This window comes from Amycolatopsis sp. NPDC003676, from assembly GCF_053587275.1.
Genome location: NZ_JBSFNS010000070.1, coordinates 1 through 43056, shown reverse-complemented (window position 1 = coordinate 43056; position 43056 = coordinate 1). Strand labels below are relative to the sequence as shown.

Here is a 43056-nt window from a genome sequence, read left to right as displayed (position 1 = left end):
AGCGAGGGCCGGTGCCAGGTGCGCATCCGTGCGGTGTTCAGCGTCGCGGGCGGGTCGACAGTGGTGGTCATGAGGCTCCTCCCAGAATGGATAGTCGGCGTGACAGGCCGAAGGCCCCTCACGCCGGGCAGCCCCCAAACGCCGGCTTAAAAGCGATCCCGCACGCGGCGGCGGAGCCGACGCCAAAAAACACAGCTGGTGAGCTGACCTACCAAATCAACCCCGTCGGCGAGCTGGTCGAAATCACCCCCGCCGACGACCCAACCTGCGATAACCAAGCGACCGAGCCACCCCCGTAGCCGTCGTAACCACCGCAGGCACCAGATGCGCCACCGATGTCGTCTCCCTTCGCCCCACAACCGCGACCGCAGCAGTAACCCGGCCGGAAGCCTCACGGATCGGAGCAGCAACGGCGACCGCATCATCAGCAAGCTGACGATCAGCGACGCAATACCCAGTGCGCGCGATCTCGGCAAGTTCAGCTCGCAGAGTCTCCGGGTCAGTCGTAGTGTGCTGAGTTTCCGCCGCAATCGGGCTAGTCAGCGCCGATTCGCGAGTATCAGCGGCGGCGTGCGCGAGCAGCACCCGGCCGGTCGCGGTCGTAGTCGCAGGCAGGCGGCTGCCGGTCGTCGTGAGGATGCCAACCGAACGGTGCCCGGCCAGCCGGGCGAGGAACACGACGTCCGTCCCGTCCAGCACCGAGAGGTGCACGTTCTCGCCGGTCGCGTCGAACAGATCGCCCAAATACGGCAAGGCAATGTCCCGGAGGGAGGCCCGGGCCAGCGAGAGCGAGCCGAGTTCCCACAGTTTAAGGCCGAGGTGGTACCCGCCGTGGTCGTCACGGGTCAGCGCTCCCCATTCGGCCAGCTCGCCGACCAGGCGGTGCGCGGTGCTCAACGGCAGGCCCGCGGCCTGGGCGATCTCGGTCAGCGAGAGCACCGGAGTCTGGGCGCTGAAGCAGTCCAGCACCGACAGCAGCCGCGCCGCCGCGGTGGGTCTGGCTTCCATGTGGCGGAAGTCTGATTGAGGCGGGGCCGCGACGCAAGCGACACTGCGCACGTGGGTCGGCCAAGCAAGGAAAACACAGAACACGGCGAGTCCGTTTTGATCACGGGGGCGGGATCGGGTCTCGGGCTGGGAGCGGGATTGACGCTCGCGGCGCGCGGGCACCGGGTGTTCGCCACGGTCGAACGGGACGACCAGATCGAACCGACGCGGGCGGCGTTCGCCGAGCGCGGGCTCGTCGCGGAAGTCTCCCGGCTTGATCTGCTCGACCCGGCTGATCGTGAAACGGCAGCGGCGCTCGACGCGTCCGTTCTGCTCAGCAACGCCGGATTCGGTGCCGAAGGCCCGCTCCTGCGCACGGATTCCGCAGTGGTTCGGAAGACGTTCGAGGTCAACGTCTTCGGCACGCTCGAGCTGACGCGACTGGTCGCCGACCGGCTCGTCGCGGCCGGGCGCGGCGGGCGGATCGTGTTCGTCACGTCGGTGGCGGGGCTGTTCGTCGCTCCCGGCGCGGGTGCGTACGGGGCCAGCAAGTTCGCCCTCGAAGCCATGGCGCAGGCGGTCCGCCAGGAGCTGCGGCCGCACGGAATCGAAGTACGGGTCGTTGAACCTGGGCCGTTTTCCACTGGGTTCAACGAAAAACTCGTGGAGAACGCGCCTGTTTCCGAACACGACTTTTCGGATTTCCTCGCCATGCAGCGCGATCCGGCCCCGGCGATCGAGACGATCGCGCGGGTCGCGGTCGAATCCGGGCCGTACCGGACGATCGTCCCGGGCGAGTTCGGCGGGATCGTGCGCGAGCAGCAAGATCAGTTGTGGGGCGAGACCGACCTCGTCGACCCGTGAGAAAGTGCGACAGCACATCAGCACTAGACAGGAGCACATGACAGTGAAGATCGCGGTTCTCGGGGGCGGGCACGGTTCCTGGGCCACGGTGGCGGAACTCGCCGAGCACGGCCACGAAGTGCGCTGGTGGCGGCGGAACGCCGAGGCGTTGGAAGCGTTGCGCGCGACCGGGGCGGTGGGCGTCCGGGATTACCGGGGCGCCCGTTCGGTGCCGGTGGGCGACGGCGCCGGGGAGATCAACCCGGTGGCAGACCTCGCGGAGGCGGTGCGCGGCGCGGCGCTGATCGTGATCCCGCTGCCGTCGACCACGCACGACGACCTGGCTCCCCGGCTCGCCCCGCTGCTGACCGAGGGCCAAGTAGTCTTCCTGCCGCCGGGCACGTTCGGTTCGATGGTGTTCGCCAAGGCCGTCGCCGCGGCGGGCGGGAGTTCGGAGATCGCGTTCGCCGAAGCCGGGACGCTGCCGTACCTCGCGCGTCGGCATGGCGACGCCGAAGTAGTGATCAGCGGGTACGCGACCCGGCTGCCGACCGGGGTTTTCCCGTTGCGGCTGGCGGAAAGCGCGTTCAAGACGCTGCGCGAGGCGTACCCGAGCATCGAGGACGCGGGCGACGGGCTCAGCGGAGCGCTGATGAACGCGGGCCCGATCATCCACCCGCCGCTGATCACGATGAACGCCGGTCCGCTCGAGCATTTCGCCGCCTGGGACATCCACAACGAGGGCACGCAGCCGTCGATCCGCAGCGTCACCGACGCGCTTGACGCCGAACGGGTCGCGCTGCGCGAAGCGTTCGGCTATGGCGCGCCGCACTTCCCGCTGGCCGACCATTACGCCACCGACGGCGAGGAGTGGATGTACGGCCGCGCGGCGCACGAGCGGCTGACCGACAGCGGCGACTGGCGCGAGAAGATCGACCTCCACACGCACCGCTACATGGTCGAAGACACCCGGCTCGGGTTGTCGCTCCTGGTGTCCGCTGGTCGTTGGGCTGGCGTGCCGACGCCGGTCGCGGAAGGCCTGCTGGCGTTGGGTTCTGCCATCACCGGCCGCGATTTCTACGCCGAGGGACGGACCTTCGAGAACCTCGGCCTGGCCGATCTCGACCGGGCCGGGCTGACCAAGCTGCTGCAGGACGGAGTCCAGTCGTGATCGCCATCGTCGGCGCCGGGCGGATGGGCGAGGGCATCGCGCTGGCCTTCCTCGCGGCCGGACATCCGGTGTTGCTCGCGGACGTCAAGGACCGCACCGAGGAAGAACGCCAGCTCCGCCGCGACGAGGTCCGCAAGCGCCTCGCGGACCGGCTGCGCGCGATGTTCGGCCACGCGGACGCGCTGGAAAGCCTGACGCTGGGCGACCGTTCGGCGAAGGAGCTCGCCCACGCGACCGTGGTGTTCGAGGCCGTGCCGGAGGTCATGGACGTCAAACGCGAGGTGTTCGGCTGGCTCGGCTCGCAGGTGCCCGAGTCGGCGGTGCTGGCCTCGACGACGTCGACCTTCCTGGTCACGCAGATCGCGGAACTCGCTGACCGGCCGGAACGGGTCGTCAACGCGCATTGGCTCAACCCGGCCGAACTGATGCCGCTGGTCGAGGTCAGCCGGAGCGACGACACCGATCCGGCCGCGGTCGAGCGGCTCGTGGAGCTGCTGCGCGAAATCGGCAAGGTGCCGGTGGTGTGCGGGCCCGCCGCCGGGTACATCGTGCCGCGGCTGCAGGCGCTGCTGATGAACGAGGCCGCGCGGATGGTCGAGGAAGGCGTGGCCGGTGCCGCCGAGATCGACCTCGCGGTGCGTGCCGGGCTCGGGCCGCGGTTTTCGGTGCTGGGCCCGCTGGAATTCATCGACTGGGGCGGCGGCGATATCCTGTACTACGCCTCGCGCTACCTGACCGGCGAACTCGGCGAGCGGTTCCAGGCGCCCGCGATCGTCGAGGAGAACATGACCGGCCAGCGGCGAGGTCTTCAGGACGGGGCCGGGTTCTACCGCTTCGACGCGGCCGGGGTGCCGGACTACCGGGCGGCGCGGATCCGGGAGTTCGAGGAGATTTTCCGGCTGCGCGAACCGCATTTGCGGGACGGGACGCCGGTTCCGGTGCGTCCGGAGGACGATTCGGCGGAGTGATTTTCGGTTGGCGGCCGCGGGTTCAGGCCCGCGGCCGTCAGCACTCCGCAAGCCATCCGGCCGCCTGGGCGACGCGCGGATGGGCTTCGCCGAGGATTGCTTTGAGCCCGGCTGTCACGGATTCCAGCTCAGCCGCCGCACCCGCTCGGTCGCCTCGTCGGGCGGCGACTCGGGCCAGAGTCGCGCGGAGGCCGAGCACCATCGGATGTCCCGCTGGCCAGGCACCAGCGGCCAGCACCGCCCGCGCCGCTTGCTCGGCTCCGTCCAGATCGCCGCTTTCCACGCAGGCTCGCGCGAGCGCGGTGCGGAGGGTCAGCGCATCTCGGCCTCGCGCTTCGCCCAGTGCCTGGCGGAGCAGGTCGGCTGCCTCGGGCGCTTGCCCGGCCAGCAGGAGAACGGTTGCCAGGGACTCCCGCAGCTCTGGCTGCTTCTCGAAAAGCTCGCGCATCGGAGCGATCGCCGCCTCCGGATCTCCGGTTTCGGCTCGCACCACCAAGAGGAGCGCGTCTCGTTGCTCGTCGGTCTCGCAGAGCGCTTCCTCGTCCGACAGCAGTTGTTCGGCCGTCTCGTAGCGGGCCAGCGCGCGCAGCATGACGACCTTCCGGCGCCGTCCGGCTCTCGTCCGGGCGTGCGCCGGGCCGAGTTCGGCGGTGCAGTAGTCGACGTGCGCGTCCAGCACTGCGAGCGCATCTTCGTACTGCGCTGCCACGCCATAGGCTTCCGCGAGGAGCAGCTGGGTCTTGAACGTCCCTGGCTGGCGCGCGCCCCAGGTTTCCTCGAACGCCTCCGCGGTGCGTTCCAGCAGCGGGATCGCCTCCGCCGGACGGCCTTGCGACGTCTGGCAATACGCCAGATTCGCCCACGCGGCAAGGGTGTTCGGCTCGCGGGGGCCGAATTCGTCCGTCAACGCGGGCACGAGATCCGTGTAGTGCCGCTCCCCCGCCGCCCAGTCCTCGTTCTTGAGCAGCAACTGGCCCAGCAGGAGCCGCCGGCGCAGGTTCGGCACGCTCTTCGGGTTGCGCGCCTTCGCGAGGGTGGCCTGCAGCGCGGCGATCTCGTCAACCGGCTCTGGCTTCGTGCGGAAGAGTCCCACCTGGACAGTCTGCCCGCCCGGCGATTCAGTCCTTCTTAAGCCACCCGGAAACCTCTACGACATCGGGATGCTTCGGACCAAACGCCTCCGTCAACCCCGCCGCGACCGCCGCCAGTTCACGATCCGCCTCGGCATCCCGGCCGCGTTCCCGGGCCACCCGCGCCAAGGTCGCCCGGGCACCGAGTTTCAGCGGGTGTCCGTCCGGCAGACCGTCGGCCGTCGCGATTTCTCCGGCCAGCGTCTCCGCCGCGTCGAGCTGGCCGCTTTCCAGGTACGCGCGGGCCAATTCCCCGGCCGGGCCCCACTGCTGCGCCGCCGGTTGCGCGGACAGCACGGCGCGGTACAACTCCGCCGCTTCCGCGGGTTCCCCGGCGCGCAGCAGCACGGCGGCGAGCATCTCCACGAATTCCGGCGTGCGGTACTGCTCGGCGAGTTCCCTCGCCTTGTACTGGACCGTCTTCGCCTCGCCGTCCTCCGCCCGGATCAGCAAGCCGACCGCGCGGGCACTGTCGCGTTCGTAGTCGTCTCGCGGCTTACGCGACAGGCCGGAGTTCAAAGAGCGAGCCTCGTCGTATCGGCCGAGTGTCCGCAGCACACTGACCTTCCGGCGCGCGCCCGCGATCGTCAGCTCGTGGTACTCGCCGAACTTGTCCACGCACGCGTTCAAGTGCCTGCTGAGCACGTCCAGCGCCTCGTCGTACTCCCCGGAAACCGAGTACATCTCCGACAGCACCAGCTGTGCCTGCATGGTGGCCGGGTCGTCGGGCCCCATGACGGCCTCGTAGATGTCCACTGTGGACTCCATCAGGTGCACCGCGTCCTCGATCCGGCCCAGCGCGGCCTTCGCCATGGCCAGGTTCAGCCAAGCGCCGAGCGTGCCCGGATGCTGTTCGCCCTCGACGCGCACCTGGGCGTCGGCGAGTTCGGTGTAGTGCTCCTCCGCCGCGGGCCAGTCGCCGGTTTCCACCAGGAGGATGCCGAGCCGGTGGCGCATCGCGAGGCTCTCCGGGGAATCCGGATCCGCGGCTTTCGCCAGTTTCTTGCGCAGTTTCGCGATTTCGGCTGCCGGGTTCGCCCGGAAAAGCGCCATTGCCGTCCCCCGTCCGGTTGGTGCGTTCCCGCCAGTGTGCCGCATGCCACAAGACCCCGGGAGTGTGCCGTCCCCCACTCGACCGGGCCACTGCACTGGTTACCCACGGGTAACAAGGGCTAGGGTGCGGGCAGGAACACTCTCTACTTCAGGAGCATTCGTGGCCGCACCAGCAACGCCGCCGCTCGCGCCCACCGCGCGAGGGGTGCGCAATGTCGTCTTCGTCGAAGGGGTACGCACGCCCTTCGGCAAGGCGGGCGACAAGGGCATGTACGCCGGGACCCGGGCGGACGACCTCGTCGTCAACGCCATCCGCGAGCTGCTGCGGCGGCATCCGGAGCTGCCGCCCGAGCGCGTGGACGAGGTCGCGATCGCCGCGACGACGCAGATCGGCGACCAGGGCCTGACCATCGGCCGCACCGCCGCGCTGCTCGCCGGGCTGCCGAAGTCCGTGCCGGGCTTCGCGATCGACCGGATGTGCGCGGGCGCGATGACCGCGGTGACCACTACCGCGAGCGGCATCGGCTTCGGCGCGTACGACATCGCCATCGCCGGCGGCGTCGAGCACATGGGCCGCCACCCGATGGGCGAGGGCGTCGACCCGAACCCGCGGATCGTCGCGGACAAGCTGGTCGACCCGACCGCGCTCGTGATGGGCCAGACCGCGGAGAACCTGCACGACCGCTTCCCGGAGATCACCAAGGAGCGCACGGACGCGTTCGCCGCGCGCAGCCAGGAGCGCTACGCCGAGGCCGTGAAGACCGGCAAGATCGGGCCGGAGCTGGTTCCGGTGGCGACCAAGTCGAAGGAACTCGGCTGGGGCCTCGCGACCGAGGACGAGCCGCCGCGCCCGGGTACGACCGTCGAGCAGTTGGCGAAGCTGAAGACGCCGTTCCGCCCGCACGGCCGGATCACCGCGGGCAACGCGGCCGGTCTCAACGACGGAGCCACCGCGGCGATCCTCGCCGACGAGGACACCGCGCGCGAGCTGGGCCTTCCGGTCGGGATGCGGCTGGTCGGCTACTCGTTCGCGGGCGTCGAGCCGGAGGTCATGGGCATCGGACCGGTGCCGGCCACCGAGAAGCTGTTCAAGCGCACCGGTCTGTCCATTGAGGACATCGGCCTGTTCGAGATCAACGAGGCGTTCGCGGTGCAGGTGCTCGCGTTCCTCGACCACTTCGGCATCGCCGACGACGACCCGCGGGTCAACCAGTGGGGCGGCGCGATCGCGTGCGGCCACCCGCTGGCGTCGTCCGGCGTGCGGCTGATGACGCAGCTGTCGCGCCAGTTCGCCGAGCGCCCCGACGTGCGCTACGGCCTCACCACGATGTGCATCGGCATCGGCATGGGCGGCACCGTGATCTGGGAAAACCCGGCCTACAACGGCTCTGAGGGGGCGAAGTAATGACTTTCACCGCTGAAGAGGCGAAGGCCGCGTTCCCGGACGAGGTCGTGACCAACGCCGTCACCAACCTGGTCAAGGTGCCGGGGCTGGACAAGCCGGTCGCGCTCATCACCTTGGACAACGGCCACGACCACACCCGGCCGAACACCTTCGGCCCGCAGGGTCTCGTCGCGCTGAACGCCGCGCTGGACAAGGCGTTCGCCGCCGAGCCCGCCGCGATCGCGGTCACCGGCAAGCCGTTCATTTTCGCCGTGGGCGCGGACCTTTCCGGCGTCGAGGCGGTGTCGGACCCGAAGCTGGCGCGGGAGATCGCGCAGACCGGGCACGACGTGTTCCGCCGGCTCACCGAGTCGAAGATCCCGACGTTCGGGTTCGTCAACGGCGCGGTGATGGGCGGCGGGCTCGAGCTCGCGCTGTCGTGCCACTACCGGACGCTGTCGGAGAACACCGCGGCGATCGCGTTCCCCGAGGTGTTCCTCGGCCTGTTCCCGGGCTGGGGCGGCACGCAGCTGCTGCCGAACCTGATCGGCCCGGACGCCGCCGTCACCGTGATCATCGAGAACGCGTTGGCGCAGAACAAGATGCTGAACGTGCGCAAGGCCGCCGAGCTCGGCATCGTCGACGAGGTCTTCGGTTCCGCGGACTACCTGGAGCAGTCGCTGCTGTGGCTGGCCAAGGTCATCAACGGCGAAATCACCCCGGCCCGTCGCGAAATCGACCGCGGCGCGGAGTGGGACGCGGCCATCGCGCGTGCCAAGTCCATCGTGGACGGTCGCACCCACGGCGCTTCGCCGGGCGCGACCAAGGCGGTCGAACTGCTTGAGCTGGCGCGCGAGAACGATCTCGACCGCGGTTACGCGGCGGAGACCGACGGGCTCGCCGAGCTGCTGATGTCGGACGTGCTGCGAGCCGGGCTGTACTCGTTCAACCTGGTCAACAAGCGGGCCAAGCGGCCGGCCGGCGCGCCGGACAAGTCGTTGGCGCGCAAGGTGAACAAGGTCGGCATCGTCGGCGCGGGCCTGATGGCCAGCCAGCTGGCGCTGCTGTTCGTGCGCCGCCTCAAGGTGCCGGTGGTGCTCACCGACGTCGACCAGGCGCGCGTCGACAAGGGCGTGGGCTACGTCCACGAGGAGATCGACAAGCTGCTGGCCAAGAAGAGGGTGTCGCCGGACGGCGCGAACCGGCTGAAGGCTTTGGTGACCGGCTCGCTCGACAAGGCCGCGTTCTCCGACGCGGACTTCGTGATCGAGGCCGTTTTCGAAGAGCTGGGCGTGAAGCAGCAGGTGTTCGCCGAGCTGGAGCAGCACGTCTCCCCCGAGACGATCCTGGCCACGAACACCTCGTCGCTGTCGATCACCGCGATGGCCTCGAAGCTGCAGCACCCGGAGCGCGTGGTCGGCTTCCACTTCTTCAACCCGGTGGCCGTGCTGCCGCTGCTGGAGATCGTGCGCGGCGAGAAGACCGACGACGCGGCGCTGGCGACCGCGTTCTCGGTCGGCAAGCAGCTGAAGAAGTCGAGCGTGCTGGTGAAGGACGCGACGGCGTTCGTCGTGAACCGGCTGCTGCTGCGCTTCCTCGGCGAGGTGCTGGTGGCGGTGGACGAGGGCACGCCGTTCGACGTGGCCGACTCCGCGCTGGAGCCGCTCGGCCTGCCGATGTCGCCGCTGAACCTGATGCAGCTCGTCGGCCCGGCCATCGCGCTGCACGTCGGCGAGACGCTGCACGGCTCGTTCCCGGACCGCTTCACCGTGAGCGAGAACCTGGACAAGTTCGTGAAGGCGGGCAAGAAGGGCGTGTGGACCTGGGACGCGACCGGCACGCCGTCGGTCGACCCGGAGGTCGCCGCGCTGTGGACGCAGGGCGACAAGCCGTCTACCGCCGAGCAGGTCCGCGACCGCGCGCTGAACGCGATCGCCGAAGAGGTCCGGATCATGCTCGACGAGGGCGTCGTCGCGGAGGCCCAGGACATCGACCTGTGCCTGATCCTCGGCGCGGGCTGGCCGTTCTGGCTGGGCGGCATCACGCCGTACCTCGACCGGGCAGGCGTCTCGGAGCGGGTCAACGGCAAGCCGTTCCTCTCCCAGGGCGTCGCTTCGGTTCCGGCGTAAGACCTTGGCGGAGCCGCCCTGTTTTCCGCAGGGCGGCTCCGCCGTGAACCCGGACACACCGAGCGCTTCGTGACCTTCCAGGCACCAGCCGTTCACCGCTGCCCCATAGCGTCCTGCCGAATCGTTCGAGCAGGTCAGGAGCAGGATGAACACCACGGACCCGGGCGGCGTTGGCCGTCGCGGATTCTTCAAGCGGGCGGGGCTCGTCGGCGCCGTCGCGGCCGGGGCCCCGGTGCTGGCCTCGGGCCAGGCCGACGCCATGGACCTCGATCTGGGGCTTGACCTCGGGATCGATCTCGACTGGCTGTTCGGCCGCCGCTACCAGTGGGTCGTCGGCGATCACCACACGCACAGCCAGTACTCGTACGACGCGATGTACACCATCGACCGGATCGCGGCCGGCGCGCGCGAACACGGCGCGAAGTGGATCGTCTTCACTGATCACGGACACGCGACGCACGAGAAGTCGTCCGTGGAACCGACCAGCCGCGACGTGCTTGCCGCGCAGCGAAGGCATCCGGATCTGCTGCTGTGGCAAGGCATGGAGTGGAACGTGCCGGGCGCGGAGCACGCCACGCTGTTCTTCCAGGCCGGGCGCGACCAGGCGAACGTGCTGCGCGAGTTCGAGCGCGGTTTCGACTGGCGGCTGACCGGTTCCGAATCCTCCAGCCCGGAGCACGAAGCGTTGGCGCTCAAGGGTTTGCGGTGGCTCGCCGAGCAGGAACGCAACCGCCGCATCCACGCGCCGGTCGTGCTGATCAACCATCCGCTGCGCAACGGCCGCGTGTCGCCGCACGAACTGCGCAACTACCGCGACACCGCGCCGGGAATCGTGATCGGCATGGAAGGCGCACCGGGCGCACAGGCCGACGGATTTCCTAAGCCGCAAGGCAATGGCGGCGCCCGGGGCGGCTACGGCAACAACCCCGGCGGCGACTCGTGGCCCGGCTTCCCGGCCGAGGCGTACCGCACGTACGGCGGCTGGGACTGGACCACCGCGAAGGTCGGCGGACTGTGGGATTCCCTGCTGGCCGAAGGAAAACCGTGGTGGATCACCACGAACTCCGACTCGCATTACAATCGCGGCGACCAGCTGGTGCGCCCGGCGGTGCCGGACGGCTGGTACGAACAGAACGGCAAATACCCGGACCCGGTCGACAGCGGGGTGCCGCAGTTGTCCGCTCCGTACGCGGATTTCTACCCCGGCGAGTTCAGCCGCACGGTGGTCGGCGTGCGACGCCCGGGCTTCGAGGGTGTGCTGGAGGGTCTGCGCGCGGGCCGGATTTGGCTGTCTCATGGCGGTTTGGTGCAGCAGCTTGAAGTCGGCGTGCTCGGCGGCGGCGACTGCGCGACGTTCGGCGGACGGCTGCGCGTGCGCCGCGGATCGACCGTGACGGTCGTTGTTTCGGCGGTGACCGCGTACCGGCCGAACGGGTCGGGTTCGGTGCCGCGGCTTGGCCGCCTGGACCTGATCTCGGGCCCGGTCACTGGCCCGGCGGCGGATCGCGACGCGATGACTGCGCCGGGTACGCGGGTGGTGGAGTCGTTCACGCCTTCGCGCGGATATGCGGGACGGCGGGTGATGTTCAAGCACACGTTCCGCAACGTGCGGGAGCCGTTCTACGTCCGGGTGCGCGGAACGGACGGGAAGCGGCACGCCGCCGGCGGGATCGAGCCGGCGATGGACGTGATCGGGCAGGCGAATCCGTACGAAGACCTTTGGCTGTACGGGAATCCTACGTTCGTGGACGTCCACTGAGGACAGTTCGACGGCAGGCGCGGTTTCGGCCGCGCCTGCTCAGATCTCGACGACGGAAACCAGCCGATCCAGCCCCACGAAGTCCTTCAGATTCCTGGTGAGCAGCGGAATCTGCTGCGCCGCCGCGGTCGCCGCGATCTGCAGGTCCATCCGGCGAGGGCGCGGATCCCGCCCGAACCGCCGGACCAGCGCCGCGCCCGTGCCGTACATCTTGGCCTCGTCGACTCCGAACGGCAGCACGGTGAAATGGTCGAGAGCGCGGCGGTAGCGCTCGACCCGTTCCGCGAGCCGGATGGGATCGTCGGTGGCGAGACCGTAAGCCAGTTCCGCAATGGTCACCGCACTGACCGCGGGCACCGCGGCCGCGTACGAGCCGAGGTCGAGCCGTTCGAGATCGATGACCACCGAGGTGTCGAGCAGCACCCGGGACGGAGCGGTCACTGGTCTTCGCCGGGCTCGCCAAGGCGGTCCGGCCCGAAGACCGCGTCGTCGGCTTCCCGCTCGCGACGCCATTCGGCGCTGTCCATCGGCGGCAGCCCGCGGAAAGCTTCCTGGATCTCGCCGAGCGTCCGGCCCCGCTGCGGTTCCTCCGGCGCGCGATGCGGCACCAGGTCGGCTACCGGCTTCCCGTTGCGGGTCACCACGAACGACTCTCCGGCCACCACGCGCCGCATGATCTCCGCGTTGTCGTTGCGCAGCTCTCGCTGGCCGATTGCGTGCCCCATAGCCAGGATTGTAGCACCTTTTCGATAAGGTGCTACGGTTGTGCTACACCGTGGGCAGCCGCACCGTCACCGCCAGTCCGCCTCCCACCACCGGCTCCGCGGACACCGTCCCGCCGTGTGCCTGCACCGCCGCGCGCACGATCGACAGCCCCAGGCCCGCTCCCGAACGCGCCGTCCGGGCCACTCCGGCACGGCGGAACGGCTGGAACAGCTCCGGCACCGCCGCCGGGTCCAGCAGGCCGCCCGACGAGCGCACCCGCAGGACCGACCACTGCGCGCCCGGTTCCGTCGTCACCTCGATCCAGCCGCCGTCGACGTTGTGCCGCACCGCGTTCTCGACCAGGTTTCCCGCGATCCGTTCCAGCAGAGCCGAATCCCCGATCGCCGGGGACGGCTGCATCACGAAATCCGCGCGCAGGCCCCGTTGTTCGGCTTCGCCGCGGACCGCCGACCAGGCGCGCTCCACGAGCACCGTCAGGTCCACCAGTTCCCGCGTCACGAGACCGGCTCCGTCGGTGCGGGCCAGCAGCAGCAACGAATTCACCAGCTGGCCGGCCCGGTTCGTCGCGTCCAGAACCACCCCGGCCATCCGGCGGAACTCGGCCTCGTCGGCGTGTTCGTCGGACAGCGTGACGTCCAATTCCGTCCGGATCACCGACAGCGGGGTGCGCAATTCGTGGCTCGCGTTGGCCACGAAATGGCGCTGCGAATCGAACGCGTCCTGCAAGCGGTCGAGCATGGCGTCGAAAGTCCGGGCCAGTTCGGCGAGTTCGTCGCGCGAGCGGATCTCGCCGATGCGCTCCCCCATCGACTCGATCGACAGCCGTTGCGCGGTCCCGGTGATCTCGCGCAGCGGACGCAGCACGCGGGAAGTGAACGTCCAGGCCAGGATCGCCGCCGCGGCCACCACGAAGCAGAACGCCAGCGAGCCGAAAACCAGCACCCGGCTGACGGCGTGCGTGCGCAGATGCTGCGCGAGCGTGGACGCGTCCACGTCGATGCCGTCGACCCGGACGATCGTGCCCGGCGGCATGTGCGGCACGGCGTCGACCGCGTCGCCGACGAGCGTCCACGCCAGCCACAGCAGCAACAGCCCCGCCGCGGCGACCAGGACGGTCGCCAGGACGGTGACGCGCACCCGCAGGCTGCGGGCGCCGGGAAGCTTCACTCGGAACCGGCGACCGACACCCGGTAGCCCGAGCCGACCACGGTCTCGATGATGCCCGGTTCGCCGAGCTTCTTGCGCAAGGTCATCACGGTGACCCGGACGGTCGTGGTGAACGGGTCGGCGTTCTCGTCCCACACCCGTTCGAGCAGTTCCTCGCTGCTGACCACGGACCCGCCGGCGGACAGCAGCACCTCGAGCACGCCGAACTCCTTGCGGGTCAGCTCGACCGGCCCGCTCGCCCGCCGGACGGTGCGCTTGGCCGGGTCCAGCTCGACGTCGCCCGCGGTGAGCAGCGGCGGCGCGGCGGGCGTCGCGCGGCGGCCGAGCGCCCGTACGCGCGCGACCAGCTCGGGGAAGGCGAACGGCTTGGCGAGATAGTCGTCCGCGCCCAGCGACAGCCCGTCGACCCGGTCGGACACCGAACTGCTCGCGGTCAGCATCAGCACCCGCGTCAGCTCGCCGGACGTGACGATCTCGCGGCACAGGTCGTCGCCGGACATCCCGGGCAGGTCGCGGTCGAGCAGCACCACGTCGTACCGCGTGACGGACGACTTCTCGTGCCCGTCGTCGCCCGTGAGCGCGATGTCGACGGCCATGCCCTCCCGCCGCAGCCCGCGGGCGATCGCGTCGGCCAACGGCTCTTCGTCTTCGACTACCAGAACTCGCACCAGACCACAATCCCATAGTTTCCTGAGAGCACCTGAGAGAGTCATGCAACGCGGGGATGAGCGTGTGCTTTCGCCGCTAGGGCAGCCGACGTGGGTGCGACTCGTGGCACCGTTGTGTTGCGTCGCTGAACCACGTCGGCAAAGCTCAGTCCCCAGCGGGCCTGGAAGTCGTTGTCGAGTGTGGTCAGGACGTGTCCACGAGGCCGATCGAGCCAGTGCCGTTTGCGCTGGGAACGTCCCAGGATCGTACGGGCACCGCCGATGTCGGCGTGGACGATTTTGCCGCAGAACCGGCACCGGAAGGTGTCCTGGGTTCGGCGGTTGCCGGGGTGGGTGTATCCGCAGCCGCCGCATTCGCGGCTGGTGTGAGCAGGGTTGACTTCGACAGCGGACAGTCCGGCGTCTTCGCGCAGGGAGCCTGGTTCAGCTCGCACAGCTCCGCGTCCCGCGATGGTCGTCAGGCGGCGCATCCGGCGGGAAAGCTGGCCCTGCCGCACCATGCCCTGGAAGTCCAGCCGTTCGACCGCCAGAGTCATGATGGCGGGGTCGGCGGCAACGCGGTTGAGACAGCGGTTGGTTTCGTTGGCGACGAATCCGCGGATGTCGTTGACCAGCGCCCGGTAACGCCGCGAGTTGCCAAGTTCGATTCCGTTGCGCTGCAACGACGCCACGAGCGGCTGCAACCGGTCATCATAGGCTCGGAGCCGGTCGAGGAAGCCGCGTCCGTGCAGGTGGCCGTCGCTGGTGGCCAGCAAGGTTGACATACCCCAGTCCACGCCGACAGTACGTCCGCCCTCACGCGGCTCGGCGACGGGGGTACGGACCGCCAGCCGATAGGTGACAACGCCGTCCTTGGCGACGCAGATCTGGCAGTGGTTGGCCAACCGCGCTTCCGGCTTGGCGAGGCGCTCGAGGAAAGCGCGGTGGGTGTGCAACGGGATCCGTACCGGCTTGCCCGCCTGCAGCGTGGAGACCCGCACCCAGTAGTCGGCGTGCGCTCCCTTGGAGATTTCGACGGCGGCGATTTTGCCGTCCATCACCATAGTGCGAACCCGCCGCATATCCGGTTGCCTGACCCGAGTTCTGATCTGCTTGAAGATGCGACGGGCCAGTTTCAGCACCTCAGCCCGGACGCTGCGCTTGCCGGAGACCGCCGCCTGCTCGCCTGTCACAGGAGTGTGCCAGGCGTGGGCTTTGCTGAGGTAGAACAGGTCCCGTTTGCACGCCTCCGAGAGGGCGCAGCGAGCGACGATACGCCGGAACTCGTTCTCGCAATTGCCCAGCCATGACCGGTGTGCCGCGATCGCCTGCGCGACTACCGAATCCCACTGGCGCCGCGAGAGGCCGCCGCCCCACGTTTTGGTGTCGATCCACCGCGGCAGGACTCCGGTGGTGAAAAAAGCGGTGACCGCTTCGGTTGCGCTCGCCCTAAACCGGTTCGCCACCGTGGCAGCAGGGCTGCCACTCGAGCGTGCTTGCCCTCATTGGCACTGGACCGCAGCCGGAAGGAACGGGCAACAGCCACGCTCCTCCCTTCCTCCCTGAGCCTCGTCCACGCCTGGCGGTTCACGCGCCAACCGGGATTCAGAATTCGCCGCGAGTTCCGACGAGGACTTTCCGACAACTTCATCTGAAACTACTGTACTTCACCATTAATCGGCGAACGAGTGCGCAAGACCTGATTGGACACTCGCGTTCAGCCCCACCGCAACGCGAACCACAGGCGCATCCGCGTTTCCGGATCGGCCAGCTCCGCTCCCAGCGCCCGTTCCACCTGTCCGATCCGGTGCCGCACGCTGTTGCGGTGCACGCCGAGTTCGGTCGCGGTTCGGTCCCAGCTCCCGTGGTGCGCCAGCCAGGTCCGCAGGGTCGGCACCAGCTCGCGACCGTGCGCGCGGTCCAGTTCGCGCAGCGGAGCCAGCAGGCGTTCAGCGAACGCACCGGCAGCGGCGGGCGGGATCAGGTTGTCGAAGCCGAGCGGGTCGGCGTTGGCCGCCAGCGGGCGGGACAGCGCGCGAGCACGGGCCAACAGCAGTTCGGTTTCCGCGACGGCAGCCGGGAGATCCACGGCGGGGTGCGGCGGGCTCGCTACCGCCAGCCAGCCGTGTTCGAGGAGGCCGTCCAGGGTGCCGAGTTCGCCGGTGATGGCGTAGAACCGCGGCCCGGGCAAAACCTGGACCAACGGGGTGTCGAGGCGGGCGCGAAGCCAGTCCGGGCGTCGGGCCAGCGCGTCCGGGCCGCGTCGGTGGGCGACTCCGGCGACGAGCCGGGCCTGGTCGCCGCCGACGACTCCGGCCAGCGCGTCCGAGCCGGGGCCGCCGAGCAGCAACGCCGTGGCGGCGGCGCCGAGTTCCGCGCTGTCCGATCCGGCGCGGCCGACGAGTCCCAGCAGCGCCGCGCCGACGGCCAGGATCGCCCGGTCCCCGCTGTCGAACCGCTGCGCGCGGCCGACGACGACCAGGTGCGCGGCGGTCGCCTGCGGGTACACCGGTTGCGCGACGACGTGCGTGCCGTCCGGCAATTCGGTGGAGGCGATGCGGATTCCGGAGCGGGAACGCAGGGTCGCGAGCAGTTCCGTTACCGCCGACGGCAATGGCTGCGGTGCGTCGTAGCCCGCGGCCAGTACGTCTCCGGCGCCGACCATCGCGACCCACCCGCGGAGGCGTCCGGCGAGCGCGGTGACCAACTCCCCCAGGCCGCCGCCTGCGGCTCGCGTCAGCGCTTCGCGGCCTTCTGCCAGCCGTCGTTCTTCGTGCCGTCCAGCTTCGGCGAGCGCGACTGCGACGGCGCGGTTGATGGCCAGAAACGGCGTCGCGGGCGGAACGACCAGCAGCGGCAGACCGTGTTCCGCGCAGGCGTCACGAAGGGAAGACGGCAGGGTTTCCGAGACCGTCGGAGTGAGGCCGAAGCCGAGCGCGGTGACGCCCGCGTCGCGCAGGCCCCGGACGTAGCGGTCGGCGTCCTCAGGCAGGTTCACGCCCGCGGTCAGCACGAGTTCGGCGCCCACCAAGTACGGCGCGGGGTCGGCCAGTTCGCTCACGTGCGCCCACCGCACCGGCCGGTCCAGCGCGCCCGGGCGCAGCGTTTCGGGCACGACGTCGAGCGCCAGCTCCGGGTTGCCCGCGACGGTGCGTAGTGGAACTGTCACCTCTGCGGGCAACAGCACGTCGTGGTGGGTCATTTCGGCCAATCTTCCGCGAAGTCCTGGATACATCGTCCCATGCCGCCGCGGGGTCGCCCGACCCTACGGTGTCCCGCAAGAACCCCACCCTGTTTCAAGGAGGACCCGTGGGCGGCGACTATGCGGTGATCGCGCTGTACATCGCGGGCATGATCGGGGTCGGCTGGATCGGCCTCCGGCTGGCCAAGACCAAATCCGATTACCTGGTCGCCGGACGGCGGCTCGGCTGGTTCATGTACTCCGGCACGATGTCGGCCGTCGTGCTCGGCGGCGCGTCGACCGTCGGCGGCGTGAAGCTCGGCTACACCTACGGCATCTCCGGCGCGTGGCTGGTGATCACGATCGGCGTCGGAATCCTCGTGCTGCACGCGGTTTTCGCGCGGCGGCTGGTGAAACTGCGCGTCTACACCGTCGGCGAGATGCTCGACCTGCGCTACGGCGGCCGCGCGAGCGCGGTGTCCGGCGTGGTGATGTGGGGCTACACGCTGATGCTCACGGTCACCTCGACGCTGGCGTTCGCGTCGATCTTCAAGGTGCTGTTCTCGATCCCCAGCTGGGCCGGGATCGCCATCGGCGGGTCGATCGTGGTGCTGTACTCGGTGCTCGGCGGCATGTGGTCGATCACGCTGACCGACATCGCGCAGTTCGTGATCAAGACGATCGGCATCCTGTTCGTGCTGCTGCCGGTCGCGCTCGTCTCGGCGGGCGGCTTCAGCGGGATGGCCGAGAAGCTGGACGCGTCGTACTTCGAGTTCACCTCCATCGGCGGCGAGACGATCCTGACCTACTTCCTGATCTACACCTTCGGGTTGCTGATCGGACAGGACATCTGGCAGCGCGTGTTCACCGCGCGCACCCCGCGCGTCGCGACCGGCGGCGGCGTCATCTCCGGCGTCTACTGCCTCGTCTACGGCATCGCGGGCGCGCTGATCGGTACGGCGGCGAAGGTGCTGTACCCGGACCTCGGCAGCGCGCAGGACGCCTTCGCCACCATCGCCGAACGGCTGCTTCCCACCGGCGTACGCGGTCTCGTGCTCGCCGCGGCGCTCTCGGCGCTGATGTCGACTTCGAGCGGCGCGCTGATCGCGTGCGCCACCACGACGACTTCGGACCTGTTCCGCAAGATCGGCCTTAAGAGTGGCGAGGTCTTGCGTAACCGAGTGACGACACTTGTGCTGGGCATCGTGGCCATCGGTATCGCAATGCTCGTGGACGACGTCGTCAACGCGCTCACCATCGCTTACGACATCCTCGTCGGCGGCCTGCTCGTCACGATCATCGGCGCGCTGTTCTGGAAGCGCGGTACTCGCGAAGGCGCGTACGCGTCGATGGTGGCCGGGACGGTGTCTGTCATCGCCTTCATGATCATCGACGGGGTCGCGGCCAACAGCCCGATCTATTGGGGCCTCGGCGTCAGCCTTGTCGTGTACATCGGCGTCAGCCTCGCGACACCGCGTACGCCGGACAGCATTCTTTCCGTGTGGACACAACGTCTCCACGGCTCCGAAGCCGCTGAAGATCTCAGCGCATCCGAAACCCGACAGGAGTTGACCCAGTGAGTGAACAGCGTCCGGTCGGCCCGCTCGACTCGTCGCAGATCCCGCGTTTCGCCGGCTTCGCGACCTTCGCGCGGCTGCCGCGGATCGACGAAGTGCCGAGCGCTGACGTAGCCGTGGTCGGCGTGCCGTTCGACTCTGGCGTGTCCTACCGCCCCGGCGCGCGGTTCGGTCCTTCGGCGCTCCGCGAGGCGAGCCGGCTGCTGCGGCCGTATCACCCGGCTCTGGACGTTTCGCCGTTCGCCGAGAAGCAGGTCGTCGACGCCGGCGACATCGCGGTCAACCCGTTCCACATCGGCGAAGCGATCGAGAAGCTGCAGCAGGAAGCCGAAGCGCTTACTGCGGGCGAGACGAAGCTGGTGACTGTCGGCGGTGACCACACCATCGCGCTCCCGCTGCTGCGCGCCGCCGCGAAGAAGCACGGTCCCGTTGCGCTGCTTCACTTCGACGCTCACCTTGACACCTGGGACACCTACTTCGGCGAGCCGTACACGCACGGCACGCCGTTCCGTCGCGCGGTCGAAGAAGGCATCCTCGACACGAGCGCCGTGTCGCACGTGGGCACGCGCGGCCCGCTGTACGGCAAGCGCGACCTCGAAGAGGACCGTCGCCTCGGCTTCGGCATCGTCACCTCCGGCGACGTACTACGCCGCGGCATCGACGAGACCGTGGACGCGCTTCGCCAGCGCATCGGCGACCGTCCGCTGTACGTGTCCGTCGACATCGACGTGCTCGACCCCGCGCACGCGCCCGGCACCGGCACCCCCGAGGCGGGCGGCATGACCAGCCGCGAACTGCTGGAGATCCTGCGCGGCCTGCGCGGGCTCAACCTGGTCGGCGCGGACGTCGTGGAATTGGCCCCGGCCTACGACCACGCCGAAATCACCGCTGTCGCCGCTTCGCACGTCGCCTACGACCTGGTCAGCCTGCTGGCGCTGGGACGCGACGCATGACCCGGATCGGCGGCGACGTTGTCGTAGAGACGCTGCGGGCGCTCGGTGCGGACACCGTGTTCGGCCTGCCCGGACAGCACGCGCTCGGCCTGTTCGAAGCGCTGCGCCGGGCGGATGACCTGCGCGTGGTCAGCTCGCGGGTGGAGAACAATCTCGCCTTCGCCGCGGACGGTCACGCGCGCGCCCGGCTCGCCGCCGATCCGCACGGCCCGGTGCCGGTCACGCCGATGATCGTGTCGACCGGCCCCGGCGCGCTGCTCACGCTGGCGTCGCTGCAGGAATCGCGCGCGGCTTCGGTCCCGGTGCTCGGCATCTCCAGCCAGATCCCGGTCGCCGGGCTCGGCGGCGGACGGCACGGCTACCTGCACGAATTGCCGGATCAGCAGGCCAGCTTCCGCGATGTCGTGAAGTCGGTGCACGTGGTCCGGTCGATCAGCCAGATCCCGACTGCGCTGCGCGAGGCGTGGGAATCCGCCGCGACCGCGCCGTACGGGCCGGTGTGGGTGGAAATCCCGCAGGACGTGCTGCTCGCCCCGGCGAACCTGCCGGAACTGACCAGCGTGACCGCCGCTCCGACACCGCTCGAACCGTTGCCGGAACTGGTGGCCGAGGCGGCGAAACTCCTTGACGCAGCGAAGAATCCGGTGATTCTGGCCGGTGGCGGCGCGCTGCGTTCGGGGGCGCACGACGAACTGCGTCAGCTCGCCGAAACCCTGCGCGCGCCGGTGGTGTCGACGTTCGGCGGCAAGGGCGTTTTCGCCTGGGACCACGAGCTGTCCGCGCAATCGTGGATGGAAGACTGGCACACCACGGAATTCCTCTCCGCCGCCGACGTCCTGCTGGTGCTCGGCTCCGGGCTCGGCGAGCTGTCCAGCAACTACCGCGAGTTCGCGCCGCGCGGCCAGGTCGTGCAGGTGGAAGCGGATCTCGGGAAACTGGAGTCGAACTATCCCGCGCTCGCGCTGCACGCCGACGTCCGGCACACCCTCCGCGCGCTGCTGGAGCAGCTCACTCCGCGTACTCCGGACGGCCGCGCCGAAGCGGCGGCGAAGGACCTGATCGCCCGGGTTCAGTCCAGGTTGGACAGTCAGCCGCTCGATGCGGAGCGGAAGCTGCTCGACGACGTCCGCGCCGCGCTCCCCGAAGGCACGCAAACGTTCTGGGACATGACAATCGCGGCCTACTGGGCGTGGTCGGTGTGGAATCCGGACGGCGCGCCGATTCACACCGCGCAAGGTGCGGGCGGTCTCGGCTACGGCCTGCCGGGCGCGCTCGGTGCTGCCGCGGCAGGCGTGCGGTCGCTGGCGGTGTCCGGCGACGGCGGCGCGATGTACGGCCTCGCCGAGCTGGCCACCGCGGTGCAGCACCAGCTCGACGTGACCTGGCTGATCGTCGACGACGGCGGCTACGGCATCCTGCGCGAATACCTCACCGGCGCGTTCGGCCAGACCACCGCGACCGAACTGCCGCGCCCGAATTTCGTCGCGCTGGCCGAGTCGTTCGGCATCTCCGCCCGAAAGACCACTGTGGACACTGTCCGCGCCGACCTCGCCGACGCGCTGCGCTCCCCCGGACCGTCCGTCGTCGTGCTTCCCGCGCTGCTGAAGATGTTCGCCCCAACCCACTTGGAGCACTCGTGACCCACATCCGCAACTTCGTCGGCGGCGCTTTGGTCGACATGCCCGACACCGAGGCGACTCTCGAACTGACCAACCCGGCCACCGGCAAGGTCTTCGGCACCAGCGTCCTTTCCGGACGGAACGAGATCGACCTCGCGATGGAGTCGGCGGCGCGCGCGTTCCAGTCGTGGCGGCGGAGCACGCCCGCGCAGCGCCAGGAAGCCCTGCTCAAGATCGCCGACGCGCTGGAAGCCCGCGCGGAGGAATTCGCCGACGCCGAGGTCCGCGAGACCGGCAAGGTCCGCTCGGTCATGCTGGACGAGGAAATCCCGGAGTGCGTCAGCACCCTGCGGTTCTTCGCCGGCGCGGCGCGGCAGCTCGAAGGCACCGGCGCGGGCGAGTACCTGGCCGGGCACACGTCGGTGATCCGCCGCGAGCCGATCGGCGTGTGCGCGCAGATCGCGCCGTGGAACTACCCGCTGATGATGGCCGTGTGGAAGATCGGCCCGGCGCTCGCCGCGGGCAACACCGTGGTGCTCAAGCCCGCGGAAACCACGCCGTCCACCGCCGTGCTGCTGGCCGAAACCGCGGCCGAATTCCTGCCGCCGGGCGTGTTCAACGTCCTGTGCGGCGACCGCGAAACCGGCCGCGCGCTGGTCCGGCATCCGAACACCGACCTGGTGTCCATCACCGGCTCGACGCGCGCCGGCATCGACGTGGCCACCGTCGCCGCGGCCGACCTCAAGCGCACCCACCTGGAGCTGGGCGGCAACGCTCCCCTGCTGGTCTTCCCGGACACCGACGTCGCCGACACCGCCGAGCGGATCGCCGACGCCGCGTTCTACAACGCCGGGCAGGACTGCACCGCGGGCAGCCGCGTGTTGGTGCACCAAAGCATCCACGACGAATTCGTTGCCGCGCTGACGAAAACGGCCGCCACCCGCCGTCCGGACGTCGACTACGGCCCGCTCAACAGCCGCGCCCAGCTCGACCGCGTGCTCGGCCTGCTGGAGCGGCTGCCGTCGCACGCCCGCGTCGAAACCGGCGGCACCGCGCCCGGACCGGGCTTCCAGCTCGCGCCGACCGTCGTGTCCGGCCTCCGTCAGGACGACGAGCTGGTTCAGGAAGAAGTCTTCGCGCCGGTGATCACCGTCCAGTCGTTCGCCGACGAGACGGAGGCGCTGGAGCTGGCCAACGGCGTCCCGTACGGCCTGGCTTCCTCGGTCTGGACGAACGACGTCGCCCGCGTCGCCCGGGTGTCGCGCGATCTCGATTTCGGCTGCGTGTGGGTGAATACGCACGGCCCGCTGACCGCCGAGATGCCGCACGGCGGGTTCGGCCACTCCGGGCACGGCAAGGACCTCTCGGCGTATTCGTTCGCCGAGTACACCCGCGTCAAGCACGTGATGACGAGGTTCGAGTAATGAGCGACAAGGTCACCGAGGTCGAACAGCACGGCATCGCGCCGATCCCGGTCGCCGAGCAGACGTCCCGGCCGCGCGACCTGTTCCGGCTCGCGTTCGGCGGAGCCAACACGTTCGCCACGATCATCCTCGGCACGCTGCCGATCGCGTACGGGCTGAGCTTCTGGGCGGCCCTCGCGGCAACCGTCGTGGGCGTGGTGCTCGGCGCGCTCGTGCTGTCCCCGATGGCTCTGTTCGGCCCGATCACCCGCACCAACAACGCGGTTTCGTCCGGCGCGCACTTCGGCGTGGTCGGCCGGTGCGTCGGCTCGTTCCTGTCGCTGCTCACCGCGATCACCTTCTTCGCGATCTCAGTGTGGGTGAGCGGCGACGCGGTAGCCGGTGCGGCACAACGGCTTTTCGGCATCGACGGCGGCCCCGTCCTGCGCGCGGTCGCGTACGGCGTGATCGCGATCGCCGTCCTCGTCGTGTGCATTTACGGCTACCGCTTCATGCTGCTGGTCAACCGCGTCGCGGTAACCCTGGGCACGCTCATCATGCTGGTCGGGATTTTCGCCTACGGCAGCTCGTTCGACCCGTCGTTCACCGGCAGCGGCAACTTCGCGCTCGGCACGTTCTGGCCGACGTGGATCCTCGCCGTGCTGACCGTGATGGCGAACCCGATCTCGTTCGGCGCGTTCCTCGGCGACTGGTCGCGCTACATCCCCGCGACCCACTCTCGCCGCTCGCTGCTGGCCGCGCCGTTCCTCGCCCAACTCGCGACCCTGCTGCCGTTCGGCTTCGGCATCGCGACCGCGACGCTGGTCGCCGACCCGGCCGACTACGTGACCGGCCTGACCGCGATTTCCCCGCTCTGGTACGCGATCCCGCTGATCGTGGTCGCCCTGATCGGCGGATTGTCCACCGGCACCACCGCGTTGTACGGCACCGGTCTGGACTTCAGCTCGATCTTCCCGCGCCTGTCCCGGGTTCGGGCGACGCTGCTGATCGGGACGCTGAGCGTGTTGTTCATCTTCGTCGGCAATTTCGTGCTCGACATGGTGTCCAGCATCAACGCGTTCGCGACGCTGATCGTGCTGTGCACGTCGCCGTGGATGGTCATCATGATGATCGGCTACGTGCAACGCCGCGGCTACTACGACCCGGCCGACCTGCAGGTGTTCAACGAGGGCCGCACCGGCGGCCGGTACTGGTTCCACCGCGGCGTCAACTGGCGCGCGATGGCGGCCTGGATTCCGGCTACCGCACTGGGTCTGCTGTGTGCGAATACGCCGATGATCACCGGCCCGCTGGCCGGGATCGCGGGCGGAGTGGACATCAGCCTGGTGGTGACGCTGTGCACGGCGGCGGTGGCGTATCCGGTGCTGGTGAAGGTGTTTCCGGAGCCTCGGGAGGTCTTCGGGCCTTCTGCGGCTACCCCAGCGGAAGCGGTGGCTGCCGAAGCGTGAGCGGCGGGCGGCTCCACTGGGCGGACAGGATCGTGTCCGCCAGCGCCGCTGCCGACCCTCGCGCCGTTCCCCGGTGGCTCAGCACGAACGTCACCGATCCCGGATCGGGCAGCCCCGCGATCGGGACCAGCCCGTCCGGGACCACGGACGCCGCGAACAACCCGACGCCAAGCCCGGCTTCGAGCGCGACCCGCAGGCCGTTGAGCCGTTCGCTCACGCAGCCGATCCGCCACTGGACACCGTTGCGGCGCAACGCGTTCAGCGCACGAGCCCGGGTGACGCTCGGCTCCGGGTAAAGGACCAGCGGCAAGGGTTCGCCCGGGAGCAACTCCAGCCCGGGCGAACCCACCCACACGAGCGGATCCCGCCGCACGCCCTGCCCGGAGTCGCGCTTGGCGAGCACCAGGTCGAGGTCCCCGTCGGCGAGCCGGGAATGCAGCACCTCGCTCAATTCGACCGACAGTTCGAGGTCGATCCCCGGATGCGCGCCGCGGAACCGGCCGAGGACGTCCGCGGCGTGGCCGAGCAGGAAGTCTTCGCACACCCCGAACCGGACCCGCCCGCGCGGGCCCGGCCGGGAGAAGTAGCGCAGTGCGCGGTCCTGCTGATCGAGAATGCCGCGAGCGAACCCGGTCATCGTCTCGCCGTCGCCGGTGAGCCGCACGCTGTGCGTGTCGCGCTCGAACAGCACACTGCCGAGCGCCGTCTCGAGGCGGCGGACGTGCTGGCTCACCGTCGACTGCCCGAGATCCAGCCTGCGGGCGGCTTCGGAGAACCCGCCCGCCTCGGCCACGGCGAGAAAAGTGCGCAGCAGCACCGGATCGATCACTACTCCGGAGTACCACTCTCGGTGCGCGACCGTGTACCAGGTGTGGGCACTGCCACTACCGGCGCCGGGTGATCACCACCGGCTTGAGGTCCTTGGGGATCGCGGCGAACGCGGACACCGGAACCCCGAACGAGGCGGCGAGAATCTCGCGCGGCAGCGAGTTGAGCGTCCCGACGATGCCGATGTCGTCGTTCGGCTCCCCGGTGCTGGTGTTGAACATGACGAGCACGTCCAGGCCTTCGGTGGTGCTGGAATTCGCGAAATAGTGGAAGAATCCCTGCGGCGCGAAGACGAGTTCCCCGGCTTTCGCGCTGAACACTTCATTGTGGTAACTGCCGTCCTCGTGCGTGCCGAGAATGCTCCAGTCCGCCTTGCCGGAAATGATGTAGTTCAACTCCCACGCGGACGGGTGCCAGTGCGGTTCGCGCACCCCGCCCGGGTCGAGGTGCACGAGATACACCGAACCCTGCTGACCAGCCAACACCGGAAAGTTCTTCTCGTGGGCTCCGCGCAACGTCCCGCCGTCGTGGACGGCCGGCGCGGATTTGGCGAGCGGGAAAACGTACGGCTGCTTCGCTGAAGTCGCCGTGCTCGCTTGCGCGGCCCCAGTCACTCCCAGCGCGGTCGCCGCAGCGATTCCCGCACCCGCTCCGAGCGCACCCCGCCTGCTGATTTCCGACATTCTTTCCGCCTTTCCCAGAAACCGAGGAAGATCTGCCGCCGTTGATTCTTCCGAGAACGGGAAAAACGGAAAGCGCCTGGCGCGGATCACTGCTATCGCGCACCGCGATGAGCAAACGCGGTACAAGCGCGGGGCGGCTGTGGGACGATCTCGTTCCCCGAAACCCCCTGTCCTGGAGGCGATTTCGTGACGTTCGCAGTCGGCATCTTCGACCTGTTCAGCTTCGCCGTCCCCGGAGCGGTCCAACTGTCGCTGCTGGTCTACGTGCTCGACCGCCTCGGCGTGCTGCACGTCGCCGCACTGGCTACCGCCCCGAGCGTGCTGCTGGTCGCCGGCGCCGTGGTGGCCAGCTACCTGCTCGGACACCTCTTCCACCCGCTGGCCGCGCAACTGGACCGGCTTCGCCCACGGCCGGACGCGGAGGAGGCCCGGCAAGCGTTCGTCGCCCGGGTTCCGCAGGCGCGCGACCGCGCTTACGTCCGGGCCGACCCCGCGTTGCTCGTCGCGGCAGTCGAACTGCACGAAAAGGACACCGGCGGAGAGATCGTCCGGATGCGCGCGCAGTCGGTCATGCTGCGCAACATCGCCTTCGCCTTCACGCTGGCCGCGGTCGTCGCGCTCGTTCAGACCGCGACCGGTCCGCATCGGGTGGTCGCCGCCGGGGCCGCTGCGCTCTCGCTGGTGGGCGCAGTCGGGGCGTTGGGCAGCGCGCGGAAGGTCTGGCACATGTCCCGGCTGAAGACGCTGGAGATCTGCTATTGGATCCCGGACATCGACGAGACGTTCGCCGCCGAAACCCCGGCGGAGGGCTAGCGGTTCCGGCAAGCGCCGGGGTGGGGAGACGCGCGGAAGCTGGAAAAGGCGGGTCCCCGTTCCGGAAACCCGCCAGTCAAGCGCTCAGGCGCGAGGGATTCTTCCGCCCGGCCGAGTCCGCTCTGCTCGGGCTCGGGCTCGGGCTCGGGCTCGGGCTCGGGCTCGGGCTCGGGCTCGGGACATCGTCTGCTCGGCCGACCCCGCTCAAGCGCGAGACATGCTTCGCCCGCCCACACCGCTCAAGCATGAGACTTCAGCGGCCGCGCGCACCGCCAGGCCGCGCGGCATCCTTCGCCCAGCCCGCCCGCCGACTAGGCGCGCGGCTTCTCCCCCGCGGTCTCCTCCACATCGGAGCCCAGCCGCCCCGAGGCCCACTCCGTGATCCGGCGGGCCACGTCCTGGGCGGTCAGGCCGATCCGGTCCAGCACCTCGGCCCGGGTTCCGTGGTCGTGGAACGCCTGCGGCACCGCGAGATCGCGCAGCGGGACGTCGCATTCGGCATCCCGCAGCACCGCCGCCAGGGCTGAGCCGAAACCGCCGTGGCGGCCGCTGTCCTCGACTGTCACTACGAGTTTGTGCTGTTCCGCCAAGGCGACCAGTTCCGCTGGCACCGGGACCACCCAGCGCGGGTCTGCGACTGTCACGCCGATTCCCTGGTCCGCCAGGCGATCTGCGGCCGACAGTGCCAGCTGCGCGAACGGACCCACCGCGACGAGCAGTACATCTGTCGAGCCTGAGGGGCGACGCAGCAGATCGACTGTGCCGATCCGCTCCACCGCGGGCACATCCGGGCCAACGCTGCCCTTCGAGAACCGCAGGGCGGTCGGGCCGTCTTGGACCGCGACTGCTTCGCGCAGTTCCTCGCGCAGGGTTCCCGGGTCGCGCGGCGCGGCCACGCGCATGCCCGGCACCATGCCCAGCAGCGACAGGTCCCACATGCCGTGGTGGCTCGGTCCGTCCGGACCGGTGATGCCGGCGCGGTCCAGGACGAACGTCACCGGCTGGCGGTGCAATGCGACGTCCATCAGCACCTGGTCGAACGCCCGGTTCAGGAACGTCGAGTACAGCGCGACGACCGGATGACAACCGCCCATCGCGAGGCCCGCCGCGGACGTCACCGCGTGCTGTTCGGCGATGCCGACGTCGAACCAGCGGTCCGGGAAGCGCTCGGAGAACTTCTCCAGCCCGGTCGAGCGCAGCATCGCGGCGGTGATCGCCACGACGTCCTCGCGCTCCTCGCCGATTTTCGCCAGCTCGTCGCCGAACACGCCGGTCCAGCTCGGGCCCTTCACCGGCGGCAGGCCGGTCTCCGGGTCGATCGGGTCGGTCTGGTGCATCTGGTCGGCCTGGTGGTTCACCGCGGGCGCGTAGCCGTGGCCCTTCTCGGTGACGACGTGCACGATCACCGAACCGCCGAAGGCCCGTGCGCTCTGGAACGCCTTCTCCAGCGCGACCAGGTCGTGGCCGTCGACCGGGCCGAGGTACTTCAGGCCGAGGTCGGAGAACATCACCTGCGGGCTCAGCGCGTCCTTGATGCCCGCCTTGGCCGCGTGCAGCGCCGCGTAGATCGGCTTGCCCACCACCGGGGTGCTGCGCAGCAGCTCGCGCCCGCCGTCCAGCAGCCGCTCGTAGCCGGGCTGCAGCCGCAGCGACGCCAGGTGATCGGCCATCCCGCCGATGGTCGGCGAGTACGACCGGCCGTTGTCGTTGACCACGATCACGACCGGGCGGTCCTTGCGCCCGGCGATGTTGTTGAGCGCTTCCCAGCACATGCCGCCGGTGAGCGCGCCGTCGCCGACCACCGCGATCGCGTGCCTGCGCGGGCCGCCGGACAGCTCGAACGCCTTCGCCATTCCGTCCACATAGGACAGTGCGGTGGACGCGTGGCTGTTCTCCACCAGGTCGTGCTCGCTCTCGCCGCGGCACGGGTACCCGGTGGGCCCGCCCTGCTGGCGGAGCAGGTCGAAGTCGACGTGCCGCCCGGTGACGATCTTGTGCACGTACGCCTGGTGCCCGACGTCCCACACGATCGCGTCGCGCGGCGAGTCGAACACCCGGTGCAGCGCCAGGGTCAGCTCGACGACGCCCAGGTTGGGGCCGAGGTGCCCGCCGCTGCGGCGGACCTTGTCCACGAGGAAGTCCCTGATCTCGGCCGCCAGCTCCCCGAGGTCCTCGACGCTCATGCGCTTCAGGTCCGCCGGTCCGTGCACCGAGTCCAGCATGGTCACCGCTCCACCCCGTCCGTTTCTTCCTCCGCCGGTTCCGGCCAGTCTACGGACGGCCGCCACCTCGGTCCGGCCGCCCGCGTCCCGGATCACAGCTCCGGCTCGAACGCAACTCCACGAGCGGGGAAGATCACCAGCCCGGTCAGTCAAGTCGCGGTCACCGCGAGTGGCCGTGATAATCCCGGACGGACCCCCGAGCTCGAGAGGACCCCATGGCGGACTTGTACATCGGCGGCGAATGGGTGGACGCGCGCGCAGGCGGGCGACGCGAGATCCGGTGTCCCGCGGACGGCAGCCTGGTCGCCGAAGTCGCCGAGGCGACCGCGGAAGACACCGAAGCCGCCATCGCCGCGGCGCGCCGCGCGTTCGACACCGGCCCGTGGCCCGGCACCCCGGCCGGCGAGCGCGGCAACTTGCTGCTGCGCGCGGCCGACCTGCTCGACCGCGACGCGGAGGAATTCGCCCGCGCCGAATCGCTCGACACCGGCAAACGCCTGGTCGAGAGCCGTTACGACATGAGCGACATCGCGGCTTGCCTGCGTTACTTCGGCAAACTCGCGGGCAACGACGCGGGCCGCGTCGTGGACACCGGCAGCGCGGATTCGTTCAGCCGGATCGTGCACGAACCGGTCGGCGTATGCGGGCTCATCACCCCGTGGAACTACCCGCTGCTGCAGACAGTGTGGAAGATCGCCCCGGCGCTGGCGGCGGGCAACACGTTCGTGCTCAAGCCGAGCGAGCTGACGCCGCACACCTCGATCCTGTTCATGCGGCTGCTCGCCGAGGCCGGGCTGCCCGGCGGCGTCGCGAACCTGGTGCTGGGCGCGGGCCCGGCGGCCGGAGCCCCGCTGTCGGAGCACCCCGACGTCGACCTCGTGTCGTTCACCGGCGGACTGGCCACCGGACGGGTGATCGCGGCGAACGCGGCGGCGACGGTGAAGAAGGTCGCACTCGAACTCGGCGGCAAGAACCCGAACGTCGTGTTCGCCGACGCGGACTTCGAGACCGCCGTCGACTACGCGCTCACCGCAGTGTTCCTGCACTCCGGGCAGGTTTGCTCGGCCGGTGCGCGGCTGATCGTCCAACGGGAATGGCACGACGAGTTCGTCGACCAACTGGTGCGCCGCGCGGAGCGGATCCGCCTCGGCGGGCCGTTTGACGAGAACGCCGAGACCGGTCCGCTCATCTCCGCCGCGCATCGCGAAAAGGTGGAGCGTTACGTCGCGACCGCCATCGAGGAGGGCGCGGTGCTGCGCACCGGCGGCAAGCGTCCGGACGACCCGGCGCTGCAGGACGGCTTCTACTACCTGCCGACGATCCTCGACAACGTCAAGCAGGGCAGCACCGCGGTCGTCGAGGAATCCTTCGGCCCGGTGCTGACCGTGGAGACGTTCACCGACGAGGACGACGCCGTCCGCATCGCCAACGACACCCACTACGGCCTCGCCGGCGGCGTGTTCACCCAGGACGCCGCCCGCGCCCAGCGCGTGGCGAACCGGCTCCGGCACGGCACGGTGTGGATCAACGACTACCACCCGTACCTGCCGCAGGCCGAATGGGGCGGCTACAAGCAGTCCGGCTTCGGCCGCGAACTCGGCCCGACCGGGCTGGCGGAATACACCGAGGTCAAGCACATCCACCAGAACCTGAAGCCCGGTCCCCAGCACTGGTTCTCCGGCTGATCCCCCTCCCCCACCGAAAGGAACAGTGCCCTTGAGCGACACCGGCGATCGCGAACTCGGCGAATTCGGCTACACCAACCAGCTCAAGAGAACGCTCGGCAGTTTCCACACCTTCGCTGCCGGCATCAGCTACATCTCGGTGCTGACCGGGGTGTTCCAGCTGTCCTACCTCGGTCTCTCCGAGGGCGGCCCGGCCTACTGGTGGTCCTGGCCCGCGGTGTTCGTCGGACAGCTGATGGTGGCTCTCTGCTTCGCCGAACTGGCCGCGCAGTACCCGGTCGCCGGGTCGGTCTACAACTGGGCGAAGAAGCTCAGCAACCCGCACATCGCGTGGATGGCCGGCTGGATGATGCTGCTGGCCTCGATCGTCTCGATCTCCGCGACCGCGCTCGCCTACCAGCGGACGCTGCCGCAGATCACGTCGTTCTTCCAGTTCATCGGCGACGGAACGGGCACCAGCGACGCGGCCAACGGCGTGCTGCTGGCCACCGTGCTGATCGTGTTCACGACGCTGGTCAACGCGTTCGGCGTGAAGCTGATGGCCCGGATCAACAGCGCGGGCGTGTTCGTGGAACTGCTGTTCGCGGTGCTGCTGGTGGTGTTCCTGGCGTTCCACTTCGTCCGCGGCCCGTCGGTGGTGACCGAGACGAACGGCACCGAGGCCGGGCATTCGTCGGGCTACCTGGGCGCGTTCCTGATCGCCGGCATCGCCTCCTCGTATGTGATGTACGGCTTCGACACGGCCGCCTCGCTCGGCGAGGAATCGCTGAACCCGCACCGCAACGCGCCGAAGGCGATCCTGCGCGCGCTGGTGGCCTCCTTCGTGCTGGGCGGGCTGATCATCCTGTTCGCGCTCATGGCCGTGGGCAACATCCACGCGCCGGAACTCGGCACCGTCGGCCTGCAGTACGTGCTCACCGACGCGCTCGGCCCGGCCATCGGACGCGTGTTCCTGTTCGTCGTGTTCATCGCGATCACCGTGTGCGTGCTGGCGGTGCACACCGCGGCGATCCGGATCGCGTTCGCGATGGCACGGGACAACGCGCTGCCCGGCGGCCGGAAACTGGCGCGGGTCAACAAAACGACCGGCACCCCGGTGCTGCCCGCGATCGTGATCGGCGTGCTCGCGGTCGCGCTGCTGGTGCTGAACATCAACTCCACGCAGATCTTCTCGGCCGTCACCAGCCTCGCGATCATCCTGATCTACCTGTCCTACCTCCTCGTGACCGTGCCCATGCTGGTCCGCAGGCTGCGCGGACGCTGGCCGCGCGAGGGCGCCCCGGAAGGCCGGTTCTCCCTCGGCCGCTGGGGCCTTCCGGTGAACGTGCTCGCGGTGCTGTGGGGCGGCGCGATGACGATCAACCTGGCCTGGCCCCGCAACGAGATCTACAACGCGTCCCCGCCCTACCACTGGTATCTGCAGTGGATTTCGGTGCTGTTCGTCGGCGTCTTCGCGGCCGGCGGCTTCGCCTATTACTGGTTCGTGCAACGGCACAAGGTCGGGGTGCTGGCGGACCACGCCGCCGCCCCCGCGCCCGACGAGGAGGTTTCCCGGTGAGCACAAGCGAGTTCGACTACGTGGTGGTCGGCGGCGGCACGGCAGGATCGGTAGTGGCGGCCCGGCTGTCCGAGGATCCGGACGTGACGGTCTGCCTCCTCGAAGCCGGACCGTCCGACACGGACGTGCCGGAGGTGCTGGAACTGACCCAGTGGATGGGCCTGCTCGAATCCGGCTACGACTGGGACTACCTGGTGGAGCCGCAGGAAGCGGGCAACTCCTACCTGCGCCAGGCCCGCGCCAAGGTGCTCGGCGGCTGCTCGTCGCACAACTCGTGCATCGCGTTCTGGGCCCCGGCCGAGGACCTCGACGAATGGGCCTCGATGGGTCTGCCCGGCTGGTCCGCCGCCGACGTTTTCCCGCTGTACAAGCGGTTGGAGACCAACGACGGACCCGGCGAGCACCACGGCCGCTCCGGTCCGGTGACCATCCGGTCGGTCCCGCCCCGCGACCCGGCGGGCGCGGCGCTGCTGTCCGCGTGCGACCAGGCGGGCATCCCGACGACGGAGTTCAACTCCGGCAAGACGGTCACCCACGGCGCGAACTGGTTCCAGATCAACGCCCGCGAGGACGGCACCCGGTCCTCGGCATCGGTGTCCTATCTGCACCCGGTCATGGGCAAGCGGCCGAACCTGGAGATCCGCACCGGCGCGCGGGCGAAGCGGCTGCTGTTCGACGGCCGCCGCTGCACCGGCGTCGAGGTGCTGGACCCGGACCTGATCCACCACAGCACGATCACCGCGCGCCGCGAGGTCGTGGTCAGCTCCGGCGCGATCGACACGCCGAAACTGCTGATGCTGTCCGGCATCGGGCCCGCCGAGCACCTGCGCGAGGTCGGCGTCGAGGTGCTCGTGGACTCGCCGGGCGTCGGCTCGAACCTCGAGGACCACCCCGAGGGCCTGGTGATGTGGGACGCCCTGCAGCCGATGGTCACCGAATCCACGCAGTGGTGGGAAATCGGCATCTTCACCATGACCGAGGACGGCCTTGACCGCCCGGACCTGATGTTCCACTACGGTTCGGTCCCGTTCGACATGAACACCGTCCGGCACGGCTACCCGACGACGGAGAACGGCTTCTGCCTCACGCCGAACGTGACGCGCAGCCGATCGCGGGGCACCGTGCGGCTGCGCACGCGCGACTTCCGCGACAAGCCCCGCGTCGACCCGCGCTACTTCACCGACGAGTACGACATGCGCGTGATGACCTACGGCGTGAAGCTCGCCCGCGAGATCGCCGCCCAGCCCGCTCTCGACGAGTGGGCCGGCGTGGAACTCGCGCCGGGCCGGGACTGCAAGACCGACGACGAGATCGCCGACTACCTGCGCAAAACGCACAACACCGTGTACCACCCGGCGTGCACGGCCCGGATGGGCGCGGAGGGCGACCCGGAGGCGGTGCTGGACGAGCGGCTGCGCGTCCGCGGCGTCGAGGGCCTGCGGGTGGCCGACGCTTCGGTGATGCCGTTCCTCGTCACGGTGAACCCGTGCATCACGACGATGGCGATCGGCGAGAAGTGCGCGGACATGCTCAAGGAAGACCGGAGCTGACCGTCGGGCGGGTGGTCGTGTCCCAGCGGGCACAGCCACCCGCTCGCTTCGGCTGACGGGATCGGTAAGCCCGCCGGATCTCAGCCGGGTGACGGCCCGTCGTCGGCCCGTCACCAGAGCACCTGCCGCTGACCGCACTTCGCGCAGAATCATGTCCCACCCCTCGCTTCGTCCTCCGGCCGTTCCCGGAGAGCGCACCTCCTCGATGCACATAAGGTCAGTCGCCAGCGAGCGAGCCAAGGTTCTCGAGTAACCGAACCGTTACCAAAAGTCACCATCCCAACGCGGACAAGGCCCTGCGCGGGGTGCGGATTTCGTTGCGGGACAAGCAATCGAACGGCCGGCCGAGGTCGAGCGCAGCTGTGGCCTTAAGCCGGGGCAGGTTCTCGCGCAGTCATCCGGTCGGCACCGCATAGCCGGGTGAGAACGCGAACCGAAGAAACCGCGGCAGACGTAGACTTCCTTGTGTGGCAGGCAATCGGGCGCTCGCGTTGGCAGGGGCGACCGCCGCGGTGGGCGGCGGCGTCGGGCTGGCCTTGCCGACCGCGCACTACCTGCCGTCGCAGCTGCCGCTGGGCGCGCTGGAACCCGACCTGGACCTCGGCCTCCGGCTGGCCTGCGCCGGGGCGCTGGCGCTCGCGTTCGCGCTGGCGGTCCTGACCCTGCGCCGACACCGAGCCGAACCCCTGGCCTTCACTACTCTGACCGGGATCGCGGTAGCCGGAATCCTCCTGCGCTACCTCGTGATCACGATCCCCGGCGCGAACCGGCTGACCCCGGCCGCCGCTGTACAGCCGGCGGCCGGGGCGTGGGTCCTGCTCGCCTCCGGCCTGGTCCTGGCCGCGACCGGACTCGCCGCGGCGGCTGCCGCCCAGCGAGCCCGATAAGTCACTGCAGCAGCGCGACGCACTCCACGTGGTGCGTCATCGGGAACGCGTCGAACGCCCGCAGATCCGTCAGCGAATACCCGTGCTCGGAGAAGAACTGCACGTCCCGCGCCAACGCCGCCGGGTCGCAGGCCACGTAGACGATCCGGTCCGGCTCACCGGCCGCGATCGCGTTGACGACCTCCCGGCCGGCCCCCTTGCGCGGCGGGTCGAGCACCACGACGTCGACCGGCGTCGGTGCGTCCCCGATGAGGTGTTCCACGCGTCCGGAACGCCAGCTGACCTGCGGCAGGTCGGAGAGATTGCGCTCGCCGTCGGTCACCGCTCGCCGACCGGATTCGATCGCCAGCACCTGTCCGTCCGGGCCGACCTGCTCGGCCAGCACCGAGGCGAACAGCCCGACCCCGGCGTACAGATCCCACGCGACCCCGCCGCGCGGTGCGTCCGCCCATTCCCGCACGAGCTCCGCCAGCGTGTCCGCGGCGCGCGGGTGGACCTGCCAGAAGCCGTGCGCGTCGAACCGCCAGTCCCGTCCGGCCGCGTGCTGGATCGCCATGCCGCCGGACAGCTGCTTGCCCTGCGTGCGCCCGCGCACCGTGACGAGTTCGCGCAGGTGGAGGTGGTTGTCGCCGTCGCTGGTCGTTTCCAGTTCGACGCCCGGCCGCCACCGCTTGCTCAGCGCGGCGTCGAGCGAGCCCGGCACCGCGATCGGGCAGTCGTCGATCGGGATGACGCGGTGGCTGTGGTGCGCGCGCAGCCCGGCCCGGCCGTCCTGTCCGGCGACCAGCCGCACCCGGCTGCGCCAGCCGAGCGGGTTGTCGTCGAGCGCTTCCACGACCACCTCGCGGGTGATCCCGGCAAGCCGCTGCAGCTGTTCGGCCACCACCGCGGCCTTCAGTTCACGCTGATAGGCCGGTTCGGCGTGCTGCCAGTCGCAACCTCCGCAACCGCCCGGCGCGGCGAGCGGGCACGGCGGCGTCACCCGATGTTCGGACCCGCTGAGCACCTCGATCGCGTCGGCCCGGCAGAACGAACCGCCCTTGTCTTCAGTCACTTCCGCCCGGACGCGTTCACCGGGCAACGCGTGCCGCACGAACAGCACTCGTCCGTCCACACGCGACACGCAGTGCCCGCCGTGCGCGACCGGACCTACTTCCAGTTCCAGTACGCGGCCTAGCCAGCTGTCGCTCATTCTGATGATTCCTTTGTCGCAGGGGCTGGCTTCTTGGCGTCCGCCGGTCGAACGGTGCCGGGGGTGAACCCGCGCCGGACGTCACCGGCGGAGGGGCGGGCCTTGCGCATCCGCGCGGCCGCCTTCTGCGACGACTCCAGCTGCCACGGCACGCTCGCCACGACCACGCCCGGCTGGAACAGCAACCGTCCCTTGAGCCGCAACGCACTCTGGTTGTGCAGGACCTGCTCCCACCAATGCCCCACGACGTACTCGGGAATGAACACGGTGACGACGTCGCGCGGGTTGGCGCCGCGGACGCGCTTCACGTAATCCAGTACCGGCTTCGTGATTTCCCGGTACGGCGATTCGACGACCTTCAGCGGCACCTTGAATTTGTGCGCTTCCCATTCCTGGGTCAGCGCGCGGGTGTCGGCGTCGTCCACGTTGACCGTGACCGCCTCGAGGACGTCCGGACGCATCGCCTTGGCGTAGGCCAGCGCGCGCAGCGTCGGCCGGTGCAGCTTGGACACCAGCACGATCGCGTGGTTGCGCGAGGGCAGCACGGTCGGCGCTTCGCCCATGTCCTTGAGCTCTTCCGACACCCGGTCGTAGTGCTTCCGGATCGCCGTCATCAGCGCGAAAATCGCCACCATCGCGGCGATCGCGATCCACGCGCCGAGCAGGAACTTGGTGATCAGCACGATCACCAGCACGACGCCGGTCATGGTCAGGCCGACCGCGTTCACCGTCTGCGAACGGCGCATCCGCCGCCGCGCCGCCGGGTCGGTCTCCTTGGCCAGCAACCGGTTCCAGTGCCGGATCATGCCCGCCTGGCTCACCGTGAACGACACGAACACGCCCACGATGTACAGCTGGATCAGCCGGGTGACCTCCGCGTCGAACGCGATGATCAGCACGAGCGCGAAGATCGCGAGGAACAGGATGCCGTTGGAGAACGCCAGCCGGTCGCCGCGGGTGTGCAGCTGCCGCGGCAGGTAGCGGTCCTGGGCGAGGATCGAGCCGAGCACCGGGAAGCCGTTGAACGCGGTGTTCGCGGCCAGCAGCAGGATGATGCCGGTGGAGAACGAGATGTAGTAGAACGCGGGCGGGAAGCTCTCGAACACCGCGTGCGCGATCTGCGCGACGATCGTCTTCTGCTCGTAGCCCGGAGGCGCCCCGGCCAGCTGCCGCGCCGGGTCCTCGGCGAAGTTCACCTTCGTGACGACCGCGAGCGTGATGATCCCGACGAGCATGGTCACCGCGAGCACGCCCATCAGCAGCAGCGTGGTGGCCGCGTTCTTCGACTTCGGCTTGCGGAACGCGGGAACGCCGTTGCTGATCGCCTCGACCCCGGTCAGCGCCGCCGCGCCGGACGAGAACGACCGCAGGATCAGGAACACGAACGCCACGCCCGCCCAGCTGCCTTCCTCGTGCAGCGTGAAGCCCGCGCTCTCGGCACGCATCTCGGTGCCGGTGAAGGTCTGGAACAGCCCCCAGACGACCATGATCAGGATGCCGGCGATGAAGCCGTAAGTGGGAATGGCGAACGCTTTGCCCGATTCGCGCACGCCGCGGAGATTGAGCGCGGTCAGCACGGCGACGATCGCCACGGCGGTGATCACCTTGTGGTTGGCCACCCACGGGATCGCCGAGCCGATGTTGGCGACACCGGACGAAGTGGACACCGCGACGGTCAGCACGTAGTCGACCAGCAGCGCGCTCGCCACGGTCAGGCCGAACTTCCCGCCGAGGTTGGTGGTCGCCACCTCGTAGTCGCCGCCGCCGCTCGGATACGCGTGCACGTTCTGCCGGTACGACGCCACGACGACGAGCATGACCAGCGCGACCGCGATGCCGATCCAGGGCGCGAAGGCGTACGCGGACAGGCCGGCGACGCTCAGCGTCAGGAAGATCTCCTCCGGCGCGTACGCCACGCTGGACAGCGCGTCGGAGGCGAAAATGGGCAGCGCGATGCGCTTGGGCAACAGAGTGTGGGAGAGACGGTCGCTGCGGAACGGACGCCCTAGGACCAGCCGCTTCAGCACTGTCGGGAACTTCGACACCACGAGAGCGTAACCGGGTCACCGCAAGGTAGGTTCGGCGCTGGTGTCCGAGGGTACCTCCGGACGTTATCCCCACCCCCTTCGAGGAGGCTAAGCGTGCACGTGGTGATCATGGGATGCGGCCGCGTCGGCGCGTCTCTGGCCGCGGCGCTGGAGCGGCTCGGCCACGACGTGGCCGTCATCGACAAGAACCAGCAGGCGTTCCGCAGGCTGGGCAGCGACTTCCACGGCCAGCAGGTCGTCGGGGCGGGTTTCGACCGCCGGGTGCTCGTCGAAGCCGGGATCGAGCGAGCGGGCGCCTTCGCGGCCGTGTCGAGCGGCGACAATTCGAACATCATCTCCGCGCGGGTCGCGCGCGAGAACTTCGGCATCGAGCACGTGGTCGCACGGATCTACGACCACAAGCGCGCCGCGGTGTACGAGCGGCTGGGCATCCCGACCGTCGCGACCGTGCCGTGGACGACCGACCGGTTCCTGCGCACCCTGCTGCCCGACGGCGTCGCCTCCGCGTGGCGCGATCCGTCCGGCAACGTCGCGCTGCTGCAGCTGCCGCTGCACGAGGGCTGGGTCGGCCGCAGCGTGCGCGAGCTGCAGGAGACCACCGGCGCGCGGGTGGCGTTCATGATGCGGTTCGGCACCCCGGTGCTGCCGGACGCGAAGACCGTCGTGCAGGCCGACGACGACGTGTGGGTGGCGGCGCGGTCGGGCACCGTCGGAGACGTGACGAGCCTGGCCGCTCGCGCCCCCGAGGAGGAGAACTGATGCGGGTCGCGATCGCGGGCGCGGGAGCCGTCGGGCAGTCCATCGCCGCCGAGCTCATCGACGGCAACCACCAGGTGATGCTGATCGAGCGCGACGCCGACCAGTTCGAGCCGGAATCCGTTCCGCAGGCCGACTGGGTGCTGGGCGACGCGTGCGAGGTGTCGATCCTCGAGGAGTCCGGCATCGAGCGCTGCGACGTGGTGATCGCGGCGAGCGGCGACGACAAGGCGAACCTCGTGGTGTCGCTGCTGGCGAAGACGGAGTTCGCGGTGCGCCGCGTGGTGGCGCGGGTGAACAACCCGGCCAACGAATGGCTGTTCACCGACGCGTGGGGCGTCGACGTGGCCGTGTCGACCCCGCGGATGCTCGCCGCGATGGTCGAGGAGGCGGTGAGCGTCGGCGATCTGGTGCGGCTCATGACGTTCCGGCAGGGGCAGGCGAACCTGGTGGAACTCACCCTGCCGGAGGAGACGCCGCTCGCGGGCAAGCCGGTGAGCGAGCTGGCGCTGCCGCGCGACGCGGCGCTGGTGACCATCCTGCGCGGCGACCGGGTGATCGTGCCGCAGCCGGAGGACCCGCTGGAGGCGGGCGACGAGCTGCTGTTCGTCGCGACCTCGGACGTCGAACCGGAGATCCGCTCGGCGCTCGGCTACTGAGACATACGAAAGAGGGGCGGGCCCGCGATGGGCCCGCCCCTTTTCGTATGTCGGATCAGGTCTCCGGAGTCGGCGCCTGCGCGTACTTCTCCCGCAGCCGCGCCTCCACCTGCGCGTCGGTTTCCGGCTCCGGCTCTTCCTCGGCGAGGGCCTTCAGCCGCTTGTCGGAGCGGCGCACCGCCCACACGACCACCAGCAGCCCGATCGCGTACAGCGGGTAGCCCATCGCGATCTTGGCGAACGCGAGCCAGCCGGTCTGGTTTCCGTCGTACAGCCACCGCTGCACCACGAACCGGGCGGCGAAGATGACGGCCATCGCGAGCGTCGCGACGTCGTAGCCGTAGCGGGACGGCTTGTCCTTGCGCCAGGCGGTGCCGTTGCCGTTGAGCGCGTTCCAGACGACGCCCGCCAGCGGCCAGCGCACCGCCACCGAGATGACGAACACGGCGCAGTAGGCGAGGCTTGCCCAGATGCCGAAGAGGAAGAACCCCTTCGCGGAGCCGGTGCGGAACGCGATGAACGCCGCGATCGCGACGCCGAAGAACCCCGAGATGGCCGGCTGCAGCGGCTCCTTGCGCACGACGCGCAGGACGGTGATCGCCACCGCGCTGCCGATCGAGCCCCAGATCGCCGCGGTGAGCCCGAAGATCGCGTTCAGCAGGACGAAGACGATGACCGGCACCGAGGAATAGAACAGGCCGGAAACCCCGCCCATCTGCTCCATCAGCGTCGGCTGCCGCTCTTCGTCGCCCCCGTTTCCGGGCGCGTCCTTCTCGTCGCGGGGAGCAGCGGGTTCAGTCACGAGCGTTGATCACCCTACCGGGCTCTGGAGTTCGTAATACGGGTTGTAGAGCACCTTCTGCCCGTCCCGTTCGGCCATCCGGCCGCGGACCTTGACGGTGCGGCCGGGCTCGATGCCGGGAATCCGGCGCCTGCCCAGCCAGATTAGCGTCACGCCCTGCGTGCCGTCGAACAGCTCCGCCTGCAGCGAGGCGGGCCCGTCGGTCGGCGACAGCTCGACGCTGCGCAGCCTGCCGAGCACCGTCACCTCTTCGCCGGACCGGCAGTCACAGGCGCGCTGCGCGCCTTCGGCACCCGACCTCTCGGACATCTCGTCGGCGTCGAGGTCCTCGACGTCGCTGGTCAGCTTGCGAACCAACCGGCTGAAGTAGCCGCCGTCCTTGGCGGACATGGTGTGCTCCTGTGCTCCGGGGCCCCCGACTTCGTTCGGCCCGTGCGTGTTCCAGCGTAGCTGTGGTCCCAGTCAGGGAAACGGGTTTGGGGCAAGATCGCAACGTGACGTCCGCAATCCATCTCCCGGCCGCTGTCCTGCTGCCCGGTACCGGCTCTGACGAGGTCTTCGTGCGCTCGGTGTTCGAGGGGCCGCTGGCCGCGCTGGGAGTGCCGCTGATCACCCCCGCGCCGGTCGCCGGGGCCGGTCTCGCGGAGGGGTTTTTGGCGGAGCTGGACGGTCTCGCTGACCGGTACGGGACGGTGCTGGTGGGCGGGATTTCGTTCGGGGCGCATCTCGCGGCGGAGTGGGCGGTGGCGAATCCCGGGCGTTGCGGGGGGCTGCTGGCGGCTCTCCCGGCCTGGAACGGGGAATCCGGATCAGCACCCGCGGCGATCGCTGCGACGGTCACAGCGGATCTGGTGGCTGATGCGGGGGTGGAAGGTGCGCTGGCGTCGGCGGTCGCGGGGAGTCCGGGATGGCTTGGGGAAGAGTTGGGGCGGGCTTGGCGCCGGCATGGGGAGGGACTGGAGGCCGGGTTGAGGGTTGCGGCCGGGCGGGCCGCGCCGACGTTGGCGGAGTTGCGGGGCGTGGGGGTCCCGGCTGGGGTCGGCGGGTGTGCGGATGATCCGGTTCATCCCGCGGAGGTGGCGCGGGAGTGGGCCGGGGCATTGCCTCGGGGCGGTTACGGGGAGACGTCTCTCGCCGCGGTCGGGCGGGATCGGGAGGCGTTGGGGAGGGCGACGGTTTTGGCGTTTTTGCGGGGGTTGCGGAAGACCCCTTGAGGAATCGCGGGTCGTGACAGAGGCCCTCACGGAACGCTGTCCGTGAGGGCCTCCTGTGAAACTCGGGCTGGGGTCAGCCTTGCTGCTCCGCGATGTGCTGGGCGACCGCGTCGGGGAGGGTGATGGGGAGCGGGGTGCGCACCGGCATCGGCGAGTTGCCGCGGTCGACGATGGTGCGGCGCACGATCGCTCGCAGCACTTCGGGGGCCTGCGAGGCCGTCGACTGCGGGCCGGCGATCACGCCGCGCAGCATCCAGCGCGGGCCGTCAACTCCGACGAAGCGCAGCGCCACGTCGCCGACGATCGCGGACAGTTCCATGCCCCATTCGCCTCGGCCGACGTTGACCTTCGCACCGTCCGCGCGCAACTGGTCGGCCAGTTCGTTGCTGACCTCGCGCCACAGGCCGCCGGATTTCGGGGCCGCGTAGGCGCTGACGGTGATCTGCCCGACTTCCGTCACGACGTGCACCGCTCGCACGCCGCCTTCCTCCGGGTCCATTTCGACCTGCACCTGCGAGCCGTCCGGCACCGGTACGCGCACTGAGCCCAGGTCGATGCGCGGGATGCCGTCTTCTTCCGCTTCGGTGGCGTCGAACGGACCGTCGGTCGTTTCCGACAGCTGGTCCTCGGGTTCGAGCGCGTCGTCGCCGTCGGCTTCGGCGCTTTCGCCGCGCTGGGAAGCGACGCCCCCGGTCTCGTCGTCGCCGGACCGGCGCTTGCGTCCGAAAATCCCCACTATCGTTCCGTTCCTTCCCCGGTGCCCGCGCCGGTGTCTCCGGCGCCGGGTGCCAGTGTGGCGTGCCCGCCGGTCGAGCCGTAACCTCCCGCGCCGCGTTCGGTCTCCTCGAGTCCGGCGACCTCGACGAATTCCGCGTGCTCCACGCGCTGGATCACCAGCTGCGCGATCCGGTCGCCGCGCGCCAGCACGATTTTCTCGCGCGGGTCGTGATTGACGAGGCAGACTTTGATCTCGCCGCGGTAGCCCGAGTCGATCGTGCCGGGAGTGTTGACCACCGACAATCCGACGCGCGCCGCGAGCCCCGAGCGAGGGTGCACGAACCCGGCGTACCCGGAAGGCAGCGCGATCGCGACCCCGGTGCCGACGACCCCGCGCTCGCCGGGTCCGAGCACGATATCCGAGGTGGTGACGAGATCGGCCCCGGCGTCGCCGGGCCGGGCATAGGCGGGCGGCGGGACTTCGGGGTCGAGCCGCTGGAGGAGGACCTGAACGCTGGACACGGGCGGCGAGACTACCCTTGATGCGTGGCTGACCGCGTGAACACCGCCGCGACGGGCGTCGTCGCACACTCCGAACGGCTCTACCTCCCATGGTGGGGCTGGCCGTTGCCGATGGCCGGCGCGATCCTGCTGGGCGTCGAAGTCCACCTCGGCTACCCCTCGATCCCGATGTGGATCCCGCTCGCGATCGCCGTGCCCGTCATGGCCGCGCTGCTGCTCTCGCTGGGCCGGGCAAAAGTCAAGATCACGGCCGGAGACGACCCCGAACTCTGGCTCGGCGACGCCCACCTGCCGCTGCGCTACGTCGGCGAAATCACCGTCGTGGAAAAAGACGCGAAACGCCACGCCCTGGGCCGCGACGCCGACCCCGCCGCCTTCGTCATGCACCGCGGCTGGGTAGGCCCCGCAGTCCGAATCACCCTGACAGACCCCGAGGACCCCACCCCGTACTGGCTGTTCAGCACCCGCAAACCAAAGCGAGTAGTAGAGCTGCTCAGCCACAACAACGCCTGACCTCCCGGCCCCAGGTACGTGAGGGGAACCCTGAGGGAATCAGATTCCCTCAGGGTTCCCCTCACGTACCTAAACCGCACCAGCGCACCCAACCAAGCACTCGCACGCCCCTAAACCGCACCAATGCACCCAACTATCGGGGCACCCACACCCCCCGCACCCCGATACGAAGCCAAAAACACGGCGCGGGGGTGCTTGTCAAGGCAATGGGCGGCGGGCGACCGCGAGGGCGCGGCGACCG

38 protein-coding genes are annotated in these 43056 nt (G+C 69.7%); 20 read left to right on the top strand and 18 right to left on the bottom strand.

What is annotated here, in order from left to right; translation table 11 throughout:
• Window positions 1-243: 243 nt before the first annotated feature.
• Window positions 244-1008 carry an IclR family transcriptional regulator gene (locus ACWDNU_RS30880; protein WP_449671486.1) on the bottom strand — a complete coding sequence of 255 codons (765 nt, stop codon included), beginning with the start codon at window positions 1006-1008 and terminating at the stop codon, window positions 244-246.
• A 51-nt stretch (window positions 1009-1059) separates the two neighbouring features.
• Here ACWDNU_RS30880 and ACWDNU_RS30875 point away from each other — a divergent pair, with 51 nt between their 5' ends.
• Genes ACWDNU_RS30875 through ACWDNU_RS30865 form a run of 3 tightly spaced genes read left to right on the top strand, consistent with a single transcriptional unit; the run spans window position 1060 to window position 3969 of the window.
• A complete protein-coding gene (locus tag ACWDNU_RS30875; protein WP_449671485.1) occupies window positions 1060-1851 on the top strand; it encodes an SDR family NAD(P)-dependent oxidoreductase in 792 nt (263 codons plus the stop codon).
• Window positions 1852-1888: 37 nt separating this feature from the next.
• Window positions 1889-3001 carry an NAD/NADP octopine/nopaline dehydrogenase family protein gene (locus tag ACWDNU_RS30870; RefSeq protein WP_449671484.1) on the top strand — a complete coding sequence of 371 codons (1113 nt, stop codon included), beginning with the start codon at window positions 1889-1891 and terminating at the stop codon, window positions 2999-3001.
• Entirely contained in the window at window positions 2998-3969 is a 972-nt protein-coding gene (locus tag ACWDNU_RS30865; protein ID WP_449671483.1) for a 3-hydroxyacyl-CoA dehydrogenase NAD-binding domain-containing protein, read from the top strand. Before ACWDNU_RS30870 ends, ACWDNU_RS30865 begins: the two co-directional genes overlap by 4 nt.
• A gap of 37 nt (window positions 3970-4006) precedes the next feature.
• Here ACWDNU_RS30865 and ACWDNU_RS30860 read toward each other — a convergent pair whose 3' ends face one another.
• Complete coding sequence (locus ACWDNU_RS30860; RefSeq protein ID WP_449671482.1) at window positions 4007-5062, bottom strand: tetratricopeptide repeat protein; 1056 nt, start codon at window positions 5060-5062, stop codon at window positions 4007-4009.
• 25 nt (window positions 5063-5087) lie between these two features.
• Window positions 5088-6152 carry a tetratricopeptide repeat protein gene (locus ACWDNU_RS30855; protein ID WP_449671481.1) on the bottom strand — a complete coding sequence of 355 codons (1065 nt, stop codon included), beginning with the start codon at window positions 6150-6152 and terminating at the stop codon, window positions 5088-5090.
• 205 nt (window positions 6153-6357) lie between these two features.
• Between ACWDNU_RS30855 and ACWDNU_RS30850 the strand changes: the two genes are divergently transcribed.
• The 3 genes from ACWDNU_RS30850 (at window position 6358) to ACWDNU_RS30840 (ending at window position 11424) form a co-directional block, all read left to right on the top strand.
• Complete coding sequence (locus tag ACWDNU_RS30850; protein WP_116202978.1) at window positions 6358-7557, top strand: thiolase family protein; 1200 nt, start codon at window positions 6358-6360, stop codon at window positions 7555-7557.
• The gene (locus ACWDNU_RS30845; RefSeq protein WP_449671480.1) at window positions 7557-9665 is read left to right on the top strand and encodes a 3-hydroxyacyl-CoA dehydrogenase NAD-binding domain-containing protein; all 2109 of its coding nucleotides are present in this window, start codon (window positions 7557-7559) and stop codon (window positions 9663-9665) included. Before ACWDNU_RS30850 ends, ACWDNU_RS30845 begins: the two co-directional genes overlap by 1 nt.
• A 145-nt stretch (window positions 9666-9810) precedes the next feature.
• Entirely contained in the window at window positions 9811-11424 is a 1614-nt protein-coding gene (locus ACWDNU_RS30840; protein ID WP_449671479.1) for a PHP domain-containing protein, read from the top strand.
• A gap of 39 nt (window positions 11425-11463) precedes the next feature.
• On the opposite strand, the gene ACWDNU_RS30835 is transcribed toward ACWDNU_RS30840, so the two are convergent.
• From ACWDNU_RS30835 to ACWDNU_RS30810, 6 genes are all read right to left on the bottom strand, one after another.
• On the bottom strand, window positions 11464-11865 hold the full coding sequence (locus ACWDNU_RS30835) for a PIN domain-containing protein (RefSeq protein ID WP_449671478.1): 402 nt from the start codon (window positions 11863-11865) through the stop codon (window positions 11464-11466).
• On the bottom strand, window positions 11862-12149 hold the full coding sequence (locus tag ACWDNU_RS30830) for a type II toxin-antitoxin system Phd/YefM family antitoxin (RefSeq protein ID WP_449671477.1): 288 nt from the start codon (window positions 12147-12149) through the stop codon (window positions 11862-11864). The genes ACWDNU_RS30835 and ACWDNU_RS30830 overlap by 4 nt, the downstream gene beginning before the upstream one ends.
• A 43-nt stretch (window positions 12150-12192) precedes the next feature.
• Entirely contained in the window at window positions 12193-13317 is a 1125-nt protein-coding gene (locus ACWDNU_RS30825) for a sensor histidine kinase (protein ID WP_449671476.1), read from the bottom strand.
• The gene (locus ACWDNU_RS30820) at window positions 13314-13985 is read right to left on the bottom strand and encodes a response regulator transcription factor (protein WP_009075614.1); all 672 of its coding nucleotides are present in this window, start codon (window positions 13983-13985) and stop codon (window positions 13314-13316) included. The genes ACWDNU_RS30825 and ACWDNU_RS30820 overlap by 4 nt, the downstream gene beginning before the upstream one ends.
• 41 nt (window positions 13986-14026) lie before the next feature.
• Window positions 14027-15430 carry a zinc ribbon domain-containing protein gene (locus tag ACWDNU_RS30815; RefSeq protein ID WP_449671475.1) on the bottom strand — a complete coding sequence of 468 codons (1404 nt, stop codon included), beginning with the start codon at window positions 15428-15430 and terminating at the stop codon, window positions 14027-14029.
• A 251-nt stretch (window positions 15431-15681) separates the two neighbouring features.
• Window positions 15682-17166 carry a PucR family transcriptional regulator gene (locus tag ACWDNU_RS30810; protein ID WP_449671474.1) on the bottom strand — a complete coding sequence of 495 codons (1485 nt, stop codon included), beginning with the start codon at window positions 17164-17166 and terminating at the stop codon, window positions 15682-15684.
• A 107-nt stretch (window positions 17167-17273) separates the two neighbouring features.
• On the opposite strand from ACWDNU_RS30810, the gene ACWDNU_RS30805 reads away from it, so the two are divergent.
• From ACWDNU_RS30805 to ACWDNU_RS30785, 5 genes are read left to right on the top strand one after another with little or no spacing between them, the layout of a single operon-like run.
• Window positions 17274-18725 (top strand): sodium:solute symporter, encoded by a 1452-nt coding sequence (locus tag ACWDNU_RS30805; protein ID WP_370938865.1) that lies wholly within the window; start codon window positions 17274-17276, stop codon window positions 18723-18725.
• Window positions 18722-19675 (top strand): agmatinase, encoded by a 954-nt coding sequence (gene speB, locus ACWDNU_RS30800; RefSeq protein ID WP_370938866.1) that lies wholly within the window; start codon window positions 18722-18724, stop codon window positions 19673-19675. The genes ACWDNU_RS30805 and speB overlap by 4 nt, the downstream gene beginning before the upstream one ends.
• A complete protein-coding gene (locus ACWDNU_RS30795) occupies window positions 19672-21315 on the top strand; it encodes a thiamine pyrophosphate-binding protein (protein WP_449671473.1) in 1644 nt (547 codons plus the stop codon). Before speB ends, ACWDNU_RS30795 begins: the two co-directional genes overlap by 4 nt.
• The gene (locus tag ACWDNU_RS30790) at window positions 21312-22718 is read left to right on the top strand and encodes an aminobutyraldehyde dehydrogenase (RefSeq protein ID WP_449671472.1); all 1407 of its coding nucleotides are present in this window, start codon (window positions 21312-21314) and stop codon (window positions 22716-22718) included. Before ACWDNU_RS30795 ends, ACWDNU_RS30790 begins: the two co-directional genes overlap by 4 nt.
• Complete coding sequence (locus tag ACWDNU_RS30785) at window positions 22718-24166, top strand: purine-cytosine permease family protein (RefSeq protein ID WP_449671471.1); 1449 nt, start codon at window positions 22718-22720, stop codon at window positions 24164-24166. The genes ACWDNU_RS30790 and ACWDNU_RS30785 overlap by 1 nt, the downstream gene beginning before the upstream one ends.
• Here the strand turns inward: ACWDNU_RS30785 and ACWDNU_RS30780 are convergent.
• Both ACWDNU_RS30780 and ACWDNU_RS30775 read right to left on the bottom strand, forming a co-directional pair.
• On the bottom strand, window positions 24132-24995 hold the full coding sequence (locus tag ACWDNU_RS30780; protein WP_370938870.1) for a LysR family transcriptional regulator: 864 nt from the start codon (window positions 24993-24995) through the stop codon (window positions 24132-24134). The genes ACWDNU_RS30785 and ACWDNU_RS30780 overlap by 35 nt on opposite strands.
• A 55-nt stretch (window positions 24996-25050) precedes the next feature.
• Window positions 25051-25677, bottom strand: coding sequence for a cupin domain-containing protein (locus ACWDNU_RS30775; RefSeq protein WP_449671470.1), 627 nt, complete (start codon window positions 25675-25677; stop codon window positions 25051-25053).
• 186 nt (window positions 25678-25863) lie between these two features.
• Here ACWDNU_RS30775 and ACWDNU_RS30770 point away from each other — a divergent pair, with 186 nt between their 5' ends.
• A complete protein-coding gene (locus ACWDNU_RS30770) occupies window positions 25864-26490 on the top strand; it encodes a hypothetical protein (RefSeq protein WP_449671469.1) in 627 nt (208 codons plus the stop codon).
• 311 nt (window positions 26491-26801) lie between these two features.
• On the opposite strand, the gene dxs is transcribed toward ACWDNU_RS30770, so the two are convergent.
• Window positions 26802-28718, bottom strand: a complete 1917-nt coding sequence (gene dxs / locus ACWDNU_RS30765) for a 1-deoxy-D-xylulose-5-phosphate synthase (protein WP_344267534.1) — start codon at window positions 28716-28718, stop codon at window positions 26802-26804.
• A gap of 209 nt (window positions 28719-28927) precedes the next feature.
• Here dxs and ACWDNU_RS30760 point away from each other — a divergent pair, with 209 nt between their 5' ends.
• From ACWDNU_RS30760 to ACWDNU_RS30745, 4 genes are all read left to right on the top strand, one after another.
• A complete protein-coding gene (locus ACWDNU_RS30760; protein ID WP_449671468.1) occupies window positions 28928-30397 on the top strand; it encodes an aldehyde dehydrogenase family protein in 1470 nt (489 codons plus the stop codon).
• A gap of 31 nt (window positions 30398-30428) precedes the next feature.
• Complete coding sequence (locus ACWDNU_RS30755) at window positions 30429-31955, top strand: APC family permease (RefSeq protein ID WP_370938874.1); 1527 nt, start codon at window positions 30429-30431, stop codon at window positions 31953-31955.
• Entirely contained in the window at window positions 31952-33505 is a 1554-nt protein-coding gene (locus ACWDNU_RS30750; RefSeq protein WP_449671467.1) for a GMC family oxidoreductase, read from the top strand. The genes ACWDNU_RS30755 and ACWDNU_RS30750 overlap by 4 nt, the downstream gene beginning before the upstream one ends.
• Window positions 33506-33972: 467 nt before the next feature.
• Window positions 33973-34392 (top strand): hypothetical protein, encoded by a 420-nt coding sequence (locus ACWDNU_RS30745; protein WP_449671466.1) that lies wholly within the window; start codon window positions 33973-33975, stop codon window positions 34390-34392.
• 1 nt (window position 34393) lies between these two features.
• Here the strand turns inward: ACWDNU_RS30745 and ACWDNU_RS30740 are convergent, their stop codons facing one another.
• Window positions 34394-35584: a class I SAM-dependent RNA methyltransferase gene (locus ACWDNU_RS30740; protein WP_370938877.1), complete on the bottom strand. Its 1191-nt coding sequence runs from the start codon at window positions 35582-35584 to the stop codon at window positions 34394-34396.
• The gene (locus ACWDNU_RS30735) at window positions 35581-37629 is read right to left on the bottom strand and encodes an APC family permease (protein ID WP_370938878.1); all 2049 of its coding nucleotides are present in this window, start codon (window positions 37627-37629) and stop codon (window positions 35581-35583) included. The genes ACWDNU_RS30740 and ACWDNU_RS30735 overlap by 4 nt, the downstream gene beginning before the upstream one ends.
• Window positions 37630-37725: 96 nt before the next feature.
• Between ACWDNU_RS30735 and ACWDNU_RS30730 the strand changes: the two genes are divergently transcribed.
• Complete coding sequence (locus ACWDNU_RS30730; protein WP_354750456.1) at window positions 37726-38391, top strand: potassium channel family protein; 666 nt, start codon at window positions 37726-37728, stop codon at window positions 38389-38391.
• Window positions 38391-39047 (top strand): potassium channel family protein, encoded by a 657-nt coding sequence (locus ACWDNU_RS30725; RefSeq protein WP_344267550.1) that lies wholly within the window; start codon window positions 38391-38393, stop codon window positions 39045-39047. Before ACWDNU_RS30730 ends, ACWDNU_RS30725 begins: the two co-directional genes overlap by 1 nt.
• Before the next feature lie 55 nt (window positions 39048-39102).
• On the opposite strand, the gene ACWDNU_RS30720 is transcribed toward ACWDNU_RS30725, so the two are convergent.
• Both ACWDNU_RS30720 and ACWDNU_RS30715 read right to left on the bottom strand, forming a co-directional pair.
• Complete coding sequence (locus tag ACWDNU_RS30720; RefSeq protein ID WP_370940514.1) at window positions 39103-39771, bottom strand: DUF3159 domain-containing protein; 669 nt, start codon at window positions 39769-39771, stop codon at window positions 39103-39105.
• A gap of 87 nt (window positions 39772-39858) precedes the next feature.
• A complete protein-coding gene (locus ACWDNU_RS30715; RefSeq protein WP_009075573.1) occupies window positions 39859-40239 on the bottom strand; it encodes an OB-fold nucleic acid binding domain-containing protein in 381 nt (126 codons plus the stop codon).
• Between the two features lie 104 nt (window positions 40240-40343).
• Between ACWDNU_RS30715 and ACWDNU_RS30710 the strand changes: the two genes are divergently transcribed.
• A complete protein-coding gene (locus ACWDNU_RS30710) occupies window positions 40344-41063 on the top strand; it encodes an alpha/beta hydrolase (protein ID WP_370938879.1) in 720 nt (239 codons plus the stop codon).
• A 73-nt stretch (window positions 41064-41136) separates the two neighbouring features.
• Here the strand turns inward: ACWDNU_RS30710 and ACWDNU_RS30705 are convergent, their stop codons facing one another.
• The gene (locus ACWDNU_RS30705) at window positions 41137-41799 is read right to left on the bottom strand and encodes a DUF3710 domain-containing protein (protein ID WP_449671465.1); all 663 of its coding nucleotides are present in this window, start codon (window positions 41797-41799) and stop codon (window positions 41137-41139) included.
• Window positions 41799-42302, bottom strand: coding sequence for a dUTP diphosphatase (gene dut, locus ACWDNU_RS30700; protein ID WP_370938881.1), 504 nt, complete (start codon window positions 42300-42302; stop codon window positions 41799-41801). Before dut ends, ACWDNU_RS30705 begins: the two co-directional genes overlap by 1 nt.
• A gap of 24 nt (window positions 42303-42326) precedes the next feature.
• Between dut and ACWDNU_RS30695 the strand changes: the two genes are divergently transcribed.
• On the top strand, window positions 42327-42815 hold the full coding sequence (locus ACWDNU_RS30695; RefSeq protein WP_449671464.1) for a DUF3093 domain-containing protein: 489 nt from the start codon (window positions 42327-42329) through the stop codon (window positions 42813-42815).
• Window positions 42816-43056: the final 241 nt, after the last annotated feature.

Coding starts and splice junctions, on each gene's coding strand:
- ACWDNU_RS30830 (WP_449671477.1), bottom strand. CDS start 12,149: ATGGGGCACGCAATCGGCCAGCGAGAGCTGCGCAACGACAACGCGGAG.
- ACWDNU_RS30740 (WP_370938877.1), bottom strand. CDS start 35,584: ATGAGCGACAGCTGGCTAGGCCGCGTACTGGAACTGGAAGTAGGTCCG.
- ACWDNU_RS30760 (WP_449671468.1), top strand. CDS start 28,928: ATGGCGGACTTGTACATCGGCGGCGAATGGGTGGACGCGCGCGCAGGC.
- ACWDNU_RS30845 (WP_449671480.1), top strand. CDS start 7,557: ATGACTTTCACCGCTGAAGAGGCGAAGGCCGCGTTCCCGGACGAGGTC.
- ACWDNU_RS30840 (WP_449671479.1), top strand. CDS start 9,811: ATGAACACCACGGACCCGGGCGGCGTTGGCCGTCGCGGATTCTTCAAG.
- ACWDNU_RS30785 (WP_449671471.1), top strand. CDS start 22,718: ATGAGCGACAAGGTCACCGAGGTCGAACAGCACGGCATCGCGCCGATC.
- ACWDNU_RS30795 (WP_449671473.1), top strand. CDS start 19,672: ATGACCCGGATCGGCGGCGACGTTGTCGTAGAGACGCTGCGGGCGCTC.
- ACWDNU_RS30715 (WP_009075573.1), bottom strand. CDS start 40,239: ATGTCCGCCAAGGACGGCGGCTACTTCAGCCGGTTGGTTCGCAAGCTG.
- ACWDNU_RS30725 (WP_344267550.1), top strand. CDS start 38,391: ATGCGGGTCGCGATCGCGGGCGCGGGAGCCGTCGGGCAGTCCATCGCC.
- ACWDNU_RS30855 (WP_449671481.1), bottom strand. CDS start 6,152: ATGGCGCTTTTCCGGGCGAACCCGGCAGCCGAAATCGCGAAACTGCGC.
- ACWDNU_RS30880 (WP_449671486.1), bottom strand. CDS start 1,008: ATGGAAGCCAGACCCACCGCGGCGGCGCGGCTGCTGTCGGTGCTGGAC.
- ACWDNU_RS30720 (WP_370940514.1), bottom strand. CDS start 39,771: ATGGAGCAGATGGGCGGGGTTTCCGGCCTGTTCTATTCCTCGGTGCCG.
- ACWDNU_RS30870 (WP_449671484.1), top strand. CDS start 1,889: ATGACAGTGAAGATCGCGGTTCTCGGGGGCGGGCACGGTTCCTGGGCC.
- ACWDNU_RS30775 (WP_449671470.1), bottom strand. CDS start 25,677: ATGTCGGAAATCAGCAGGCGGGGTGCGCTCGGAGCGGGTGCGGGAATC.
- ACWDNU_RS30810 (WP_449671474.1), bottom strand. CDS start 17,166: ATGACCCACCACGACGTGCTGTTGCCCGCAGAGGTGACAGTTCCACTA.